Origin of the sequence: Pseudarthrobacter cellobiosi (assembly GCF_023913755.1) — a bacterium.
Taxonomy (GTDB): Bacteria; Actinomycetota; Actinomycetes; order Actinomycetales; family Micrococcaceae; genus Arthrobacter; species Arthrobacter cellobiosi.
In genome coordinates, this window is record NZ_JAMXBJ010000028.1 from 1 (window position 1) to 56,266 (window position 56,266).

The window sequence follows — 56,266 nt, forward strand, 5'->3', positions numbered from 1 at the left end:
CCGGATCATTGATGACTGGGGGACTTAATCATGCCGAGACCGACAGGCCAACAACCCCAATTCTTACTCGTTAAGGGGCTACTAAAAAGGTAACGGGGGGCATCGTCCGTCGTGCCGAAGGTGACGCCGGTGCCAAGCTCGGTGGCAAGCTCCCGCGCTTTGGTCGCGTCTTGTCCGAGAATCTGAACCGTGTGGCCGCCGGCGAGGGCGCGGGTGGCAATGCCACCCAGCCGAATCCGGACTGGTGACTCGTGTCGTGTTGCTTCGGCGCCAGTATCGTATGCCGCTGCCCACTTCCGGCGCGCTGGGATTTCCTGCCGCAAGGCAAAAAAGGGGGTGTGCACATTGTGCACACCCTGGGCCTCGGACTGGGTCGTACATAGGTCGGATCGGGCCGGATTCCGCATGTTTCCGCGGGTTCCCAGTGTTTGCGGTGGTTGGAGTCCGGTTCGAGTCCCACCTCGGGCACGTGTTTTCCATGTTCAGAGGCTTGTGACCTCTGAGTGTGCACAAATTTGTTCACTTGTGGGCCCCGTCGGGGGGCCTTTTTTGTTGGCCGGTGCTGTGGCCGGCGGCTCCTTCCACTGAAAACTCGGTGGCTCGGGTCTTAGTTACTTCTTCATTGTCGTTCACCGAGCGGGCGACATGACCGGTCCGGGCTGTGAAAAACTTCTCTACTTTGCAGTCGCCTTCCCGTGGACCTCCGTGACGTGGTCAGGATCTGCTCGCGTCGAGCATGCCGTCCCAGAGCGTCCTGGCCTCGCCTGCGATCATCCTGTGGATTGTTTTTCACGCGGTCATCAACGGCGGCCGGTGTGCGGCCTTCTTTCGTCGAGGCCGGCAGGGTGATGCGGTTTGTCGGCTCAATGGTGCCGCCGCGGTAGACGAATTCGGTGTTGATCTGGTTGGACTGGGTCGCCTTCAGCGACAGTGTCAGTTTACCTAATCACGCGTACCGGCGAGCCCTGGGGCGAGGGAGACTTCCTCCAGCATTGGCGGCTTGCCATCACGACTGGTTGGCGCACGGGCGCCGCGCGTATCATAAACCGCGGTTCCGGAAGTGCTGGAGGAGCGCGTCCAGGATCGGCATCTTTTCATCCTTGCGCCCGCCATGTACGAACGCGCAGCCGCGTTCGGCGTGGGTACCCGAGGTGAGCGGCACCGACGAGCCGTTCGATCCCGATTAATGACGACGTAAGCGCTCGTCATTCCGGGCTCCCGCTTACGACGTCAATTGCGTGATCGTTGCGGACCGATAAGGATTCCCCTTAGCGTTCGTGGGTGTCTGCCTCGTTTCGGGTGCCGGCGCGGGGTTCCTGTCCGATGGCTTTGTAGCATTGGTCGATTAGTTCCATGGTTTGGACGGCGTCGTCGCTGTCTGTGGGCATGGGGACTCCGTGCCGGATCAGTGCGGTGAAAGCGTCCAGCTGATAGGTGTATGAGGATCTTGTGCCCAGGTGCTCGATCCGTCGGCCGTCAGTCGTTTTCACCTCGAGGCTGTCATCGGTATGAGGGAGGATGAAATTTGTCACGGTGGCTTGTCCCTTGCTGCCGATGGCGCGGTAGGTCATTTCGGCTCGGGTCCCGTTCATATTGCATCGTGCCGTTGCGGTGATTCCGGAGGGATAGACCAGGTCAGCGTCAACCCATTCGTCCACTCCGGGCAAGCCGGTTCGTTCGGCTCCCCGGGCGTTGATGAGGGTGGGATTCCCCCCTGCCAGGGGGGCCATGGCCCGGATGGCATGGAGGCTGTAGCAGCCCAGGTCCATGAGTGCACCGCCCGCAAGTGGCAGCGACCACCGTGGGTCTTCGGGTGGCGGGGGAGGAATCATCACCATGGTTTCGACACGCTGGAGTTCGCCGAGTTCCCCGGAGGCGACCAGTTCGTGGAGTCTCTTCGTGACAGGGTGGTAAAGATAGTGGAAGCCGTCGACGACCCTGACGGCCGCGCGCTTGCCCGCGTCCCGCACTTCTCTGGCTTCTGCTGCGTTTGAGGCGAACGGTTTCTCTGACAGGACATGTTTTCCCGCGGCGATGGCCGCCAGGTTCCATCGTGCGTGCAGCGAATTGGCCAGCGGGTTGTAGACCGCTTCGACCTCCGGGTCATTGACAAGCTCTTCGTAGGATCCGAGCACCCGTTCGACGCCGTGCTGGTCGGCAAAGTCCTTTGCCCGGTCCCGGTCGCGGGCTGCGACGGCCACCAGCCGCGCACCTGTCAGCCTGGCAGGTTCAATGATGGATGTCGGACTGACGCGGGACGCTCCCAGGATGCCGATGCGCAGCGGTGCTTCTTCTGGATCCATCTGTGGAGTCCTTTCTGGTTTCTGCTGTCGCCTTCGCCCCGCCGTATTGGTCACAGCGCGTGCCGGCCCGGTGAGCTACTGCTTGAAGGCGGCGTCGAAGGAGGTGTTCGATGCCGGGAAGTCGAACTTCTTCAGCGCGGCGAGGGCTTCCGGTGCGCCGTGGAGCCGGTCCATGCCGGCGTCTTCCCATTCGACGGAGATGGGGCCGTTGTAGCCGATGGCGGTCAGGGCGCGGAAGGACGATTCCCAGGGCACGTCGCCGCGGCCAGCGGAGACGAAGTCCCAGCCCCGGCGAGGGTCGCCCCACGGCAGGTGGGAGCCCATGACGGTGTTCCGGCCGGTGGGGCGGAGCTTCGTGTCCTTGCAGTCGACGTGGTAGATCCGGTCCTTGAAGTCCCAGATGAACGAGACGGGGTCGATGCCCTGCCACATGAAGTGGGAGGGGTCCCAGTTCAGGCNCCGGACGCCGCATTCGTCGAAGACGTCCAGGATGGGGTTCCAGCGGTCGGCGAAGTCCTGGTAGCCGGCCTCGATCACGGCGGCGGGGACGGGCGGGAACATGGCCACGTACTGCCAGATCGAGGAGCCTGTGAATCCGACGACGGTGTCCACGCCGAGTGCCTTGGCGAGCCGGGCGGTGTGTTTCATCTCCTCGGCGGCGCGGGTGCGGACGCCCTCGGGATCTCCGTCGCCCCAGACTTTCGCGCCCACGATCGCTTCGTGGCGGAAGTCGATGGGGTCATCACACACGGCCTGGCCCTTGAGGTGGTTGGAGATGGCCCAGACTTTGAGGTTGTATTTGTCCAGGACGGCGAGCTTGGATTCGACGTAGCCGGGTTCGTCACAGCGCCAGGCGTCCAGGTGGTCCCCGGAGACGGCGATTTCGAGGCCGTCATAGCCCCAGCCGGAGGCCAGGCGGGCGACTTCCTCGAAGGGGAGGTCGGCCCACTGGCCGGTGAACAGGGTATAGGGGCGGGGCATTCTTTTTCTCCTTCGCTTTACCGGATTGTCCGGCTTGGGACGGGCCGCCGGTTTCGGGCGGCCTGTCCGACTCAACGGTTGTCAGTTCGACTTGGCAGCGCTTGCTGCCTTTCGGATCCCTTCTTGAGGTCCGGGACTGCAGGTCGGGGTACGGCCGGGACGGTACCGGGCATTGCCGCTGCAGACCCCGGACCGTGTGGGGGATCCCGGGGTGCTCAGAGGGCTTGGGCTTTTTTCATGCAGTCCCTGACATAGGCGTCGGACGCGCGAAGGTGTTCACCGATTTTTTCGAAGCTCCATCCCTGCGTTCCGTGGCATTTGAGGCTGGCGACGCCTTCGTACCCGACCCTGCGCAGCGTTCCCAGCATTACGGAATGGTCAAGTGTTCCGTCGGGGCGGGGGAGTTGCTGGTCGGCGGGACCGAAGTTCAGGCCGTCTGTGCCGTGGCGGTAGGCGCGGTCGATGTCCCAGATGTAGTAGTAGAAGAGCCGCTTGCGTTCGGCGAGGAACGTGATCGCTTCGCTGATGGTGTCCTGCATCACCCATAGGTGCGGGGGAGCGATGCAGACGCCGAGGTAGGGGTCGTCGATGTCGCGGATGAGCCGTTTCATCTGTGCGAGGGTGTCAACGCCTTCGTCCCAGCGCCGGTCTTCGTTGGCACCGGATTCGAAATCGGCGGCGAAAGGGACGGTGAGATGGTTTTCGACCGCGATCCGGACTCCGCGGCGCGCTCCTGCTTCGACGATGGGTGGCAGGAAGGTGGAGACGAAGTCGGGGTAGTTGGCTTCGCAGTCGAAGATGAGGGTGTCGATTCCGAGGTCTGCGGCGAAATCGACGCGTTCAAGGATTTCGTCCTGGGTCTTTCCGTAGACGGTGAGGCCGCAGGGCTTGACCCCGTATTTGTCCAGCACTCCAAGGATTTTGCCGGGATCATCTACCGGGTTGACGTGGTGGGCAAGCGGCGCGGCGGAGGACCAGAGGTTGACTTCCTTGAAGCCGATGTCGGCAAGGTCGCGGATCGAGTCTTCGAAGCCGTGGTCGTGGTAGGGGACGAGCTCGGCGGCATATCTGAACATGGATTCTCTCCTTGGGAGGGTCTGACGGGGTTTACCAGACGAAGACGGCTTTTTCGGTTTCGCGCTGGTCGAAGGCGCGGAAGGCTTCCTCGGCCTGATCGATGGAAAAGTCGTGGCTGATGAGCTTTTCGACGGGAATTTTCTGGTCGATGACGAGGCGGACGATTTCTTCCCAGTCGCTGATAGGGAAGTACCAGCCTCCAACGACGGTGAGCAGTTTTCTGAGTATCTGGTCGCTGGGGTTGATCTGCGTGGCCCGCGACTCACCGACAAAGGCGACGGCGCCTAGCTTGGCGGCTGCATCCAGGGCAGAGTTCTGCCCGGCGGGGTTGCCGGAACAATCGATGCAGACGTCCGCTCCGCGGCCCTGGGTGAGGTCCCGGATCTGCTGGACGGCGTCGGCTGTCGTGCTGTTGATGACGGCGTCCGCGCCGAGCGAGCTGGCCTGTTCGAGCCGGTGGTCGATGACGTCGACGGCGATGACGCGGGCGCCGAAGGCCTTGCCGATGAGTACCGCGGCGGATCCCATTGGTCCCATGCCGAAGACGGCGACGGTTTTTCCGCCCGCCACGCCGAGCTGCTTCTGCACGTGGTACTGGCTGCCGACCATGTCTGTCATCACCGCACCGGCGCGGAAGCTGAGTTCGTCAGGGAGCTGAAGACAGTTGCGCTCGGGCAGCACGAAGTAGTCGGCGTCACCGCCGTGGACGTCGAAACCGAAGCATTTCCACTGGTTGCACAGCATCATGTAGCCGCTGAGGCAGTACTCGCAGAAGCCGCAGCCCACGGCGAGGTAGCCGGCGACGCGGTCGCCTTCTTTGACGTGGGTCACGGCGTTTCCGACCTTGACGACTTCGCCGGCTGCCTCGTGCCCGGGTATCACCGAGCCGTGGCCGGCACCTTCGTTGCCGACGATCGGGGTGCCGTAGTAGATGCTCATGTCGCTGCGGCAGATCGCGGATGCGCGGGTCCGCACCAGCACCTCATGCGGTCCCGGCTCCGGGACGTCCCGTTCCACGACGGTGACTCTTTTGTCACCGGGGAGGATGACTGCTTTCATTTTTTCTTCTCCAATACTCATTTACTTGACTGCACCGAAGGTGAGGCCGGCGACCATCTGTCGGCGCAGCACGACCATGAGCACCAGGATGGGCGCGACGATCAGGGTCGCGGCGGAGGTGATGTTGCCCCAGTCCGTGCCGTACATACCGGTGAACTGCTGCAGGCCCACGGGAGCGGTCTTGGCTCCGCTGCGGGTCAGGGACAGGGCGAACAGGAATTCGTTCCAGGACAGGACGATGGTCAGTACGGCGGCCGTGGCGACGGACGGCACGAGCAGGGGCCAGATGATCCGGCGGAGGACCTCCCATGTTGAGGCGCCGTCGACCATGGCTGCTTCCTGGATCTCATAGGGCAGCTGCAGGATCGAGCTGCGCAGGATCCACACCACGATGGGCAGGTTGAAGGCAGCGTACGGGATGATCAGGGCCGGGTACGTGTCCATGAGCCCGAGCTTGCCGGCGAAGACGAAGACCGGGATGACGGCGACGATGGGCGGGAACATGTAGGTCGACAGGATCCAGGATGAGAGCCCCTTGCGGGCCCGGAAATCCCTCATGGTCAGGGCATACGCGGCCGGGACCCCCACGACGATGGCCAGCGCGGTGGCACCGAGACTGACGATTGCACTGTTGGTGAGCAGCTGACCGAAGCTTTCGGATTTGCCGCCGCCGGCTGAGAGCACGGAGGCGTAGTTATCCAGGGTCGGCTGGAAGATCCAAGCCGGAGGGATCTGGTTGGCGATCCCGGCCGGTTTGATGGACGTGATGAACATGAACAGCAGCGGCACAAGGCCGACCAGGAGCCATGCCCACAGAAAGGTGCGTCCAATGATGACGCGTGCCACGGCACCGCCGCGGCTGGTTGATGATGTCGTTGTCATTACATTTCCTCGGGGTCTGCCCGGCGGCCGATGATGCGCAGCATGACGGGGATAAGGAGCGAGAGGATGATCAGGAAGACCACGCCCAAGGCGCAGGCGAGACCGACGTTAAAGCTTTGAAGGCCGACGCGGAATATGCCCAGGTTGATGATTTCGGTGGATTCACCGGGACCGCCGCCGGTCAGGATCTTGAAGGAATCGAAGGTCTTGAAGGCCTGGATGGTCCGCAGCACGGCCGCGATGGCAATGAACGGCACCATTGCCGGGAAGGTGATGTGCCGGAACATCTGCCATGGGGTGGCTCCGTCGACCATCGCTGCTTCCCGGGGTTCCCCCGGCAGGGACTGAAGCCCGGCCATCAGGACCAGGGCGACGAACGGGGTCCACTGCCACATGTCGAGAATGACCAGGACGATCCACGCCGATGTCGGATCACCGAGCAGGTCGATGCCTTTGGGAAATCCGAAGACGCCGAGGTAGTAGCCTACCCACCCGTAGTTGGGGTTCAGCAGCTGCTTGAACACCATGGCCGCCACCGCGGGGGTGACGGCGAACGGCAGCAGCATGAGGGCGGCCCCGACTTTGTTGGCGCGGGTCTGGGCCGCGAGCGGGAGTGCCAGGGCGAAGCCCAGGATCATCTCCAGGATCACCGCGACCGCGACGAAGCCGAATGTGATCAGGAATGCGTGCTGGACAGAGGCGTTGGTGATCGCCGTGATGAAGTTGTCCAGTCCGACGAATTTGCCCACGCCACCGAGGATCTTGTCGTTGCGGAAGGCCGAGTAGAAGATAAAGATGGCCGGGGCCACCGTCATCAGCAGCAGGACGAACATAGCCGGGGCCATGTAGATCCACGGGGTCGAACGTTTTTTCCAGGTCAGCGGCTTCCTGCCGTGCGGGCCGGCCGTGGCACGGCCGGCCGTGGCACGGCCGGCCGCGCGGCGGAAAGCGTCAACCGTCAAGGTCGCATCCGATGGTGCGGTGGTTGCTTTCATTATCGATACTCCTTGGGCGACCTTGAGCGGTCCGATGGGTTAGTAGCCGGCCGATTTGAGGAGGGCCGAGACCTTCTCCGACGCGGATTTGAGGGCGTCCGTTGGCGAGGAAGCGCCTGTTGCTGCGTTGTTCACTGCTACGGCCACCTCGTGGCTGACTTCGGTGTAGTTGGTCAACCGTGCACGGCCAACGCCTTCTGCGAGGGATTTTCCGAGGGTGTCGTAGAAGGGTGCGAGGGGGTTATCGCTCTTGATGCCGGCAAAGACGGAGGTCCGGCTGGGGTGCAGGGCTTCGGCGGTCATCGTCGTTTGCTGTTCGGCGGCGGTCAGCCAGCTGATCCCCTGGTAGGCCCATTCCTTGTTCTTGGAATTCTTGTTAACGCTCAGCATCCAGGTCCCGAAGTGAGGGCCGGCGGCTTTCGCGCTGGGCACCGGGGCGTAGCCGATGGTGCCGCCCTTGACGTTGTCACCGAGCTTCAGGTCGTGGTAATTTATCGTCATGGCTGTCAGGCCGCTGCCGAACGATTCGGCGGTTGTACCCCAGTCCGCTGATGTGCTGCCCGGGGGTACGTGTCCGCTTTGCGCGAGCTTGGCGTAGTAGTCCAGTGCCTGAGTTCCTTCGGGTGTGTTGAACGTGGGCTTGCCGTTCTGGTCCGCCAGTGACCCGTCTCCGCCCTGGGAGGCGAGCAGGGTCTTGAAGTCATCGGTGGCCCAGTCGCCGACGCCCGCCATGACCGTGGTGCCGTAGAGCTTCTTGTCAGGCTGGGTGAAGAACTCTGCCACCTGGGCATAGTCATCCCAGGTCTTCGGGACCGTGAGGTCCTTGCCGTACTTGGCCTTGAAGTTCTCCTTCTGGACCGGGTCGTTGAACAGGTCGCTGCGGTAGGCCATGACGGCCACGTTCGACTGGATCGGCATCCCGTACACGTCGAATCCGGCGTTCTTGATCGCGGATGCGTCGGGCTTTGCCGTGGGGTCCGGGTAGCGTTTGATCGGGGAATCAGCGTTGTAAACGGCCGTGTCGTAGAACACCTTGGGGATGAAGTCGCCCACGTTGGACTGCGGGCTGTCAGGGTTCAGGGCCCCGTTCTGCATGAACTGGCTCAGGGGTTCAAGGTTCTGCACCAGGGCCGGCGCCCACGGGGTGTCGACGACGACGATGTCGTAGTAGCTGCTGCTGGAAGCGAACTCGGAGAAGACCTTCTGCTGCAACGCGTCGTACGGCTGGTTGTCGATCTTCAGATCGATGCCGAACTTTTCCTTGAACTGCGGCACCAGCGACGCGACGGCGGCGCTGTTGGCTTCATCGGTGGTGTAGAGCATCCGCAGCTCTGCCGGTTTGGCCGCCGCGGTGTTGGGTGCTGATGACCCGCCCGTGCATGCGGTTGCCAAGAGGGTTACGGTGAGCGCGGCTCCCAAGCCCGCTACGATGCGGGATCGCTTGATGCGATCGAGAGATCGGATCATCTTACTGCCTTTCTTTAAGGGTTAATAAAGGGGTTTTGTGCCCGGTCGGTTCCGGGTCGTTCGGTGGAACGTCTTGCCAGCCGCCCTCCCGGGCGGAGCGTTGGACAGCGGAGGTAAGCCGAGCACGGCGAGCTTGGATTCGACGTAGCAGGGTTCGTCCCAGCGTCCGGCGTCCGGGTGGTCCCGGGAGACGGCGATTTCCAGGCCGTTATAGCCCCAGCGGCGAGCCGGGGTACTTCCTCTAACGGCGGGTCGGCCCACTGGACGGTAAACGCGGATAGGGGCGTGGCATGTCAGGCTTCTTCAGCGGTGGCATACGACTTATGTTCAACGGCGGTGAGCGTGCTCTTGTTGTTGGCTGATTTCTCGACGGCGGCAAGTATGCGTTGCACCTGCAGCCCTTCTTCGAACGATGGCGACGGAGCGGCGCCGGCGTCGATGGCCACCAGGAAGTCGCGGATCTGGTGGGTGAAGGTGTGCTCCCAGCCGATGATGTGCCCCTGCGGCCACCACGCGTCAAGGTAGGGGTGTTCGGGCTCGTTGACTAGGATCCGCCGGAACCCCTGTTCCCGCACCGGGGTGGTGGCGTCGAGGAAGTTTAGTTCGTTGAGGTTTTCAAGGTCGAATGTCAGTGACCCGAGTGAGCCATAGACTTCTATCCGAAGACTGTTCTTCTGCCCTGTGGCCACGCGGGAGGCCTCCACCGAGGCGCTGATGTTACCTGTCATCCCAAGGGTGGCCCATGCGGCATCGTCGACGGTCACTTCTTCCGGACCGTTGGGGCCGGGACGCTCTGCGACGAACGTCCTCAACGTGCCGGTCACCTCAGTCACAGCTTGACCGGTGAGGTGCTGGACCTGGTCGATGGCATGGGAGGCGATGTCCCCCAGTGCGCCTGAGCCGGCTGTTTCCTTCCGCAACCGCCAGGTCATGGGGGCCTTGTCATCGGCGAGCCAGTCCTGCAGATACGCTGCCCGGACGTGCCGGACGATGCCGAGCCGGCCCTCCGCGATCAGTTCGCGGGCCATGGCCAGGGCGGGCACACGGCGGTAGTTGAACCCGACCATGGACTGCACCCCGCGGCCCCGGGCCGCTGCGGCGGCAGTCGTCATGGCCTCGGCCTCGGCGATTGTGTTGGCGAGGGGTTTTTCGACAAGGACGTGCTTGCCCGCTTCGAGCGCTGCAATGGCGATTTCGGCATGCATCCAGCCCGGCGTGCAGATATCGACGATGTGGATGTCGTCTCTGGCGATCACGGCGCGCCAGTCCGTCGCGGACTCGGCCCAGCCATACTTTTCAGCGGCTTCGGCCACCTGTCCGGCGTCCCTGCCCACGAGGACTTTCTGCTGGAAGGCCGGGACGTCGAAGAAGCTGGCGACGTTCCGCCAGGCGTTCGAGTGGGCCTTGCCCATGAACGCGTAACCGATCGCCGCCACACCCAAGGGTTTGCTCGGATTGGTCCGGTAAGACATGATTTCTGTTCTTTCTGGGAATAGCGATGGGCTTCGTCTTTGGTGAGCTTGCACAGGCCAGCCTTAACGGCAACAGGACTAAGGGAATCGGCCCGTTGCCAGTCCGCTTCAGAATGAGAGTTTGGTGGCCGTTGGCGTCGCAGGATGGGGGAGGGGGCTGGTTCCCAGGAGTAACGGGAGGGGGACGGTCGGCCCGCACCCCTTCCCCCAATCCTTACTTCGCGGTTGTGGCGAGATCGGCGACCGTTGGCACGTCGATCCACGCGCCCTTCTCGGCAGAGGCCACGATCGCGTCCTCGATGAGCGCCGTCTGATAACCGTCGGCGAAGTTCGGGCTCACGCTGCCGCCTTCGGCGATGGCTTTGAAGAAGTCGTGTGCTTCGATGATTTTCGTCTCGCCGTAGCCGATGCCCAGGGCCGGGATGGGCCAGAGGCCATCCCCGTATGGGTGGGCCGGGCCGGTGTAGACGGTCCGGAATCCGCGCCGGTCGTTCTGGTCGGAGGCGAAGCAGACCTGGAGTTCGTCGCGGCGTTCGTAGTTGAAGGCGATGCTGCCTTCGGTGCCGTGGATCTCAAAGGTGATGAAGTTGTTGCGGCCGTAGGCGTTGCGGGTGGCCTCGATCGAGCCGACGGCGCCGTTGGCGAAGCGGACCATGGTCATGACCTCGTCGTCGACGTCGACCTCCCCGCGGGGTCCTTCGCCGCCCCGGACGGTCCCCAGTGCGTCGGCGCCTCCGGTCTGCAACGGTCGTTCGGGAATCCAGGTGGAGAGGACAGAGTTCACGGAGGAGAACTCGCCTACAAGGTAGCGGGCCATGTCGACGACATGGGTGGCGATGTCGCCAAGGGCCCCGGAGCCGGCGATGTTCTTCTGGAAGCGCCAGGACAGGGGGGAGTTGGGGTTCGCGGACCAATCCTGGAGGTATGTGCCGCGGAAGTTGAGGACGCGGCCGATGGCGCCTTCCTCGATGTATTTCTTGGCCAGGGCAACGGCAGGGGTGCGGCGGTAGTTGAAGGCGACCATGTGTACGATGCCGGCGTCCTTGACCGCGTCGTACATGGCCTTGGACTCCTCGCCGGTGCGGGCGAGGGGCTTTTCGCAGATGATGTGCTTGCCGGCCTGCGCGGCGGCGATGGCGATCTCGGCGTGGAGGTGGTTGGGGGTGGCGATGTCGACGACATCGATGGCCGGGTCGTCGATGATCCGCCGCCAGTCGGCGGTGGAGTTCTCGAAGCCGAAGCGGCGGGCGGCCTCGGCAGCGAGCGTGTCGTTGGCTTCGGCGATGGTGTGGCGGACGGGGAGGGCCGGGGCGGGCCAGAAGAACATGGGCATGGCGGAGTAGGCCAGGGAGTGGGCCTTGCCCATGAAGCCGCCTCCGATAAGGCCAACGTTGAGGTTCTTCACGATCGTGTTCCTTTTCTGAAATGCGTGTGGGGGAGGGTTGTTAAGGGAGGAGTTCTTCGAGGTACCGACGGCTGATCTCGGCGGCAGCGCGGGGGTCGCCGTCGTACTCGTCGAGTTCGACCATCAGCCAGCTGTCATAGCCGCTCTCCCTGATGGCTTGGATGATGTCCGGGAAGTCGAGTTCGCCCTGCCCGAGGGGCAGGAAGGCGAAGGGATCCTTCCGGAAGTCCTTGAGGTGGACGTGGCGTATTCGGTCCGGGTATTTGCGGATGAGGGCGGCCGGGTCGCCGCCCCCGGCGGCAAGATGGGCCGTGTCCGGGCAGAAGCCGATGCGGGTCAGGGCCATCAGCCGGTTCAGCTCGTTGGGGTTCTCGACGATCGTCGTGAGGTGGGGATGGTAGCTTGCGGAGAGACCGGCTGACTCGGCGATGTCGGTGACCCTGTCGAGAGACTCTCCCAGCCGACGGTAGTCCTCGTCCGTGGTGCCGGTGGCGCGCCGGGCGCCACCTCCGACGACGAGGCGCTCGGCCCCGAAGGTCGCAGCGAGCTCGGCGGCGCGCTGGATGCGGTGCAGCTCGTCGGGCAGGATGTCAGTGTAGATGAAGTTCGCGCCGGTGTAGACGCTGACGAGGGAGACGCCGGCCTCGTCGAGGATGCTGCGGAGTTGCTCGGGCTTGTCGGCGTATTCAGCGAGGTTGCCGTCGAACATCTCCACGCCCTCATAGCCGGCGGCTGCGATGTCCTTGACCGCCCTGTCCATGGGCCCATGGGTCATGTAGAAGAGGTCTTTAATGCTGGTCACCCCTACCGGGTGGCCTACGACGCCACCCCAGGTGATTGTGGAGTATCCGAGTTTCATGCTGAGGCCTTTCAGATAGGTCAAGAGGAGACAGGTGGGTTTAGGGTGCCGGTGGCGCGGGCAATTGCGCTGGCCAAGGCTATTTCTTACGGGCGAGGGCGACGGCCAGGATGATGATGGCCCCGCGGACCACCTGCTGCTGGCTGCTGTCCAGGCCGGCCAGGATCAGTCCGTTGTTGATCAGTCCAATCAGAAGGGCGCCGAAGAGAGTTCCCATGATGGAGCCGAATCCGCCGAAGAGGCTTGTCCCGCCGAGGATGACGGCGGCAATGGCGGAGAGCTCATCGCCTGATCCCCATTGGAAGCGGCCGGACTGGAGGCGGCCGGCGTACAGCATGCCGGCAACGCTCGCGACCATGCCCGAGATGAGGAGCACCTGGAATTTGATGCGTTTGGTGTTGATGCCGGTGAACTCAGCAGCGTTGCGGTTACCGCCGGTGGCGAGGACCTGGCGGCCGAACTTTGTGCGGTTCAGCACGACGGCGCCGATGGCAACGAAGATGGCGCTCCAGACGACCAGGCCCGGTACGGGACCGAAGTCACCGGATCCGAACAGCATGTTGAAGGTGTCATTCAGGATCGGCTGGGGGGCCGAGGCCGTAATCCACTGGGCGACGCCGACTGCGATACCCAGCATGCCGAGCGTCACCAGGAAGGAAGGGATGCCAAGGAGACTGACCAGTGCGCCGTTGATCGACCCGACCACGAGTCCGACGGCTAGGCCGGCGAGGATGCCGGGGACCAGGCCCCATTGGGACAACGCCATGGCTGTACAGACGCTGGAGAGGCCAGCCACCGATCCGACGCTCAGGTCGATTTCTGCGCAGGAGATGACGTAAGTCATGCCTACTGCGATAACGGTGATCGTGGCCGTCTGCCGGAAGATATTGAGCAGGTTCTGTGGGGACAGGAAGCCCTGGTCGCGCAGCAGAATGGCGAAGAAAATGAAGACGACGACGAAACCGATGTAAATGACGTAACGCCGCCAGTCGAGCTCTTTCAGCATGGTGCCGAAGCTGCGGGGTGCCGCGGTGTTACGGGGGGTGATGCTGTTGGCGTTGCTCACTGTTCAGACTCCCTGGACTGCAAGTTGAAGATATTCCTCGTCAGCGATGTCGCTGCGGGGGATGTCACGGATGACGGAGCCGTCCTTGAGGACGAGAACGCGGTCGCTGACCGCGAGTAGTTCGGGGTACTCGGAGGAGATGACGATGACGGCTTTGCCGGCGCTGGCGAGTTCACGGATCATGTCCAGGATTTCGCTCTTAGTGCCGATATCGACGCCGGCGGTCGGTTCGTCCAGGATCAGGATGTCTGGATCGGTGCCCAGCCACTTGGCGATGACCACTTTCTGCTGGTTGCCGCCCGAAAGCAGGCGCACGGGTCGGTGGGGGTGGGCGACCTTGACCGCGAACTTCTTGATGAGGGACGAGGACAGTTCCTTGCCCTTGGCGGAGTCCAGGAGCGGTCCCCGCCTGATCTGGCCAAGCAAAGGCAGCAGCAGGTTGTCGCGGACGGAGTGGTCCAGGACTAGGCCTTGAGCCCGTCGGTCCTCGGGGATGAGGGCAACACCGGCGTCGATGGCCTGCTGCGGCGAGGTCAGATTGATTTTCTCCCCCCGGATCAGGATCTCACCGCTATCCAGCCGGTCGATGCCGAAGAGTGCCCGGGCCAGTTCGGTACGACCGCTACCCATCAGACCGGCCAGGCCCAGAATCTCACCGGGGCGGAGCGAGAAGGAGACGTCCCTTACCCGCCGCCCGGCATTCAGTCCGCGAACCTCCAGCAGGGGTGCTCCCTCGTGGGCCACATGGTCCCGCTCACGGTAGGCAAGTTGGCCCTCGATCTTCTTGCCGACGATGCCTTCCACAATCTGTTCGGGTGTCACATCGGTCAGCGGCTCGGTAAGGAGTCGACGGCCGTCGCGGAGGATGGTGATCCGGTCGGCCAGACGGTACACCTCGTCCATGCGGTGAGAGATATAGATGATCGAGATGCCCCGCTGTTTGAGGCGGTCGATCAGTTCGAAGAGCGCTTCGGACTCGTGCCGGGCCAGGCTGGCGGTGGGTTCATCCATGATCAGCACCTGGGCGTCCTGCGAGAGTGCCTTGGCGATCTCGGTCAGCTGCCAGTAAGCCGTGCCGAGCCGGGAAACCTCAGCACGAGGGTCGACGTTCACCTCCATCTCGGCGAAGACTTCCTTGGCCCGCCGCTCCGAGGCGCGGTCGTCGATGAGCCCGCCCGCACCGAGCGGCTCGGAGGCAAGGAAGATGTTCTGAGCGACGGTCAGGCTCGGTACGAGGCTGAATTCCTGGAAGACCATTCCGATGCCGGCGGCCTTCGCGTCCTGAATCGAGTTGATGGCGACCGGTTTGCCTCCAATGAGGATCTCGCCAGCGTCCGCCTGGTAGACACCTTGAAGGATCTTCATCAGTGTGGACTTTCCGGCACCATTGCCTCCTGCGAGGGCGTGGACCTCGCCCTTCCGGACGTCAAAGCTGACATCCTTCAGCACTGAAACGCCGTTGAAGCCCTTGGAGATCGAGCGCATCTCAACCACATTGTCTGCAGTGTTCATTGTTGCCCTTTCAGGAAGGTGCGGGGGTGGGGTACCCCGCACCGTCGGGTCTGGCTACTTTTTATAGGACTCTTGAATGTCCTTAGGAGCGTCCTCGTGGTAGACCTGCTTCCAGGCTTCCAGGACGTTGGAGTGGTCAACCGGCAGTGCACTCAGCGCCACATATGCCGGTGCTTTCTTGCCGATCAGTGCGCCTGCGGCCAGCCGGGCTTCGGTAACGCCCTGGTCGAACGGAACCTGGGCCCCGAGGCCGACGACGAGTTGATCTTTGGCCAGGGCGATGGCGACGTTCTTGCCGAGGTCCTCAGTGGCGATCTTCAAATCCTGTCGGCCCGCGGCACGGGCTGCAGCCATGACACCTTCTGCGGGGACGTCCCACACCGCCCAGATGCCTGACAGGTCGGCGTACTTGCTCAGCATGGCGTTCGCAGCGGCCTGGGCGTCTCCTGCGAAGTCCGGCCCGGCGATGCCCTTCTCCTCGACGATCTTGATGTCGGGGTACTCCTTAGTGATTGTTTCCTTGAATCCCTGGTAGCGCTGCTTGGTCACGAAGAAGTCGGCCTGGTGGAAGACAAGTCCGATCTTCCCCTTGCCACCGAGGGCCTTGGCCATTTGGTGGGCAGAGACGACACCGTTGCCATAGTTGTCGGCAGAGACAACCGAGACGTAGTCCTTGCCGGCAGTCAGTCCCTGGGGGATGTTGTCCATAAAAACGATCTTCGTTCCGGCGGCCGCGGCTTTCTTGTAGGCGGAGGCCGTGGCCACGGGGTCCGTGGGGATGGAGACGATGATGTCCGGGTCCTGCGTCATGACGGTCTCGATGTCCGATACCTGCTTGTCCGGTTTAAAGTTCGCGTCGGTTGTGGCGATGACCTTGATGCCAAGCTTTTCGAATTCGCTCTTTAGCCCGTTGGTCTGGGCGGTCGCCCAGTCGTTGCCGCCGTAGTGCATCACGATTGCAGCCTTGGCGTTGAGTGCCTTGACCTTCCCGATCTCTTCGGGTGTCAGATCTGCAACGGATGCCGGCGAGGGCGTCTCGCCGTTGGGGCCCTTGCTCAGGACCTGTCCCTTGATCTTGTCAAGGGCCTGCTGGGCCTTCTCGGACACCCCTGCATCAGGAGCGTTTGAGGTGCCCGTTGTCGAACTGCTGCAGGAAGCGACGGAAAGTGACAGGACTGCGGCCAGGGCCACAATGGGAAGCCTGCGGATCATCATTGTTCTCCAGTGCTTGTGGGTGGATGGATATTTGGGGTGGATCAGGCCAGGGCTATGGCGAGGGCAGGAGGAACCGGCGACAGGACGAGTCCGCCAGTGGCGGAGGCCGTGCGGATAGCAGCGGCCTTGTCTGAAGCCCTTAGGAACGCCTCTGCATGCACTTTGTCGACGAAGAGGCCCAAGGAACACAGTCCGTGATGGGCTTGCACCCACCGAACCGCCTCACCTGCCGCTTTCGTCATTTCACCGCCGGCTGTCGCGGCGACCGAGCCGTCAATGGTCGACAGTGACGTCGGCGCGCCTGATTGGTCGACAGAGACCACCAGGCTCGCCCAAAGGACGTTGTCATCGAAGATGGCGACGACAGCCGAGGAGCCGGCGGAGACGAAGGTGCGGACAGCGACTGCGAGATCATCACGTGTTGTGTCCGTCAGGAGCACTTCCAAATTGGCCCACTGGGCCGGGTCAATATTTCGAAGGCCAACGCTGGGGTCGAGTAATAGTGCATCGACGATGGTGTTGCTCATCCCGCTCCCTCTTCGTTGAAGTCTGTCTCCGTCAACGTTTACGAACCTACCGTGAACGCTTACGGAAAAATCGTAAACGTTTACGGCTGTTTGTGTCAAGCATCACGCCACTGGTCGATTTGAGGTTCGGAAAGCGTGCGGCGACGTAAGATTAAGGACGCACGGAACGACCGCGGACTCAGCCCGGCCGGTGCAGGACAGGAGAGCAAGTGAGAGGAACAGCGATCCCCCGCGAGGCGAGTGAGCGGCTTCCGGACGCTTCCTTGAGGCGGAAGCCGACTATCAACGATGTGGCGCAAATCGCCGGCGTCTCGTTCGGGACTGTCTCGCGAGTCCTCAACAACGCACCGGACGTCAGCGCTTCAACTCGCGAGCGAGTACTGCAGGTCGTTAAAGACATCGGGTACCGGCGGAACCGGGCCGCGACCGCGCTGGTCACCAGCCGGTCAACTTCCATCGGCATACTCTCGGACGGCTCGCCACGATTCGGCCCTGTCGGGACACTCATGGCCCTTGAGAGCATTGCGCGTAAGAAGGGCTACGCCACAACCGTCATCAGTGTCGAAAAACCCTATGAAGAGTCTGTGCAAGCCGCCCTCGACGCCCTGGACGATACCGGAGTCGGGGGGATCATCGTCATCGCACCTCTCGTCGACATGGCAGCAGCTGTCTGGAATGCGTCATGCCGTGTACCAGTGGAGATGATCGCCGCCGGAGCATCATCAACACCAAACGTCTTCACATACTCAGAAAACCAGGAGCTCGGAGCGAGGCTGGCCACGCAGCACCTCATAGACCTAGGCCACACCGATATCGCCCACTTCGCCGGATCTATGGAATGGTTCGACGGACGCGTACGCAAGCGCGGCTGGGAGGCCGCGCTTCGGGATGCCGGACTTGCACCAGGACTGTGCATCGAGGGCGACTGGAGCCCCAAATGGGCTTACGAGACCGGCCTTCAGCTCGTCCGGGAGGGGAGGATCCCCCAGGCGATCTTCGCAGCCAGCGACCATACCGCCCTTGGGCTTATTCGCGCTTTCGCCGAAAACGGCGTCCGTGTCCCGGACGATGTAAGTGTCGTCGGATTCGACGATATCGAAGGGTCGGACTATTTCCTGCCTCCCCTGACCACTGTGCGCCAGGACTTTACCGCACTGGCACTCATGAGCACGGAGGTGCTTCTCGGCGCCATGGAGGGGCGGGACGTGGACCGCACACCGATCGCGCCGACGCTCGTAGTACGCAACAGCTCGACCCGTGCCACCTCCCACAGCACTTCACCAAAGAACACATGAAAGGTCTTGAAACAAAGTGTGTGCGGCATGGCCGTGGCTCGTCGACCAGGGCTGTTCGGCCCAGGAGCAGGCTCTGCCTTCGCTTGAAGCGATTGTTACAGCCTTGGAACTCGACAAGCACTGATGCCCGGCAAAGAATTTGCAGACGCTGCCTGCACGCAGTGACGACCAGGGCCGCAGCTGCGGCACCCTGGTGCCGGTTGCGGTGCGCCCGGCACCAGGTAGCTGGTGACAGCGACTTTTGGATCCAGGCCCGTGTCGGCGCTGGACAGTAGCCGTACAGTTCATTCTCGTTTGTGCTGGTGCGGATCCGCGGTCGTATTGGCCCGGTTGAACCACGGCGAGTCACAGGCAAATGGGCTGCGGCCCCTCACACCCTATAGGCAAGCTTCTTGAGCGTGAACTGCAGGAGCTGACCGGAATCGAAACCCGGGCCACGGTTTTGGGCCACATCCAGCGGGGCGGCGCCCCCACTGCCTTTGACAGGGTGCTGGCCACTCGGCTGGGCATGGCAGCTGTTGACTCCGCCGCCGCCGGCCGTTGGGGGACCATGGTCTCCCTGCGCGGTATCAACATCGTTAACGTCGGATTTGACGCTGCACTGGGCCGGCTCAGAACCGTTCCAGAGGACCGTTACCGGGAGGCAGCGGTCCTTTTCGGCTGATCCGTGGCCGGCCCTGCTGTTAGCCGCGTGTTATCTCGATCTTCCTCGCTGGGGGCTGCTGTGTGGCCGTCGGCACCGGCGTCCGGACCTCCAGTACCCCGTCCCTGTAGGAAGCCGTGATGTCCTCCTGTTGAACGCCATCGGGCAAAGCGAGCCTCCGCACGAATGAACCATAACGGAACTCCGAACGGTAGCTGTCCTTGTCTTTCTGCTCGGACTTCTCCCTGCGCTCGGCCTTGATCTCAAGGGCGCCGTCAACGATCGTAACGCTGACGTCCTTGTCCGGATCGATCCCAGGCAGTTCGGCCCGGACCACCAGGGTGTTGCCTTCAACCGATTCTTCGACGCGGATCCCCGACGCCGCGGTGTCACCTTCGAAAAGTCTTTCAATCATCTCGACGGGGAGCGCCGGGTATCAAACCATTTCATCAGATCAGCCATGTCTGCCTCCTTGCTTGACGACCGTCGGGGCATCATTGCCCGACTCCTTAAGGGTCGGGCACAGGGCCGGAAGGACCCAGAGGCTTTGGTCCTGACTGCCTGGCAGGGGTGCGCTGATGGCCGGTTCAAAGAGAGCCGGGAGGGGAGGGCTAGGATCAGTTGCATGAGCAGCTCCCCTCCGGAATCGCACACGGAAGTTCTCGCTCCGGCTGACTGCTGGAAGTACCTGAAGGCCTCCTATATTGGGCGGCTGGCCGTGCTCAACGGTGCAGTCCCTGAGATCTTTCCCTTGAACTTCATGATTGTTGGAGAAGCGGTGGTTTTCCGCACGGCGCCGGGCACCAAACTTCGTGCCCTCCTCAGCGGCGCCGCCGTGGCCTTTGAGACGGACGGGATGAACGCATACGCCACCGAAGTGTGGAGCGTTGTGGTCAAGGGAATGCCGGGGCCGTTTAACGGAGATCCGGAGACCCTCCAGGAAGCCGGCCCTGACCGCGAACCCTGGCAGCCCGGCCTTAAAGAGCATCTCGTCCAGATCGTCCCTACGGAGGTCTCCGGGCGAAGGTTTGCGGTTTCGCCGCGCACGCGTTGGTGGCCGCCGCAGGACTTTGCAGCGGACTGGCTCTAGGCCCGCGTCACCCCCACCGGTCGATCGACAGGGTACCGCCGCGCGTGGACCTGGCTCAGGGCCAGGACCGCAAGGATGGCGGCGGCGGCGGCGGCGAAGGAGGCAGCTGAGAGTTCCGGCGGTGGCCATTCGAGCATAAAGAATTCCTGCAGGATGGGGACGGTCATCAGCAGGACGAGACCGAGGCACATGGCAGCGATGATGGCCAGTCGAAGGGGGCTGACCGGGCGGCTGACCGCAGCCAGCACGCTCAGGGCAACGAGGGACAGCGTCATCACCGCGGCTGTGCGGCTGGCTCCGGCGCTGAAGCCGCCCGCAGCCACGGAATACACCTGCACTGCCAGGACCGCCGTGGCGATGATGAACCCGGCCGGGACCGCCATGGTCAGTGACCGTTTCAAAAATCCTGGGTTGTAGCGGCGGGGATTGCTCATCAGGGCCAAAAAGAAGGCGGGGATGCCGATGGTGAGCCCGTCGGTGGCGGAGAGTTGCCGGGGCAGGAACGGAAAGCTCCACATCAGCGCGCCGAACGCCACGGACAGGGCTACGGCGTACATCGTCTTGCTCAGGAACAGCACGGAGACCCGTTCAATGTTGGCGATGACCTGGCGGCCCTCCGCGAGGACGGCCGGAAGCCGGTCGAAGCGCCCGTCTAATAGCACCAAACGGGCCACCGCTTTGGTGGCTGGTGCCGCGGTGTCCATGGCGATGCCGATATCCGCCTCCTTCAATGCCAGGGCGTCATTGACTCCGTCACCGGTCATGGCGACGGTGTGGCCCATTCTCTGCAGCGCCAGGACCATGTCCTTCTTCTGGGCGGGCGTGACGCGGCCGAATATGGAAAAGCGGTCCAGCGTTTCTTCCATCAGATGCGGGTCTGAGGGCAGGTGCCGTGCATCGTAGCCGTCGCCGACGTCGAGCCCCACCTCACGTGCCACCGCCGTCACCGTCCGGTGGTCATCACCGGAGAGGATCTTCACGGCGACGCCCTGCTGGCGGAAATAGGACAGGGTCTGCGCTGCATCCGGGCGGACCTTTTCCCGGAATGTCACCAGTGTGGCGGCCATAAGGTCTGTGGGCAGTTGCACGTCGTCGGGATCCCCTTCGGGCACGACGCTCGGCGAGTAGGCCAGTACCAGGGTGCGCAAACCCGCCGATGCGAGGCGGCGGGCCTGGCTCAGGACGCCACCGGCGGATGCGCTGTTCCCCTGCAACACCATTTCGGGTGCACCAAACACCCATGTTCCCGCAGCAGCGTGCGGCGGACAAAAGCTCGCTGCGCTCCACTTCCTGGCGGATGAGAAAGGGACGACGGCGGACGGAACCCGGTTGCCGTCAAAGGCGAAGGTGCTCGCCAGGCAGCCGGCGGTGGCGTTGGCGTGAGGGTCGGCCCCGAACCATCCCAGTGCCTCCCTCCAACCTGGCGGGGAGGACCTTCCGGCGGCGTGCACGCCGTCGAAAACCACCTTGCCCTCCGTCAGGGTGCCGGTCTTATCGATGCAGAGTACGTCCACACGGGCCAGACCCTCCACAGCGGCCAGTTCCTGCACCAGCACATTCTGGCGGGCCAGCCGCACACCCCCGACAGCGAACGCAACGCTGGTCATGAGCACAAGGCCCAAGGGAATCATGGCTATGGCTCCCGCCACTGCGCCGACAAGCGCCTCCACCCAGGTCCCGGTGGTGAAAGCCACATCCCAGCCGCCCTTCGCCTGCATCTGGCCGTTGGTGACGATCACAACGACGGGCAAGAGGGCCCAGCTGATCCACCGAAGGACAAGGGCGATCCCGTTGCGTATCTCGGAATTGACCAGTGAAAACCGTTTGGCCTCGGCGGTGAGCCGGCTGGCATACGAACCGGCCCCCACGGCGACCACCCGCGCCCTGCCCTGCCCCGCCGTGACCGCAGAGCCGGACAGCACTCTCGAGCCCCGGTCCTTGTCCACGGCCTCTGATTCCCCGGTGAGGAGGGACTCGTCAACTTCCAGGCCGTTGTCGTCGATCATGACAGCGTCCGCTACAACCTGGTCACCGGCTTGCAGCACGGTGATGTCGCCCAGGACCACGTCCGCAACCGCAATTTCCTGCACGAGGCCACCACGGAGTACCCGTACCCGAGCGGCGTCAACGACAGCCAGCCGGTCCAGCAGCCTCTTGGCCCTGTACTCCTGGACCACCCCGATGATGGCGTTACTGAGTGCGGCGAATCCGAATAGCGCGTCTTGCCACTGCCCCAGGAAGAGCAACAGCAGGAAGCAGCCGCCAACAATGCCGTTGAAGAGAGTCAGCACGTTGGCCCGGGTAATCTGCCACAGGCTCCTGCTCGAAGTGTCAGGTTCTCCGTTGGCCAGGCCCGCCAGCGTTCTTTCCCTCACGTCCTCGGCGGAGAGCCCGGATCCTGCAGGAGCATCAGCCCCGGGCGGATAAGGCGCCGCTGCCGTGCTCACGCGACGTCCTCAAGGTGCTGTCGAGAGGGCTTTTCCGAGCGTCTTTCCCCACTCCCGTGCCCGGACGAGTTCACCGGGCAATAGCTGGTTGGTGTCATCGACGAGGAAGCTTGCAGGCTCGGCTATGAGCTCAAGGCCATGTTGCTTGAGTCGCTTCGCGATGCCTTTGGACGCGTGCCCGGTCAGCAACTTGTTTCCCTCCACCCGGGTATCGAAGGCGGCCGCCTTCCCGGTTGCCTCGTCCAGGGAATCGAACCATACGCGCAACCCCGGTCCTCCCGCAGCGGCGTCCGGGACCAGTCCCTTCTCCGGGTGTTCAAGGGCGTCTTTGACTGCCAGTTCCCACATCGGCTTCCTGCTCATGCCGTGGATGTGGGTCGGCCCTCCCACGACCAGAAGATCGGTGGCGGAGGGCTGCGTCTGGCCCGCCTCTTCGACGGACATCACGTGGGGTTCGGCCACACCTTCCAGCCCTTGCGCTATCGCATCGGCGATGGCGTGTGTGTTGCCGTAAAGGGATTCGTAAACGATGGCTGCTTTCATAGTGTTGCCTTCCGCTCGAGTGCCGAGGCCAGGCCGTTGGCCCAACTGGCTGCTTTTTCCAGTACTCCGCCCCGCAGGGGCCCTTCTGCGCCCCGGACGCAGAACGAGCCCATCATGCGGTGATCACAACTTTCAGGGCGTTTGTTTCCGCGGCCCTGCTGAATGTGTCGTAGGCATCCATGAACTGGTCAAAGCGGAAGTGGTGTGTTGCGAACTTTTCCGCCGGGAGCTTCTTCTGGGCGACGAGCTTCAGCAGCATCGGAGTGGTGTTGGCATTCACGAGTCCCATGCTGATGTTGATGTTCTTGATCCAGAGGTCCTCCACGTGCAGCTCCACGGATTTCCCGTGCACGCCGACGTTGGCCACGTTCCCGCCCGGCCGGACGATGCCGGTGCACATGCTGAAGGTCGCGGGAATGCCCACGGCCTCGATGGCAACGTCAACGCCCTGGCCGTCGGTCAAGGCCAGCACCTGTTCCTTCCAATCGGCGTCACCGGAGAGGACAACGTCGGTAGCGCCAAACCCGCGGGATTTCTCCAGGCGGTTCCCGTCAAGGTCCACGGCGATGATGGTGCCCGCCCCGTAGAGCCCGGCGGTGGCGATTGCTGCCAGCCCCACCGGACCTGCCCCGACCACCGCCACCGTGTCGCCGGGCTTCACCCGGCCGTATTGCACGCCGATCTCGAAGCCCGTCGGGAGAATGTCAGAGAGCATAACGGCTTGCTCGTCGCTCACGCCGGCCGGCAGTAGGTGAAGGGAGTTTTCCGCGTAGGGCACGCGGACATACTCGGCTTGTGTGCCGTCGATCAAGTGGCCGAAGACCCAGCCGATCCCCGCGGCACCCTCGTCACCCCTGCAGTGCGAATAGAGCCCGGTTTTACAGTTGGCGCAGTGGCCGCAGGACTTGATGCAGGAAATGATAACCCTGTCGCCCGGTTTCAGGCTGGTCACCGACGACCCCACCTCAGTGATTGTTCCCACCCCTTCGTGGCCGAGGATTCTTCCTTCCGTCACCGCCGGTACATCGCCCTTGAGGATGTGCAGATCGGTCCCGCAGATGGTGGTGGTGTCCACTTTGACAATGGCATCGCTGGGATTTCTGATTACCGGATCAGGAACATCTGTCCAGGACTTCATTCCGGGCCCGCCGTAAACAATGGCTTTCATAACCGTTCCTCGCTGTTGTTAATGATGGGTCCACGGTGCGCGCGGACTAATGCCTCCCCTCAACAATGGGGTCCGGGCGCCTCAGCTGTAAGGGGCAAAGGTCCCGGAAGTCCGGCGGCGGCTCATTGCTCATTGCTCATTGTCGGGCCGGGCTCCAGTTGCCGGGCGATCAAGACGGGGCCGGGGGCATGGTGAAGGACTGCATGGGCATTTGACCCGATGGTTCCTCTGAGGAGCCCCCCGCGCTTGCTGCCGACAACGATGAGGGCGCCGCCGCGAGAGGCATTGAGGAGCGCCCGCGGGACCGAAGTATCCTGGGCAACGTTCTGGCTGATAGTCACGTCCGGAGCAAGGGCCATGGCGTCGTGAGCCGCCGTCTGGAGGAGACGACGGGCCGCTCTTTGGCCATCTCCGGCGTTGTTGGCCGTGCCGTCATGGGGCCGGATGACGTGGATGATCATCAGGTCCGCTCCCGTGGCACTGGCCATGGCACAGGCATTACTCAGGGCGCCCGCCGACCCAGAAGCGTCAATGCCCACCACGATGGGCCCTTCCGGGTTCTGATCGAATCGGATGACCGCAACGGGACAGGAGGCCGTCGCCGCGAGTTCCAGACTTACTGATCCCACCAGAAGTCCCATAAAGCCACCCATCCCGCGACTGCCAAGAACCAGCATCCGCGCATTATCGGCGATCCGACGGAGATGGCCTGAAGGGAGCCCATACAGGAGGCTGCTCCGGATCCTGACCCGGGGCGCCACGGACAGCGCCTCAGCTTGCCCCTTATCAACGATGGCCTGCGCCTGATGTAGCAGGCCGCTGCCGGCTATGCCCTTGACGGGTCCGAGGTCTTTGGTCAGCAGCGGCCACAGTGAGCAATGAACCACCTGCAGTTCACAATACAAAAGCGCCGCGTGCCGTGCGGCCCAGCGCACAGCAAGGGCTGCCTCAACCGACCCGTCGTAGCCAACGACCACGCGGTCAGGGGAGGGCATGGCTGGGCCCGGCCCGGCGGCCCCCTTCCGCGGAAGACTGCCCGGGCGCAACCGAAATCCCTGCCGGCAGGTCTGAGCCGTGTGCGACGAGCACAGGACATTTTGCATGCTCAGCCACCGTTGCGCTCACCGCCCCAAGCAGCAGCCCTTCGAATCCTCCGTAGCCACGGCTGCCCACCATGACCATCTGCGCGGGCCTGCTTTCTTCCACCAGGACCTTGGCCGCCGGCCCCTGGGAAACCGCCATTTCGAGCCCCGCAGGAGGAACGCCGTCGAAGGCCTTGTCCACTCCCTCAGCACAGATTTTCCGGGTGTCCTCTTCGGGGTTCCAGATAACCGGTGTGAACGTGCCGAAGGCGATCTGGAACTGCCAGGAGGACACGGCCCGAATATGGGCGTTGAGCAGCGGGGCCAGCGCTCGGGCCCAGCGTAGGGCGAGTATGCACGGAGCGCTTCCGTCCACGCCCACGACTATTGCCGGCAGTTCACGGGTGTGTTCCATGGTCTTCCTCGGCATCCTGGCTGACTACCAGCACAGGGCAGTGCGAATGTGCTGCACACGCTGCGCTCACTGAGCCCATGAGCTGGCCGAACAGGCCGCCGTGGCCGCGCCGTCCGACCACGAGCAGTTGTGCGTTCCGGCTTTCTTCCACCAGGACCTTCGCTGGCGATCCCACTTTCACAGCTGTTGTGAGATGTTCTGGGCGCTCCGAGCCGTAGGCCCTGTCGATGGCCTGTTCCATGAGTCGTTTGGCGATCGCCTCGAGTTCGGCCGTGCTATCGATGTACCCGGTCGGCAGGTGCGCGGGCAGGTAGAAGTCGGAGAAGCCCAGGCACGTGATGACATGCAACGGGGCGGCAAATGCGGATGCCAGCCGACCGGCAAGGCGCAGCGCCGCGGGGGAGTATTCGGAACCGTCGATTCCGACAAGGATGCGATCGTTATCACTCATGGAAGTACCTTCCCCCAAGACCAGGCGGTGGCCTAGGGCCGAAGGTCACTGAAGGCATACGGTTTCGCGGTGCCTCAGGCTGGTCGAAGCAACACGGCGGCTCCCGTGAAATGGTCCCGGGAAAGGTCCAGCAACGCCTGGTCTGCCCTTGACCAGGGATAGGAGACAGTGGTCGGGCGGAGGGGGATTTTCTCGGCCAGAGCCAGGAATTCCTGGCCATCGGCCCTGGTGTTGGCCGTAACACTGCGCAAGTGGCGTTCCTGAAAAAGGTCCTTTTGGTAGTCCAGGACAGGGATATTGCTCAGATGGATTCCGGCAACGGCGAGGGTTCCTCCGCGGTCCAGGGCCCGAAGCGCAACCGGCACCAGTCCGCCCGCAGGAGCGAAGAGGATGGCTGCGTCCAACAGCTCCGGCGGTTGGGCGTCAGCGGCCCCGGCGAACTGTGCCCCCAGCTCCAGGGCGAGCCTCTGTGCCGCCACCGACCGTGTCATGACATAGACGCTGGCACCTTCGTAGATTGCCATTTGCGCTGTGAGGTGGGCGGACCCGTCAAAGCCATAAATGCCGAGTTTGCCTCCCTGCGGGAGGCCGGATGAGCGGAGCGCCCGGTAGCCGATGATTCCTGCGCACATCAAGGGCGCCGCATGCTCGTTGGCAAATACCTCGGTCATCAGCTCCGCGTAGCCGCCGTCGGTGTCCCAGCCGGTGAATGTCGGGGCCAGGCAGAGGTTTTCGGACCCGCGATGGCAGAAACGGCAGGAGCCGCAGGTGCGGGCCAGCCAGGCTGCGCCCACACGGTCGCCGAGGCGGAACCTGGAGCTGCCAGCTCCCGACCCCGTCACCTCGCCAACCACTTCATGTCCGGGGATCCGCCGGGACCCGTGGGGCCGCAAGTCTCCTTCAGCAAGGTGGAGATCTGTGCGGCATACGCCACATGCAAGTACCGAGAGCAGGACCTCGCCCGGCCCCGGTGACGGATCGGGGCGATCGCCCATCCGCAAGGGCCTGTCGCGATCGGACCGGGATTCTCAACCCACCATGCCCGCATGAACCGGCTATTCCAATCCGGCGCGGGTGGCCTCATCCAGGGGTCCGCCCCAGGTCAGCGGCGCGGAAATCCTGAACCGCCTTCCACTGACACTCTCCGGGACAATACGGAGGAAATGGTCTTTGCGGCCCGTTTCCCAAGGGAACAGTAAGTGTCCGATGGAGTCCAGGACTTCGGGGGTCCTTTCAAGTGCTGTAGCCGGACCTTTCACGACGACGCTCCAGGCCACGCCGCCGTCGGTGTCGGCACCGTCGGCTTCGAGGGCCACCTGCTGGCCAAGGGCGGATGCAAGCTTGGTGCCCGCACCCGTCCGGAAGACCAGCGCTTCATGGTGGACCTTGTAGTTGATGGGAAAGATCTCGGGGTGGTCGTTCACCCACACGGCAAGGCGGCCTACCGAATCGCCTTGCAGCAACCGCCAGCACTCCTCAGCTGGCAGCACGGCGGTCTCCTGTATCGATGCATCTGTGGTCATGGCTAAGATCATACGGAGCAGTTGGCCCCCTAAATAGGGCACAAAGACCCCTACTCAATCCCACGAGCATGGATGATCCTTCCTGGGGGGGAGTAGTCTGTGTGCACCCGCAGACCGGGCAACTTGGATGTCTCCATCGAACAAGGCGGTTTCATTGAACCAGCCCACTCAACCGACCGGGACGGGTTCCCGGCACCCTGTTGCCGGCTCGCGGACCGACGAACTTCATACCGACTTTGTTGACCGTGCCGGGGAGCTGGTAAGTGCCCAACAGCGGATGCAGGGGCTTCTGAGTGCCGTTGTTGCCCTGGCTGAGGACCTGAGCCTGGAGGCCGTGCTGCATAGGGTGGTCAGCTCAGCTTGCCACCTCCTCCAGGCTGAATATGGAGCCTTGGGTGTGATAGGACGCGACCGTGCCCTGAGCCATTTCATCGCTGTGGGGATAGACGACGCACGCGCCCGTAAGATTGGCCCCCTCCCCACAGGACACGGCGTTCTGGGCCTGTTGATCCGCGATCCGAAGCCGCTGCGGTTACATGATCTTAGCCAGCACCCGGATGCCTACGGGTTTCCCAAGAATCATCCGCCGATGAAATCTTTCCTCGGTGTGCCTGTCCGCGTGAGGGACGTTGTGTTCGGCAATCTTTATCTGACCCAAAAGAAGGGCGGCGGCGATTTCACGGACGAAGACGAGGGGCTGGCCGAGGCACTTGCTGCGGCCGCCGGCGTCGCCATTGAAAACGCCAGGCTCTATGACGATGCCCGGCGCCGAACCGCGTGGCTGCAGGCGTGCATGGATGTGACGAGCAAGATGATGGTCGATGAGGAGACGCCGGAGGGCCAGGACGGGGGACTGGACATGATCGCGGCCAGGGCGCTCCGGGAGTCCGGTTCCACTCTTGCCCTCGTCCTGGTCCAGGAGGACACTTCCAACTTGTACCGCATCGCGGGAGGCGCGGGAAACCTCGCTTCGCAGTGGGTTGGACGGCTCTTGCCGTTTGACTCTGTCGAAATCGGCACTGTCCTTGCTACGGGCAAGGCTGCTGTGGTTGAAGCCGCTTCGTCCGCTCTCGGTGGCGCGGAGGGGCTGGTTGAGGGCCGGCTGCTGGTCATCGACCTAAGCGCCCGCGGCACCCACTACGGGCTCCTGGTCCTCCAGCGTGAACATGTTGCCGGGACATTCAGCCAGACGGACATGGAAATGGGCACCGTGTTCGGTTCGCATGTGGCTCTTGCCCTTGAACTGGCCCGGGCGCACCGGATGCGGGAACAGATCGCCGTTTTCAGCGACAGGGACAGGATCGCCCGCGACCTCCACGACCTCGTCATCCAGCGCCTTTTCGCGGCGGGGCTCAGCATCCAAAGCCTCCGGCGCTACGTGACCGGTGACCCGGCGGCCAGCACCATCCGGACCGTGACCGCCGAACTTGACGAGACCATCCGGGAGCTTCGGAACACCATCTATTCGCTGAGCGACTCCAAGACCGGGAAGGAACTTCTCAGTAGCCGTGTCCTTCAAGCCGTTCGCACAGGCACCCAGTCCCTGCCTTTCGTTCCCCACTTGACGCTGACGGGGGCAATCGACGCGATCCGGGACGAGGAAACTGCCCTGAACATTTTGGCTGTCATCACCGAAGGGCTGAGCAACGCTGTTCGCCACTCGGGAGCAGACACGATCCGCGTTTCAGTTTCCGTGGAGGACGGATTCGTCTGCGTCGTAATCCAGGACAACGGCACAGAATTCACGGTGCCTTCGCATGGCAACGGCAACGGACTGTCGCCTTCGCACGGCAACGGACTGTCGAACATGGAACACAGGGCCCGGACGCTGGGCGGTACTTTCGAGGTGTCCGGCTCCCCCGAAAGGGGAACGGCATTGACCTGGAGGGCTCCGGTTTTTTGACGGCTACTGGTCAGGTTTTTGACGGCTACTGGTCAGGTTTTTGACGGCTACTGGTCAGGGGAGGAATGCTGCGCCATGTGGACCGCGGCCTGAGTTCGCCGCTCGAAACCCAGCTTCGCAAGCAGGGACGAGACGTAGTTCTTCACTGTCTTTTCCGCCAGCAGCATGCGTTCGCCGATCTGGCGGTTCGTCAGGCCTTCACCGACCAGTTCCAGCACCCTGCGCTCCTGCCGGGTCAACGACGCGACCCTTGGGTCCACGCGCTTAGGTTCTGCCAGTCCCTGAATGATCCTGGCTTTCAGGTCGGCATCAAACAGAGACTCACCCCTGGCAGCGCGACGCAGGGCACCGATCAGGTCCGTACCACCTATTTCCTTGAGAACGTATCCTGAGGCCCCGGCTAGGACCGCACCGCGGAGCGCCTGCTCGTCGTCGTAGCTTGTAAGGATCAGGCAATTGATCGTTTCGTCAACTGAATGGACATCGCGGCAGACCTCGATGCCTGTCCCGTCCGGCAATCGCGCATCAAGGATTGCCACGTCCGGGTGGAGCGCTGGAATTCGGCGTGCGGCTTCGGCGGCGGAGCCGGACATGCCGACGACGACGAATCCCTCGCTCTCCAGAAGGTCCTGGAGTCCCCGGCGCACCAGTTCATGATCATCAAGGATGAACACCCTAATGCCGGTGTTGGGCAAGGCAACCCCGTGCTCTGATGCTGTAGTGGCGTTCATACCTATCCCTTCCGTGCCGCAGTTCCACTGGCAACGAGGGTGCCCTGCCTGCGCCTGACTCATTCTTTAGGAACGGCCAAGTTGCCACAAGGGTCCAATGACCCGAATCGCTGGCGCCCGCTTCCTGGGGGGCTACCGACACCGTGACGAGGTCCCGGGACCTCGTGGATTCGGGTGGACAGCGGATTCTTATCGACTGTGGGTTGTTCCAGGGATCCAAACGCATCCGTGTCCGCAACCGGGCACCTTTCCCGTACCCCCGGCATCCATTGACGCAGTTCTGCTGACCCACGCCCACCTGGACCACACAGGCTACGTGCCAGCACTGGTCAGGGACGGCTTCCGGGGGCGAGTCCACGCTCCTGCGGCCACTACGGAACTGTGCACGCTCCTGCTGCCTGACAGCGGACACCTCCAGGAGGAGGAAGCGCGCTAAGCGGACCTGCACGAATATTCATCCCATCACCCCGCCGTCCCGGGTTACACAGCCGCGGATGCCGTGCGGTCCTTGAACAGCTTCGAGCCGCACGATTTTGACACACCCCTCGATCTTGGGGGGAGGCATTCAGGCCACTTTTGTGCCGGCAGGGCACATCTTTGGCGCCTCGCAGATACGGCTGACTGTCGAGGGCACGCGCGTGCACTTCACGGGGAACCTCGGCCGGCCCTGATCCACTGATGCACATCCCGGACATCCCCATTTATCTCAATAGCCCGATGGCTATCGACTCGCCGGGAATGTACCAAAGGCACCCCGAAGAACACCGGCTGCAGGAACGCGAGTACACAGAGATGTATCGGGTGGCCACCATGACCCGGAGCGTGGATGATTCCAAACTGCTGAACCTGCGCGGAGGCCCCATGGTGATTACCTCGGCGAGCGGCATGCTCACATGGGGCCGGATCCTGCACCATCCGCAGGCCTACGGACCCGACCCAAAAACGTGGTGGCGCTCAACGGATACCAGGCCGCGGGTACGCGTGGTGCCCCCGTGGCGGGCGGGGCGAGGCAGTTACGGATCTTCGGCCAGGACGTTCCCACCAAGGCCGAAGTCGTTATGATGGACAGCCTTTCGGCGCATGCGGATTCCAATGAAATCGTCGAGTGGATGCGCGCAGCACCACAAGCTCCCCGCCTGACGTATATCACCCACGGTGAGCCGGAATGGTCTGACGCTTTGCGGGTTCGCGTCAGACGTGAACTGGGCTGGAATGTCCGAGTTCCTGAGCACCTTGAAGCCGTATCGCTGAAACATGCCAGCTGACAGGCCCCTGGAGGGATCGTCAGGCTCCGATCCCTAAGGAAATATCCTGAGCGCGGTGTCCCAGTTGAAGTGCCCATGCTCAGGGCTGACCCGCAGGCCCGTGACAACCAGCATGAAGGCTTCAAGTTCGCGCGAACGCCGAAGCGGTCCTACGTCGATGGGCCTCAGTCCTGCGGCCGCTGCCACCGCGCTGACTTTCTCTTTAGCGTGCTCCGAGTCGCCCGCGATGAACACGTCCAGATGTTGTCCCGCGACCTTTCCAGCCTCCAAGGTGGCGGGGAACGTGGTGTTGAACGCTTTCACCACATCTGCGCGTCCATTCAACAGGCGGGCTGTTTCTTCGGCTGCGGACGTGCCAGGCTCCGTGGTCAGCCGATCGAAGTTTGTGACGTCCACCGTGTTGCTGATATCCACCACGACACGTCCGTCAAGAAGGTCACCGGTTTCCACGATGGCGTTGTGCACCTCCTTGTGCGGGATGGCCAGGAAGACTATCGCTCCTGTGATGTGCGCCCCGGTCAGGCCTCCCGTCGCGCCGGGTCCCAGGCTTTCGACCAAGTCCCGGGTCTTGGAGCCGTCTCGGCCAAGAACCTGTACCGGGTTGTTACCTCGCAGCATTGTCAGGGCGAGTGCGCGGGCCATGTGCCCGCTGCCGAGAATGGTGATATTGGTCATGGTCTTCCTTTGACGGGCGGCTGTGCTCTGCATGTAGATCCAGTAGACACAGTTACCAGGTAGGGCAAAAGGGACGAAAGCCCCGGAACCAGACGGGGTGGGGGCTTAAGGCACTAGCCGTGCCGTGACTCAGGGAGACACTGGGTGAGGGGAAGTGATGAAAAGGGGGCAGGACTTGAAAGCGAACGAAGTCCTGGTAGGGGCCGATGGCTCCAGGACGGGCCAAGAGGCTGCGGACTGGGCTGCGCACAGAGCGAATGGACGAGGTCTTCGCCTGCATTTGGTGCGGGTGGTACCGGAACCTTCGTACTACAGGGTACCGGCGCGGTACGGGGAGGCCGTGGCCGAGGCGGAGGCGCTGCTGGGCCTGGAGCGTGACCGAGTGGCCGAGCGGCATCCCACGCTGGAGATCGTTACCAGCTGGCAGCCCGGCGAGCCGGAACACGTACTAAGCCTGTTGTCCGTTGGCGCCGAGATTGTGGTTCTCGGTTCGGACCGTTCAGCAGACAGGCGGGGGGAGGGATTTGGGTCGGTCAGCTTTCAGACGGCAATCATGTGTCGAAGTCCCGTCGCTGTCATTCCCGCTCCCAGGGTGGTGAGCCGAATCGGGGTGGTGGTTGGCATCGACGGGTCGGCTGACTCCGAGCTTGCCCTGAAGATGGCGGCGGAGGAGGCAAACCGGGCGGGGGAGGAACTGACAGTGCTGCATGCGGTGCCAAAAACGCTGACCTCAGCTGACGCGGTAGGCAGGATGGGATCCGATCACCGCCGTGAGCCTGATCCCCCGGCGCTTATCTCCGAAGTCGCCGGCAGCGTGCGGGAGAAATTTCCGGCGCTGACTGTTTACGAGGCTCTGGAATCGGATGATTCTCCTGCCGATGCTCTCATCCATGCCTCAGAACAGGCGATCCTTTTGGTGATTGGCTCCTGGGGACGCGATGGACTGCGGAAACCCATCGGATCCGTAGCCGAAAAGGTTCTGATGCGATTGCCTTGTCCCACTATCATCACCCGTCCTGCATCTGGACACGCCTCCTGATATCAGCCACTGGTCAAGGCCGCCATGAGTGACCTATGGCCCTACCCGCGGCGGCACGCGAGGCTGACTCTGGAGGGAGCTGGCGCGGCCGGAGCTGGCGGAAGAATCCGAATATCGACCACGGGAGGACTTCCATGCGGGCCCGTTCCATCACCATGCTCATCTTTGGCACCTTGTTCTCGATGCTGGGTATCGGGTTGCTCTTCGGCGGCATAGGTGCCTCGTGGGTCAATTCACTCCAGAACGACGGCGGATACCTCACCTCACCGAGTGAACGATTCGACGTAGATTCCTCAGCGATCATTTCCGCCGGGCCGGACAACATGCGTGATGACGCCTATCCAGGGCCTTTGCCCTTTGATGTGGGCAGCATCCGGATTTCGGCGGAATCCGCTAATGCCGGCAAAGCGATCTTTGTCGGCATAGCCCCCCGCTCTGACGTGGAGCGCTACCTGTCCGGGGCCAACTACTCCGAGCTGCTGGACGTCAGTTTCCGGCCCTTCCATGTTGAGTATCGGGAAACACAGGGCTCACAGCAACCGCCTCTGCCGTCCGGGCAAGACTTTTGGGCGGCGTCCGCTTCGGGACCCGGTGAACAAGAACTGGACTGGAATATCGAGACGGGGAACTGGTCGGTGGTGGTGATGAATGCCGATGCCAGTCCGGACATTCGCGCGGACCTGAAGGTGGGGTTCCGGTCTGAGCTTCTTGGGCCGATAGCCGCCGGTTTGCTGGCAGTGGGAGCCATTCTGTTGGTTATCGGGGTTCCGCTGCTGATCTTCGGCGCCCAAGGACTGGGCAGGCATGCGCCGGCGGCGGCTCCGCCTGGAGCCGCAGTGCAAGCGCCTGTGGCGTTCGCCGGTCCTGCCGTCCTGCCACCACTGTCCTCTCCCGATGCGGAGCCGGCGCCATACCCGGCTCGACTGTGGGGGGAGCTCGACCCGGTGCTATCCAGATGGCTGTGGCTCGTGAAGTGGTTCCTGGCCATTCCGCACTTCATAGTGCTGTTCTTCCTCTGGTTTGCGTTCGTTGTGGTCACCGTCATTGCCGGATTCGCAATCCTGTTTACAGGCCGCTTTCCCCGTTCACTCTTCGATTTCAACGTAGGAGTCCTTCGCTGGAACTGGCGAGTGGCTTTCTATGCCTACTCCGCGCTGGGAACGGACACGTACCCGCCCTTCACACTGGCGAGGACGGACTACCCGGCCGATTTCGAGGTTGATTACCCGGAGCGGCTTTCCCGTGGGCTCGTGCTGGTCAAGTGGTGGCTGCTGGCGCTGCCCCACCTGATCATCATTGCCGCGCTGACGGGCACGAGCACCGTCCGCTGGAGCGACCCCGGGACCCCAGGTATCAGGTACGAGACCGGGACGGGATTTTCGTTGTTAGGCTTCCTGGTTTTTGTCGCCGCGGTGATCCTGCTGTTCAGCGGCCGCTACCAGCGCCCGCTCTTCGACCTGCTCTTGGGCTTCAACCGCTGGATCTACCGGGTCATCACCTACACAGCCCTGATGCGCGATGAATACCCGCCCTTCCGCCTGGACCAGGGCGCCCGGGAAGTCCACGAGCGTTTTCCAGGTGCGGGCGACGCTAATACGGTGCGCCCACCATCCCCATCGGATGGTCCTACAGCGCGCAGTTGAGGCTCCGTTGAAGCAGCAGGGCCCCGAGTGCCAGCAGCGCCGCGGCCATAGCGGCGAGGACCGCCAATTGAGGCAGGATGTCGACCAGCCCGCCGTCGTGTCGCTGGACTACGGCGAAAGCGTCATAGGCCCAGCGGTGCGGGGTGGCCCGGGAAACGGTCTGAAGAGTTTCAGAGAAGAACTCCGGGGGCACCATGGAACCTCCCAGGCCCGCCAGCACCAGGCCCAGGCCCACTCCGACGCCGGAAGCTGCGGCGTCGTTGTCCAGGACAGAGCCGATCACCATGGCGGCCGCGGCGGAGACTGCCGCAAACAGGACCAGGATGAGGCCGGCCAGGAGCGCATTGCCCCAGTCGACGCCAAACAGCAGCGCGGTCCCGAGCATGATGTAGCCGCCTTGGATCACTGCGATCCCAAAGCGCCCCAAGGCCTGCCCGGCAATGGCCTGCCAGCTTGTGACGGGAGCTGACATCATGCGCGCGATGACGCCGAGGCGCCGGGCCTGGATCAGTGTTGCCGCTCCGGTGAGGGAGCTCAGGAAAACAAACAACAGAAGCTGTTGGGCGGCGCCCAGATCGAACTGGCCCAATCCCGTGAATTCCTGGGTCACATTGTTGGTGTCCACGATCTCCAGGCGCGGCAGCTCCACGGCATCCCGGGCCGCTTCCATTGCCGCGGCTGCTTCAACCCGGCCGGCGCCTGCTTCCTCGATGGCGGCAAGCTGGCGATGCCCGGCGTCGACTGCCTGCACCGAGGCGCGCACCGACTGAAGCGCAGCCTGCGCGGCGGACTGTGATGCCATCGCCACTTCCACATCAGCGGGCCGGCCGTCGTCAAATGCCGTGGCGGCGGCATCGCTTATGAAGACGCCGACGTCGGTACGACCCCGGCTCAGGTCGGCCCGCACAGCGTCCGCGCCTCCGGAGGTGACCCGGAGTCCGTCCGCCGTCAGTGACTGTGACAGGTTTGGATGGCCCCGGTAGGACGCTTATTTCTGGCCCCACTTCGTGACTCGCCGGGCAGCTTATGACGGTTATATGTGGCCCCGCCTTCAACGTTGGATCCATCAGTGGATGGATGCGACGGAAGGCTGGTCTGGATGGAGTCGAGAGTGGAGTTGTTCGCGCAGATCCGAAGGGACGCCCGGGTCGAGGGCCTCTCGGTCCGTGCGCTGGCGGTCCGGCACGGGGTTCACCGAAGGACGGTGCGGCAGGCGCTGGAATCCGCCTCCCCTCCGGAACGCAAACCAAGGCAAGGGGTAGCTTGGCGGTTGGAGCCGTTCAAAGCGGCGATCGATGCAATGCTGATCGAGGACACGACGGCGCCGCGGAAGCAGCGCCATACGGCGCGGAGGATTCTGGCCCGGCTCGTTGGGGAGCACAGCGCGGAGGAGTTGTCGTATTCGACCGTGCGGGACTATGTTCGGGTCCGTCGGGCCCAGGTCGATGTTGAAGCCGGCCGCCGGGTGGAGGTGTTCATTCCGCAGGAGCATGCCCCGGGCGCTGAGGCGGAGGTGGATTTCGGTGAAGTCTGGGTCGTGCTGAACGGGATGAAGACGAAGTGCCATATGTTCGTCTTTCGACTCTCGCACTCCGGCAAAGCCATCCACCGGATTTACCCGACGCAGGCCCAGGAAGCGTTCCTGGAAGGCCACGTCGAGGCGTTCACTGAGATTGGTTGCGTGCCGGTCAGGCACGTCCGCTATGACAATCTCACCAGCGCGGTCACTGCCGTGGTGTTCGGACAGGGCCGGCAGCGCCAGGAGAACGACCGGTGGGTGCTGTTCCGTTCTCACTACGACTTTGACCCCCTCTACTGCCAACCCGGAATCGCCGGGGCCCATGAGAAGGGCGGGGTCGAAGGGGAGGTTGGCTGGTTCCGCCGCAACCGACTCTCACCCATGCCTGTCGCTGAGTCTTTGGACGAGCTCAACGACCGGATCCGGGCCTGGGAAGCTATGGACGATCGCCGGCGGATCAATGACAGGATCCGGACCGTCGGCCAGGACTTCGCCCTCGAACAGCCTTTTCTGGCCCCGCTGCCGGCAGAGATCTTCGACCGGGCCTTGTCCTGAACCCGCGGGTGGACCGGTCCTCGATGGTCACGGTGCGGATGGTGAAGTACTCCGTCCCGGCACGGTTCATCGGCTGCAGACTCCGGGTGTCCCTGCGCGCCTCGGAAGTCCTGGTGTTCGACGGCCGTGCCGTCGTCGCCAGGCATCAGCGGATCGTCGCCAAACACGGACAGTCAGTCCAACTGGACCACTACCTGGAGGTTCTCAAGACCAAACCGGGCGCGCTGCCCGGCTCCACCGCCCTGGCCCGGGCTCGGGAGTCTGGTGCGTTCACCACCGCGCATGAGGCGTTCTGGGCTGCCTCCCGGCGAGTCAACGGCGACGCCGACGGGACCCGTGAACTCATCGATGTCCTGTTACTCCACCGCTCCATGGACGCCGGTGATGTCCAGGCGGGAATCACCGCAGCGCTGGGCGTGGGCGCGGTCAGTGCCGACGTCGTCGCGGTCGAAGCCCGCAGACACATCTCCAGCATCCCCGGTAGTGGGGCCGGCCCGGACCGCCATCCCGATGCTCATGCTGAAGCGAAGGTTCAACAGGTTGTCAGTCTCACCCAGCGCCGGCTCATGGACCCGGCGGCGGTCATCGCCGGGCTCCCGCCGGACACCCGGCCGGTGCCATCGGTCGGTGTCTATGACGAGCTGCTGGCCAAACGCAGCCACGCCGCCCGAATCGTGTCGAAGGAGAACATCTCATGAGTCCTGCAGCACCCTCGACGACGATCACTCCAACTCTGCGCCGACGGCGCGGCCTGACCGAACAGGCAGCAGTCGCGGCCGTGGACCAGGCCTGCCGCCGGCAACAGCAATGGCCAACTTCAAGACCAAAAACCAGCCGCTACCTGCGGCTGCCTAACCCAAAAAGAAACTGAACCGGTTGTCTCACATCCTTGACACACCTCACAACCGGGCAACTCCCGGACAGTCATAAGCAGGACCACGGCCCTTGGCGGGGTCGATACGGGCCGCCAACAACCAAGTTCATTGTGTCTTTCGCGACTTAGTCGCTGGGGTCGAATTCAAGAACGTCGAAGGGGGCGCTTGCCCAGATTACTGCGCCGCGTAATGCCCGCCCCTGCCATCAGACCGGAGGTCCTTGGGCTAGGCAGAAGTGAATAGATTGGAGCCGTTAAGTTAGGGCGGACCTGGTGTCCTGTATGGCTGCCCATCGAGGCAACCACGGCGCCGGTCAGGGCTGGGTCGTAGAACCAGCCGATGCTTGCGGAGCCGATGACCACGAATACTTAGCCCTCGTTGGCCCCTACTAGACGTTGACCCGGCGCAAAGAGGGCCCCCGTCGATGACGAGGGCCCTCAAAGGGAGTGTGAGTAACGCAGATTTTACGGTTGGGAGCCCATCGGGATCACGATTGGTGTGTCCCGTCGATGACTTCAAAGATTTGCTGCTTTTGTTCCTCGGTCAGCGTCGAGTCCTTGAAGGTGACAACGATGGCTCTCGACCGCCGCGCATTGTCGGATGAAACTAGCGCCTTTTCCGCATCTTCTGTCGAATCGAATTTGAGGTATTTGGCCTGATCCGTCTCGTATGCCTGCTGGCATCGTGGTTCCCCCACGCACGTGGCGGTGGTGACGTCTCGTGGATTCGTGGCGAGTTCCCATTCTTCCTCTGCAAACACTCCACCCAAGTCGATGTCCGATGCATCGGAACAGGACGAAAGGAGTATCGCCGTCGCAATTCCGACCGTGATGAGGAGGCGATTTCTTCTAGTCATTTGCACATGTCCTGTCTTTCAGGGATCGGTGTGGCGTGTATGCGAGGAGATCAGTACTGGTGCGCTGTTGTCCAGTTGCAGCGGTGGATAGCCACTCCCCAGGACCAGACTGCTGTTCGGTCGACGCGCCACTTTTCCAGGTTCCAGTCGCCTGCGAAGTTTGCGAAGCCTCCTCCGACATGGCAGTCATACTGTTGGTGAAGAGTCGTCTTCTCCGTGATGCGTGGAACCTTGGTGCGCGCTTCGTCCCAGCCCGCCGTCCAGAAGATTGCCTGCCCATTGCCTGGCGTATGCATCGCTTGTCCCCACCCGGACTTTCGAAGGTTGACCTTCAGTTGGCCATTTTCAGATCCATACCATGCTGCTTCGAAAAGATCGATGCCAAGCCAAGGGTCCGCGACTACAGGGTACTTGACTCGCGCTTCTCGATGGCTCACCGCCTGGGTGACAGTCAGTCCTTGGACACTGTAGGACGTAGGAACACTTTTTCCCTTGGCGTCCTTCGCCCATGCTTGAGCGATCCCTCCGAGCATCGTACCGTCGGCGGACCGGAGAATCAGCTGCCCGTCCAGGTTCTCAATCGAAGAGGCGCCAGAGGAACTCAAGTCGTACTCGTACGTTTCCGGAGCCGACGCTTTATCCAGAATCGTGACGATCTGCACCGACTGGTCAGATTTCCTTACTGGTACGGTCCGTGAACCGTTTCCGTGGTCAAAAACGGATTGCCCTTCCTCATCCACAACCTTCGGAACTGCTCCCCCAGCGGTCGGCAGTGAGACTGCCAATGAACGCTCTGCCCCACCCACTATCACCGGTGTAGCACTCGTTTCTTGGCTGTCAGCCAAGACGCCCGCAGACTCCAAGCCGGACCTTAGCCCTGGGACGGGAACCAAACGATTCTCAAGGACCTCAGGGGCGATGGCCCTAAGCACATCAGAAGCTGACTGCCGCTCGTCGGCCCTATCGGACGGTATCGCATGTGCCGGAACAGCGCTTATCGCTAAGATACCGGCCAATAAAACGGCAGTACCGATTACAGATTTCTTCAAGATATATCCCCAGTTCACTTGTTCGACCGGCTGATCGCCGGAGGCCTCAGTATTGGGAAGAAGTGCAATTATTGCAAGTCAAACGATTCAGTCAGCCCGATCAGGTAATAGCTTCCGCGCCTAATCAATTAATTTGCGGATTCTGTTCATTCAGGATTCCTCCAAGTGGGGTATGATCCTGGCCGCAGCGGTAACACTTTCAAATTCGTGGTTACCGATGATGTCGTCACCGCTGTCCCGTTCCAGCGTGAAGAGGTGGGTCTGGAACGCGAACCCCTCACAGACGGCCACATCAGGGCCGCCATTGACGGCCGTCGATTAGCGAAAGAGAACGCGAAGTCATCTTCCACGAAAAAAGTCCGAATGGTGGAGAAGGAAGCCGTCCCGGTCGAACGCGTCCGAGCGGACAAAGTAGCCCGCTGCTAACAAACGGACTAGGCGTCCGAGCCGGAGGATGTCCAATAATCCCAACGCCCCGACGGGTCACCAAATGGGGCCAGAAATAGCCGTCCCCGTGGGGCCAAAATCGCTTGACACAACCAGTCAGCTGGCTGACCAATCGCTGCTCCAGCTCGGTCCCTGCTCCTCCGGCCAGCGACACATGCGACTGTCCGCTGGCGGCACCGAACTGCGAGCCAAGCAGCAGTATCAGCAGCAGCGGGAAGATGAACACAAAAAAGATGTTGGACCGGTCCCGCAGGAAGCGCCGGACCTCCACGCCCGCAACGGCCAGGATGGTGCTCATGCCCGGGCGCCCCGGTCCGGTACCAGCCGGGAGGCCAGCGTGCACACGGCGGCGAATCCCAGCATGACGGATAGCGGGACCACCACATCGGCCAGCCCGCCGCCCCCCGCCGAGATGCCCAAGCCGCGGATAAAGGCGCCTACCGGATTCAAGTCCATGAGGGTGGCAATGCCCCCGGGAGCTTCGACCGGAAAGAAAGCGCCTCCGGCGATCCCGAGCACCATCGCGATGATGGACTGGGCAACATTTGCCTGTTCTGCGGTGCGGACCAGGCGGGCGACGATGAACGTCAGGCTGGTAGCCGCTGCCCTTACGCCCACCACGAGGGATCCCACCACCAGCGGCGAGCCGAAGGACACTCCGAACAGTGTGGCACCGGCGGTCAGCAGGACTGTTGTCGCTGCGATGCCCCGAATGAACCCCACCAGGGCTTTGGCAGCGATAATTGAACCTGGCGCCACGGGAGTCGACTTGAGGCGGGCCAACGTGCCCTGCTCCCGTTCCGCCAACAGCCCCAGGACCCCGAATCCCACGGTGAAAAGGAGGAACAGCCCGGTTTGCCCCGCAACCAGGCTTCCTCGCAACGAGAGCTGTTCAGCAGATGCCGTGCCCTCAGACAAGGTCAGCACCGGTGTGCCGGTGGCAGTCCGTTGGCCGAGGGCTGCGAGGACGTCGTGGGAGAGTCCGGCCCGCTCTCGTGCCGCCGCCGTGACTGCTCCGGCGCCAAACTGGTCAAGGAGGCTGTCCACCACTGAGATGAGGACGTCGGTTTCGATGCCCAGCCGGTCGCCCTCCACCACCTGCACGGACACAGCCTGGCCCGACGTGACGGCGGCAGTGAAGTCCGCGGGGATGACCAGGCCGAGATCGGCGCCGCTGTCTTGCGTTTCCTGACGGACAGCAGCGGCTGAAACTACCTTGACCGTGACATCCATGATCTCCAGCGAGTTAAGGGCACTGATCAAGGCACCACCAAGCTGTCCGCCGGCCTCATTACTGGCAATCACCGTGGCCGGCTTCAGCTCGACACTATCCGTGCCGAAGCCGCCGAAAGCCAGATTCAGGACAACCAAGAGCGACAGCAGCACAACAAGCGAGAAAATGAAGACAGATTTATCGCGGATACGTTGCCTGAGGTCATTCGCAACCATCCTCCAGATGTCACGCACTTCAATCCCTCAAGGCCTTGCCGGTGAGGTGCAGGAAGACGGATTCCAGGTCCGGCCTGGCAATCTCCACCGACGTCACCGCCATTCCCGCTGTGCCCGCTCCAGTGACAATGGCTGGCATGACACTCGGTCCGTCCTGGACGGTGAGAATGAGGCCTGTCCCGCCGCCGTCGACATGCTGCACGCCAGGCAGGGCCTTCAGGGCTGCCGCTGCCGCGCTGGTGTTGCCGCTGCCACGAAGGTTGATGCGGTCCACCAGTGCGTGGTGTAGAGCACCGCCATGCCCTCCGTGGCCAGGCCCTCCACCGACTCCAGGATGGAGTTCCGGGACTGTGGATCAACGCCCACCGTAGGCTCGTCGAGAATCAGCGAGGTAGGACGGTGGAGCAGGCCGATCCCGATGTTCAGCCGGCGCTTCATCCCACTGGAAAATTTCTTGGTCTGTTCACCGGCCTGGTCGGCCAGCCCGATGAGTTCCAGCACCTCGTTGTCCTGGTATTCAGTTCCTTGCGATGCAGCCCCTGCAGTCGGCCGAAGAACCGCAGGTTTTCCCTTGCGGACAGGTCCGGATAGATCGCGAGCTCCTGCGGAACCAATCCGATATGTCCATTAGGGCCCGTCAACGTCGGAGCCATGGCTTCGCCAACCACGGTGACCGACCCGGCGTCGGCAGCGATCAGCCCTGCCACCATGGAGATGATTGTGGTCTTGCCTGCACCGTTGGGCCCGAGCAGGCCGAAGGTCTCGCCCGCTTGGATGGTAAAAGAAACCTGATCAACGACCGTTCGTTCGCCATAGCGTTTCACCAGACCGTTGACTGCCAGAACTTCCTCGGTGCGGGTCTTGATGTCCGCCGTCGCCGTTTCCCGCATGTCAGGTGCCTGCGGGACAGAGATCTTTGATGTGACCGGTTCCGGCGCATTCACGGACATCTTTGATGGCGGCAGCGGCGTGGCGTTTATCCGGGTACGGCCCGGAAATGGCGAGCACCGTCCCGTCCGGTGCCACAAGCGTGAACCGCACCTTTAGTTCCTCATCCGTGAATAATTCGAATGATCCTGCCATGCGCTTGCTCCTTGTAAAACTTCGTCGTTCGGGTGATGGGCGGCGGTAGTTGTGCCAATGCTTCCAGAACGGGACTTACACCGTCAGGGACAAAGGTCCCGGAACGTCTCTTAAAGCTGGACCCAATGGGTCCGAAGGCCCCTAGCTGTGGCCGCCAGCCGGCCCTAAGGTCGTGTCCATGAGTCCAATAGCCCTCAGGGCCGCGATTGTGCGTTTCCCGCTGGTTGCCGCCACACTAGCGGTCGGGGGAGTCGTCACCGTGTTGCTGGCAGCCGGGGAGTACCCGGCGGCCCGATGGACAGCAAGTGTTTACGCGGTTCTGGTTGCCGTCATCCGCTCCGGCTCCATGGTCAGGGCGTTGCTGGGTGGCCGGTGGGGGATTGACCTCCTTGCCGTGACGGCCATCGGCGCCACTGTGGCCGTGGGCGAATACGTGGCGGCCCTGATCATTGTGCTCATGCTTGCCGGGGGTGAAGCCTTGGAAGACATCGCCCAAGGAAGGGCGACGCGCGAGCTGAGGTCCCTGCTCGAACGCACCCCCCAGACGGCCCACCGGGAGCGGAACGGCGGTCCGCCCGAGGATATCCCCGCCGCAGCAGTCCGCCCCGGAGACTTCCTCCTGATCAAACCGTCGGAGGTGGTGCCTGTAGACGGTTTGCTCCTTACCGCCACCGGCAGCTTCGATGAATCCATGTTGACGGGGGAGAGCCTGCCGGTGGAACACATGACGGGCGAGACGCTGCTCAGCGGATCCGTTGACGGCGATAACGCTGTGACCATGACAGCGACATCCACGGCGAAGGACTCACAGTACAGCCAGATTGTGGCCCTGGTCCAGGAAGCTGCATCGAGCCGGCCGCCAGTGGTCCGGCTGGCCGACAGATACGCCATTCCGTTCACGCTTCTGGCCTTCGCCCTGGCCGGCGTGGGCTGGTATTTCAGCCAGGACCCGGCTCGCTTTGCCCAGGTTCTTGTGGTCGCTACCCCTTGTCCGCTGCTCATTGCCGCTCCGGTGGCGTTCCTTGCCGGCACCAGCCGGGCCGCCCGTTCGGGGATCATCATTAAGAACGGCGGCACCCTCGAACAGCTTGCCCGGGTGCAGACGGCCGTGTTCGACAAAACTGGAACGCTCACCCACGGCCGGCCAACACTGCATGGCATCAGGATGCCGAATGCGGAAGCCGGGCTGGTCAGCAAGGACCGGCTGCTGTAGCTTGCCGCTTCGGCAGAGCAGTACTCCTCTCACGTGCTTGCCTCTTCGGTGATTGAGGCCGCCCGGCAACGCGGCCTCGAGCTCCTGCCGGGAAGCGACGCGAACGAACACGCGACGCAGGGAGTCACTGCAACGTGCGGCGACCATCGGGTGGTGGTGGGCAAACCTGACTTTGTCCGGTCTGTCACTTCTGGTTTTGAGGAGGCCGACGTGGCCGGCGGACAACTGGCGGTCTATGTGGGTGTGGACGGACGCTTCGGGGGAGCGCTGATCATGAGCGACCCGCTGCGGGATAATGCGGTGGACACCCTGGCTGGCTTGCGCCGGCTGGGCATCCAGGAAACGCTTCTGCTGACTGGCGACGCCCGGCCCACGGCAGAACAGATTGCTGCCCAGGCCGGGATCACCCAGGTCCAGGCAGGCTGCTTGCCCGGTGACAAAGTTTCCATCGTGGCAGGACTGCGGAAACGCCCTGTCATGATGGTGGGCGATGGCGTCAACGACGCTCCGGTGCTGGCCGCCGCCGACGTCGGTGTCGCCATGGGCGCCAGGGGAACAACCGCGGCGAGTGAGTCGGCCGACGTCGTCATCATGCTTGACGATCTATCCAAAGCAGCGCTTGCCGTCGAAATTGGCCAGCGCACCATCCGGATAGCGCTGGCGAGCATCTGGACGGGGATCCTCCTCAGCATCGGACTGATGGTTGCGGCAGCCTTTGGCTACATTCCCGCTGTTGCGGGCGCACTCCTCCAGGAGTTGGTCGACCTGGCCACGATCCTCAACGCGCTTCGGGCCCTCCGAAGTGGAGGAAGGGGAAACACGACGGCGGTAGGAGGCAGGCCAGTCAGCGTCGCCGGCGTGAGGTCAGCACCGACGTCGTGAGCTGCTCTGTGCCTGCCCGGACGTCAGAGCTGCCCGGCGTCCAGCGGCGGCCACCAGCGCGACGAGGGATTGATCACGAAGCTCCGGCCGCTGACCTCGGAGGGCGTTACCCGCACCAGATGATCCTTGCTTCCGGCCTCCCACGGTGAGAGCCCTGCATCGGCGGCCTCCTGGAAATCCTCCTGCGAGTCCACAACTGCAGCGGTGCCCTTGATGACGACGCTCCAGGCGATAGTCCCGTAGGTATTGAGGCCGTCCGCTTCCAACGCGATGGGACTGCCGCCGAGCACCGCGTCCAGCTTGGTTCCCGGGCCGGTGCGGAACACTACGGTCCCGTAATCAGGGATGTAGTTCACTGGGAAAATTTCGGACTCACCGTCAGTGGTGACAGCAACCCGGCAGACCGAAGCTGATCGGAGGTATTTCCAGCAGTCATGAACGTTGAGGATTTCCGTCTGAGGTCCCGAAGTGTTGCTTTGCATGCTCGCAGGCTACTATATCTGGTGTTAGCTGCGGTGGATTGGGGTTATTACCGTTGGGCAGGGCAGATGTGTCAGAACCGCGTGGGCCGTGGAACCCAGCAGCAGCCGTTTGAAGCCGCCCCGGCCCCGGCTTCCCACCACGAGCATCTGGGCTCCAGCGGCGGCCTCGACCAGCGCCGCGGCCGGTTCCTTTTCGCTTTCCAGGATCTTGTGCACCACGAGGTCCGGGTAGTCCTCGCGGAGCCCGGAGACTGTTTCGGACAGAACCACCTGCTCCTCGTCCTCAATTCGCTGGGCGAGGGTCTCCGTGAGAGCTCCTCTGTCGATCCACCGGTCGGGTCCGCTGAAGGCATGAACGACCGTCAGCTCCTGGCCCTCCCGGTCTGCCTCCGCGGCAGCGTAGGCAACGGCCTGGGTGGATTCTTCGGACCCGTCAACGCCCACGACGACGCCCCGTCCGCCTTCTGGCTCCTGAATTCCGATGACCGCAACCGGGCACTTCGCCGCAGCGGCGACCTGAAGAGCACGGTCGGTCAGCGAACCACCCAAATGGGTGCCGCCGGAGCCCACCACAAGCATGGACGCCTGGGTGGAGTACTTGCCCAGCGAGCCGGAAATGCCTCCTTCCAGGACTTTGGTGGTGACCTCAACCGGAACGGTGCCCCTCACCCGCCCGGCAGCGGTCTCCAAAAGTTCTTCGCCCTTCTCCACCAGCACTCCGGTCCACGGGATGGGCTCGGCCACCCAGCGGTCGTCAACAACGTGCAGAATGATCAGCGGCAGGCCAGCGCGGGCAGCCCGGCGTGCAGCCCACTGCACGGCTGCCTGGCTTTGCGGAGAGTCGTTGGTTGCGACGGCGATCGGTTTAGACGTTCTCACGGCTGGACTTCCTTTGATCTTTGTCGGGGCTATGAACAACTAGGACGGGGCAGTGCGCATGGGCCACACAGGCTGAGCTGACGGACCCCAGAAGCAGGCCTCCGAATCCTCCATGGCCGCGCCTGCCAACAACGATCATGTCCGCGTGGCGGCTGGCGTCTATGAGGGAGTCCCTGGGGTGCCCCCGGACGACGCGTGGAATGACGTTCGGCGGAATCTCCTGCCCGAAGGCCTGTTCCAGGGCGTCGTTCAGGATGATCATGACGCGTTCCTCGAAGCGGTCTATGCCCATTGCCACATACCCGGCGTATACCTGCGGATCATCCCAGTAGGCGGTGGCCAGTACCTTGGCCCCCACCGGGACGGCAAGCCGCTGGGCCTGCCGGAGTGCTTCCACCGAGGCCTCCGATCCGTCCACACCCACCACGAACATGGCACTATCTGACGCTGACTCCTCCATGACCGATTCCCTTCAGTGCCTGTTCGCTGCCTCTCCAGCCTGTGGCCTAAGACAATAGACCTGTAGGGCCGAAAGTCACTTAGAAACTCGACGAACTGCCTGAGCCGGAGAAGCTTCCCCCGCTGCTGCCGTAGCCTGTGGTGCCGCCTCCGCCCCGGGCCGAGCTGACGCTGCCGACGCCGGTGTTCAGGCCGGAGTTGAAGGCAGGAACCGAGAAGAAATAGTAGGACGGATAGACAGTGCCGAGGATGCTGGGTTCGTAGCTCCGCCTCTGGTGGTGGTCCAGGCCATCCTGGGCATTCTCCATCTCCCTGCGCATGAGCTTTGCTTCACGCTCGGTTTTGGCGAAGCCGTCGATCACGGTTTCCGCGTGCTCCTTCAAGAGGTTGGACAGACGGCTGCGGGCGTCACGAAGGTGGTTCAACGCCGTTTCCGGTGTGATCGTCCCGCCTGCAAGTTGGGCGGTCCAGCGCTCTACCTCCTCCAGGCTCTGGTCGCGGAAGAACCTGAGTGACGCAGCGGTGGCGGAGCCGCCCTGCCCGTGACGCTTGCTGAGCAGTTGTTCGAGTCCGGCGAGGTCGCTGCGGAAGGGTGCCAGCTGCCGGTCCCAGGCTGTGGGCCAGGTGCTGGCCCGGTTCAACAACGCATTACTGTCCGCGATGACGTCGTCCAGGGCGTCCAGTTCAGCGGCCGCATCGGCATACTCCCGCGCGAGCCTAAGGCTGGATCGGCGGGCCAGCGCCTTCGGTGTGAGGGCATGTACCCGGTTCGACAGCTCGGTGGCGGCGCCGTACCGGGTGCGGAAGTTGCGGTGCTTCTCCAAGACGCTGCTGCCGTAGCGCGAGGACTCCGGGATGGTGCTGGCATTCAGTTCGGTGACGTCCAGGTCCATACTTACGCTGGCGTAGCTCCTGTCTCCGCGTTCCAGTTCCTTCCGGCTGCCGGCCCTGGTCACTGCCCGGACTGTCAACCACGCGCCGGCGCCCAGGGCGGCGGCCGCTCCGATCACCCACGCGGTGATCACGAAAGCAGCTGACTGGTACCAGGGCTGGTTGATCAGTTCAGCGCCGCGCCGGACTCCGGCGATGGTTCCGTCCGTCCATTGGGCGTCCCGCAGGAGATCCTTGGCAGCGCTTTGAATGTCATCGCGTTGTTCCAGCGAGACCTTGCGGTCCTCGCCCATGTAGGTGCCCACATGCCGGCCCACGGGATCCAGCGCGAAGATGAAGAGCCCGTCAGCCCACTTCTGCTCGTCGGGGCTGATCCAGTCCGGGTGTTCGGTCCGGGCAAACCTGAGGACCTCCTCGTTCAGGTTGTCCGCCATGCTGCCGTTGTAGGTATACACCACCAACTTGGTAGGGGAGTGGAACTCGATCGAATTGATGGCAGGGACCAGGGTGTTGAGGTCCAGTACTCCCGCCCGGTCCTCCACAACGACGTCGACAGGCGTGACCGCGAAGGCCGCAGGACCGCTTCCCAGCAACATCGCAACCACAAGCAGCAGCAGAAGCCCGAACTTCTTCAGCATCAGCCGGCTGGCCAAACGATCCTCGTTTGCCACTTCTGCGGATCGGGCTCGGATGGTGGCCCGTTCAGATAGTACTCCCACATGGTGTCAGAGGGCGTCTTTCCGGCCTTCTTCATCTGGTCCTGGAGGGCGGCATAGGTCTGAGGCAGCGTGTCGTAGGGTCCTGTGTGCATTGCTTCGAAAGCCTCGGCCTCGGGAAGGGTACTGATCACCACCGTCCCGGTGTCCGCGAGGGTGCCCCTGACCGGAAAGCCGGCTTCGACGTCGACCGTCTGGGTGGGCGTCCCGCGGCAGAGGGCAAACGGCGGTCCGGCCAGTTGGATGTTTTGTCTCTGGGCTTCCGCAGCCACGGCGGCGAACGCGCGGCTGAAGAACTCCGCTAGGGCATCCATGGCGACTCTTTCGCGCAGGACAGCGGTTGGCTGCTCGGCGCGGTGGACTATCGTTGGTTCCGGGTTCACGGCATCCATGGACCGTGCCTGGGCGTTAGTTGCCGCGTTCTGCCAGAGTCCGATCACATTTCCCTCGCTGTCCCGGAAGTAGGCATTCCAGCCGGAACCGGGAACTTCCATCCTGCCCCGTATCGTCCCGCCTCCGAGACGGCTTATCTGCTCCAGCGCCGCATCGATGTCCTCGACATCGATCGTGACCACCGGGGCCTGGAGCATGTCTCCGCGGCGGAAGATCCCTCCGTTAATGGACCGGGTCTCCGTCGGCCTGCCCTGGTCGTTCACCGGTGTGGTCATGGCCAGGCTGTATTCCATCTCCGGCAGCACCTGGAAGTTCCAGCCGAACACCGATCTGTAAAACTCCCTGGCGCGTTCTTCGTCGTCCGCGGGGATTTCGAAATGCACTACTCCACCCATTGGACTCACCTTTCTGAAGTGGGGGCGTTATTGCGATTTATCTTGTTGTCTCCAGGGGAATTACGTCGATCCCGGTCCCCTGACCGGCAGCCGGACCGATCACCAGCAGAATGCGCTTGGCCGTGACGCCAGCAAGTGCGTTCAGCACCTGTTCGACCAGCACCTGTTCGACCAGCTCATGTTCAGCCGGCAGGGCGCCGTCTGTGGGCCGTTTTTCCTGTGCCGCGTCGGCCCTTCGCCACACGGTGACTTTGGCGCCGGTCACGTCGGTGATTGCTTTGGACAAGGGTTCCGGAGAGGAGGCGGTCACTAATGTGACCTGGTCGATGGTGTGCGCCCTCGGCGGGGAAGCGGCCGCCATGACGTGTTCGCGCCGCCACAGGGCAAAGTGGTACGCGGCAACGAACCCTGCGGCAACCAGGAGGCCGAGCGGCGTGCGGATCCGGTCCAGGAGGCTACCTCCCGTTACATCACCCAGGAGGAATTCAAAGAGCCGATATCCAATCACCAGGAGGGCAATGAGCGCCACCACGGCGCTGATGCCGAAGAACACGATGAGGTAAACGCGCCTGCCGGGAGGAATGGCGTCCGCACTTTGCAGTTGCCTCGTCGGCTTCCAGGCCTGCCACCAGACCGGACCTCCCACAATGAGGGAACTGATACCACCCAGCAGGAGGGTGCGGGTGCCGCCGCCGGCGAGGGGTGAAACGGCCATGGCAAGCGAAGCATTGATGACCACGCCCACTCCGGACGCAGCCGCTGCCAAGGCCACCCCTGATGTCACCAACTGGACGGCACGCCGGGTGGCAACAGAACGGCGGGCTCCGCTTACGCGGTGATAGCGCCACACCAAAGCGCCGACGGCTGCAGCGGCGATGGCCGGGCCCAGCGGAGCCAGCAGCTCGGTCATCGGGTCACCGCGGTCGAATGCCGTTCTCAGGAGCACAAAGAACACAACGCCGGCTCCAGCGAGCGCTGTGATGCCCGCGGCGAAGATCCCGACACCAACCAGCGCAACATCAACCAGGGTGGTCTCGAGTTTGCGTCCGCCGCCCCTGAACCAGTGCCACCACCACACGATACTTCCGCCGACGGCCCAGACCAGGGCCCGGAGTACGGGCTGCCACCACGCTTCCACGCCCGGGGTCAGGCTGATCTGGCCCCGGATCGCGACGTCGAGCAGGCCGCCCAGGGCGGTGATGGTGGCAAACGTGCCCACCAGCAGGCCGAAGACCGTGCCGATGACCGCCGGGACGTCGTCAAGATTGACTGGATGTTTGACGGGGTGCCGCCACATCCAGTGGTGCCAGATCCAGATGCCGGCCCAGACAAGGCCATTCGATAAGGGCGAATACCACTGAGGTTCCACCCGGCCGATGAAGGACGCCGCCATCCCCAGCAGGGCCGTCACGGCTGAGATCAAGGAGACCGCATAAACGCCGGTCAGGTACAGGCCCCACCCCGCTGTGGTGCGTTCCGCGCCGTCGTCGAGCCTCTTCCAGACAACCCACCACAGGAGCCCGGCGAGTGGTCCGCCGATCAACGTGAAGGCAAGGGAGCGGGCAAGCCCGGCCACATCAGTTGACGCGAGTACCGCGGCCGAGCTGAACAGTCGCTCCAAGAGGCCGCTAATGCCTACCGCCGCGATCATTACCAGGGCGAATAACAGTACGTAAAGGATCAGGCGGCGGAGGGTGAGTTGGGCGGAACCTGCCGTGGAGACGGTCGTCGGGACTTGGAAAGTCATTGCTTCACTGACGATCCGGTGCATGACAGGAGCTGGTATGGTGCCTGGTCGATCAGCCATTTGCCAGCTGTTTTCACCAGGGAGAAACGATCCTCCGTCTCGTACTCGGACGGTCCGAACGGGCCGCCCGAACCTGAACCGACGACCGAGACCTTCACGAGAGCCGAGTTGTCCCGCTCTGTGGCAGAGATCAAAACCACCCGGGTCGGCAGCGGACCGCCTTCGTGGAAGCCGCCGCACAAGGAACTGGCCGCTTCCGTGAGGTAGGAATTGGCTGTGGCCGTATCGCCGTCAATGACAGCAGTGCTGTACCGCTGGACCACTCCTTGGGGTGTCGACCCGTCCAGTGCCTCAGGCTCCCCACGCGTGAAAACGACTGCCAGTGCGACTATTACCAACAGCGCAATAGCGGACACGATGGCGAGGAGAATCCGGTCGGGCTTTCCCGGCGCTGCGTTCATGCCGCCAGTATGGCCTACAGGTTGCCCCCTTCGTATGTGTCTTCCGGCCCTATTCGGCCCAGCTCACATCCTTCTGTCCTGCCGGTCAATGAGATCCAGCAGCAGCAGGAGAAAGCCAAGCTCAGCCAGTCCGGCGGCGAAATACACGGCTTGGAGAATGCTGAAGGGCACGAATACCATCTGGATGAAAATCCAGATGAGGATCGAAAAGCCCGCCGTCGCACTGGCGAGGGGCGCCCACGGGTGGCGCCTGATAAGCAGGATGAACGCGCCTAAGTGGATTCCGCCGACAATGAGCGCGAGCAGGAGCCCTGGAACCAGGTAGGTGCTGAATGGCGAACCCTGGAGGAGTTCCAGGGGGAGTGCCATGCCGGATGGAATGCCCAGGCGCTCTGGGCCAAGCAATGTGCCCACGACCATTACTTTCCCGCCGATGATCGACGGCAGGGCCACCAGGCCGAGCACGACAAGCAGTGAGGCTCTGCGCATGTTTCCTCCCAAGGAGTCCGGCGCCGTCCAGTGCCCTATCCGTTCAAGAGCACGTCAAGGGTGACGAAGCCGTAGCCGGCGACGCTGATGCGGTCGATCATGGGGGAGGGCATCGGCGTCAAGCGTGCTGCCGTCGTCGGGGTTGGAACCGATATGCCTCAGGACGATCTCACCAGACTGCAGGGCGGCAAGGACCCGATCCGTCACGGTCTGCGTGCTGATTCCGCCGCTCGTTCCCTTCCATCCCAACGTATCGACCGTCCAACGGATGGCGACATAGCCCAGGTCGTTCACGGCCGCGATTGTCCGTGCGTCCCGTCCGCAGTAGGGAAAGCGGAAGAAGGAGCGCGCATCCGGGCCCGCCGCTGAAATGGCCTGTTCGGCTTCGATGACCTGCTGCGTGATCAGCTCATAGGAGAGGCTAGTGAATCCGGGATGCGTCATGGAGTGGTTGCCCACGCTATGTCCTGCCGCAACGATCTGGCTGACTCCTCCAGGATTCGTGGCAGCCCAGTTCCCCGTCAGGAAGAAGGTGCCGGCCACTCCTTTTGCGGACAGCGTTGACAGTATTTTCGGCAAGCCCGCTGCGTTGGACCCGGCATCAAACGTCAGCGCCACCGCGCGCCCGGCGCCCGGGAGAACCGTCAGGTCGTGGCCTCTCAGCGACGGCGTGACCGGCTCAGCCGGCAGCGGAGCGGATGGCTCGGTCTGTGTCGGCTCCGGCTGGGTCGGCACGGGGACAGGAGGTACGGTCACGGGCGGCGGCCTGCCGGGCTGGGCAGCGATCACCACAGCGGTCACCACGGCGAGTACCACCAGGGCGAGCACCACCGCGACGGCAACCACGCGCCGTCGTCCGCTACCGGATATTGGCAATGTCACGGCTGCTGGCCCGCAGTTCGAAACAGACGGCCGGCGGCTGGAGCAGCTGGCGGCCGAGGAGCACGCGTCCGAGTCCGAGCTGCTGCTCAGGACGCAGAGCTTGTGTTGCAGCGTCACCGGCGCAGCTGTGACCTCGGTGATGGGCCGGATTTCGTCATGAGCCATGATGCGGAGCTCCTCACCTGCCATGAGGATGTGTGACCGCGTACCTCGAGATCGAGGAAGGGTTGCAGGTCGTTGACCGGTCCCAGACGGGTCGTTCGGGTGCAAAACGGGAGGCCATCCGTTGGGCTATCTCCCGGGTGGACCCAGCGCACTTATATTGGCAACGAGGACCGTCATGATGAAACCGCCCACATTCCTTTCTTAGACTTTGCTGGTGTGGGGGCTACGCTGCCTCGGGCGGGGTTACTATTCCTGCGGTATCGCCACCATCGATGACGAACTCGGCACCGGTCACGAACGAGGATTCGTTGGATGATAAGTACAGGACGAGGTCCGCAACTTCCCCTGGATGGCCCATGCGGCTGAGCGCCACGTGGCTCATGTCCATCGCCATTCCTGCTGTCATAGGGGTGGAGATGACGCCGGGATGGATGGAATTGACTCTGATGCCATGGCGGCCGAGGTCCAGGGCAGCACTCCTGGTGAGGCCACGCACGCCGAACTTCGATGCAGGTATTGGCTGTCACCGGACCAGTGATCCCGCCCAGACCCGAACGCGTATCCACCGCCCGGTCCTGCGCCGGGACGAACACACCGGCCTGCACCGACGGCGTTGACTGCGCCGGCACCACCGCCGGACCGGCCTGCGCCGGAGGTGCAACAGATGCCGGCGCGGCAGACGCGGGGACGGCGAACCCGTAAAGAGCAACCGCCAGCGCCACCACAAAAACCAGAAAGGCCCGGATACCAGGACTTGCTGCGGAAATTGATCGGAAAAAGGCAGGCTCGCGACGGCGCTGGAAAAGGTTCATTTCCCCCATGAACTTTCTACGAAAAAGATCTAAGGGCGATCCAATTCATGAAAGCCCGGTCCCCAGACGAGTGATAGGCATGGCAATAAAAGAGCAGCCCGGAATAATCAAGCAATTTGCCAAATTATTGGGAAAACTGCGGTTACAGAACCCCCTGACGGAAAACTAGACACGCTCAGGCAGCCGTGTCGACTGTCCCCGTTTCAGGCGGACCCAGCAAACAAACAAAGGGGAAGATGCTCGCCCAGACCCGCAATATTCTTGATGCCGATGGGTTCCCCAACCGTGATGCCCGGTCGGGCACTCCGTCAAATGAACGATCGTTCGCAAGACACTCCGAGGGGACTTTGCAGAATGGCGGAGCCAGGGGGCTCATTCTGTAATGCTTCCCGTGTATGCGGTGGAGTGTAACGCTAAACCCGGTTGAGACGATTCGGTGATGCGAATCGGATGCGGGCTGTCAGTTTCCGGAGTCGCCTGCACGATTTGTCTGAGGTCGCCTGCACAAGGGGAAGGGTGTCGACGGGTCGGCGACCTCTCATGTACGTTTGGCACGTACTCCAGATTCTGCACCCGCCAGTCGAACAGCTGCGGTCATCGTCGAGGTGGGGGAGCGTCTGTTTCGACGGGATCGAGACTCGAATGGATCTGGACCTGAAGAGCGTGACGACCCTGAGCGACGGCGGCGTTCTCGTCGCCTACGCCCAGGTTGAGTCCTGACGGCCACCATAACGCCGCCGCCTATCAACAACAGACAGGGAGAAACCTGTGAGTTCGATCGTGGTCCAGGCGTTCATCACCCTCGACGGCGTCGTCCAGGCGGGCGGCTGCCCGGACGAGGACCGAGAAGGCGGCTTCGAGCTCACATGAGCACAACCTCAGCCTTCTACGCCTTTGCCACCCTCGACATGATGAGAGAAGCAATGAATGCCGCCACCCCAGCAATCAACGCCGTGGACACCGAACCGCTCACCGAAGCCAGGCTCCACCAGCTCCTAACCGAAATACAACGCCGAAACTGTCTCAAAAACTTGACGTGCGCACAAGCGGGACCGAATCGATTCGCGGGAGACGAAGCTGACCGGCTACCGGGCCCTCATAGATGCCACCGCCGACGTCGACCGCGACCGAAGCGCCGACCCGGTGGCCGGCTGTACGCTTACTTTGCGGCGGTGGTTCCGGAGGTTGCGAGGTCGATGCCACGGGTTTCCGGGAGGCCGAAGGTGGCGAAGAGGCTCACCAGGCTCACGCCGGCCAGAAGCAGCCCGATGGCGGGACTCCCCAGGCTGGCGCCGAGCGATGCCGCCACCAGTGGCGTGACGCCACCGCCGACGAGCGCTCCGAGGTTGTAGGCCATTCCGGCGCCTGTGTAGCGGTAGCGGGTGGCGAAGAGCTCCGGCAGGAAGGCGCCCACCGGACCGTAGATTCCGGCGACGATCAGCAGCGTGCCGGACAGCCCGACTGCAAACGACCAGGTGGTGCCGATGTCGAGGATCGGGAAGAGCAGGAGCGACCAGGGGATCGCCACGACGCACGAGCCAACGATCACGGCTCGGCGGCCGATCCGGTCGGAGAGCATTGCGCTGCCAATAGTTCCTGCAGCGAAGAACATCGCGCCGACGATTCCCAGCGAGAGGATGGTGGGCCGGCTGTGGCCAAGGCCCTCGGCACTTGTGCCATAGCTGCTGAGAAAGGCTGTGCCGATGTAGAAGAAGGCGAAGAGCATCATGGTGGAGGCGCCGCCCAAGAGGATCTGGCGTGGCTGGTTTCGCACCGACTCCCACACGGGCAGCTTGCGGGGCCCGGCCGCGACGGCGCTCGAGTCGCTGGCCTCCTTGAAGACCGGAGTCTCTTCGATCTTGAGGCGGATGTAGAGACCGATCATAACGAGCACGGCACTTCCGATGAACGGAATGCGCCAGCCGAACGTGAGGAATGCCTCCGACTTGTCGCCGAGTGACAGATTGATGATGAGGAAGGTTGCACTCGCGAGGGCGAAGCCAATCGACGGGCCCAGCTGGGGGAAGGCTGCGAAGAGGCCTCGGTGTTTGGGCGGGGCGTACTCGGCGGCCATCAGTGCCGCGCCGGCCCATTCGCCGCCGACAGCGAATCCCTGAAGAAAGCGGAGAACAACGAGGATGATCGGCGCGGCGATCCCGATTACGCTGGCGTCGGGCAGCAGCCCGATGGTGACGGTCGCGATGCCCATGATGAGCAGTGTGCTGACGAGCGTTTTCTTGCGCCCCAGCCTGTCACCGAAGTGGCCGAACAGGACGGCACCAAGGGGGCGCGAGACGAAGGCCACGGCAAAGGTTCCGAACGAGGCGAGAGTGCCGGCGGCCGGGCCGAGCGCCGGGAAGAAGACTTGGGGGAAGACGAGGGCCGCAGCCGTGCCGTAGATGAGGAAGTCGTAGAACTCGATGATGCTGCCCATCGAGCTGGCGACGGCGACCCTGGCCATCGAGGTGGGGCGCGGACCGGACCGGTTCGCAACCGGTGCGAGGCTTTCGAGCATGCGATATCTCCTTTGACATCGGTCGTCGAGACGAGGTTTGTTTCGACGCGAAGATGTCATCGTGCCAGCGCCGCGCGTTCGCCACCACCTCCCGATGGAGGTGTTTCGCGCCACCGGTCAGGGCAAAAGGCGGAGCCTGCGCGCGGCCACCACGGCCTCCGTGCGGCTGTGCACGTCCAGTTTCGCCATGATCGACTGCATGTAGCTCTTCACCGTGACTGCCTTGAGTGAGAGCCGTTTGCCGGTTTCGGCATAGGAACAGCCGAGCGCCACTTGGGCGAGCACATCCGTCTCCCGTCGTGTGAGGTGCGGGACGCCG

General features: G+C 63.1%; 54 protein-coding genes and 5 pseudogenes (1 of these 59 cut by a window edge). 13 read left to right on the forward strand and 46 right to left on the reverse strand.

What is annotated here, in order from left to right:
- Window positions 1-1,268: 1,268 nt before the first annotated feature.
- The 15 genes and pseudogenes from NG696_RS02520 to NG696_RS02585 all read right to left on the reverse strand — a co-directional run bounded on the left by NG696_RS02520 (window position 1,269) and on the right by NG696_RS02585 (window position 16,820).
- Window positions 1,269-2,303, reverse strand: coding sequence for a Gfo/Idh/MocA family protein (locus tag NG696_RS02520; protein WP_252573837.1), 1,035 nt, complete (start codon window positions 2,301-2,303; stop codon window positions 1,269-1,271).
- A gap of 75 nt (window positions 2,304-2,378) precedes the next feature.
- Complete coding sequence (locus NG696_RS02525; protein WP_252573838.1) at window positions 2,379-3,284, reverse strand: sugar phosphate isomerase/epimerase family protein; 906 nt, start codon at window positions 3,282-3,284, stop codon at window positions 2,379-2,381.
- A 215-nt stretch (window positions 3,285-3,499) separates the two neighbouring features.
- Window positions 3,500-4,360 (reverse strand): sugar phosphate isomerase/epimerase family protein, encoded by an 861-nt coding sequence (locus NG696_RS02530; protein WP_252573840.1) that lies wholly within the window; start codon window positions 4,358-4,360, stop codon window positions 3,500-3,502.
- Between the two features lie 31 nt (window positions 4,361-4,391).
- Entirely contained in the window at window positions 4,392-5,420 is a 1,029-nt protein-coding gene (locus NG696_RS02535) for a zinc-binding dehydrogenase (protein WP_252573842.1), read from the reverse strand.
- 21 nt (window positions 5,421-5,441) lie between these two features.
- Entirely contained in the window at window positions 5,442-6,302 is an 861-nt protein-coding gene (locus NG696_RS02540; RefSeq protein ID WP_252573844.1) for a carbohydrate ABC transporter permease, read from the reverse strand.
- On the reverse strand, window positions 6,302-7,297 hold the full coding sequence (locus NG696_RS02545; protein WP_252573846.1) for a carbohydrate ABC transporter permease: 996 nt from the start codon (window positions 7,295-7,297) through the stop codon (window positions 6,302-6,304). Before NG696_RS02545 ends, NG696_RS02540 begins: the two co-directional genes overlap by 1 nt.
- A gap of 39 nt (window positions 7,298-7,336) precedes the next feature.
- A complete protein-coding gene (locus tag NG696_RS02550) occupies window positions 7,337-8,764 on the reverse strand; it encodes an ABC transporter substrate-binding protein (RefSeq protein ID WP_252573848.1) in 1,428 nt (475 codons plus the stop codon).
- A gap of 120 nt (window positions 8,765-8,884) precedes the next feature.
- A pseudogene (locus tag NG696_RS20900) lies at window positions 8,885-9,056 on the reverse strand (sugar phosphate isomerase/epimerase); the annotation flags it as partial.
- Window position 9,057: 1 nt separating this feature from the next.
- A complete protein-coding gene (locus NG696_RS02555; RefSeq protein ID WP_252573850.1) occupies window positions 9,058-10,236 on the reverse strand; it encodes a Gfo/Idh/MocA family protein in 1,179 nt (392 codons plus the stop codon).
- A gap of 214 nt (window positions 10,237-10,450) precedes the next feature.
- Window positions 10,451-11,641 carry a levoglucosan dehydrogenase gene (locus NG696_RS02560; protein ID WP_252573852.1) on the reverse strand — a complete coding sequence of 397 codons (1,191 nt, stop codon included), beginning with the start codon at window positions 11,639-11,641 and terminating at the stop codon, window positions 10,451-10,453.
- 40 nt (window positions 11,642-11,681) lie between these two features.
- Window positions 11,682-12,500, reverse strand: coding sequence for a sugar phosphate isomerase/epimerase family protein (locus NG696_RS02565; protein ID WP_252573854.1), 819 nt, complete (start codon window positions 12,498-12,500; stop codon window positions 11,682-11,684).
- Between the two features lie 79 nt (window positions 12,501-12,579).
- Window positions 12,580-13,566 carry an ABC transporter permease gene (locus NG696_RS02570; RefSeq protein ID WP_252573856.1) on the reverse strand — a complete coding sequence of 329 codons (987 nt, stop codon included), beginning with the start codon at window positions 13,564-13,566 and terminating at the stop codon, window positions 12,580-12,582.
- A gap of 3 nt (window positions 13,567-13,569) precedes the next feature.
- Window positions 13,570-15,078: a sugar ABC transporter ATP-binding protein gene (locus tag NG696_RS02575; RefSeq protein WP_252573858.1), complete on the reverse strand. Its 1,509-nt coding sequence runs from the start codon at window positions 15,076-15,078 to the stop codon at window positions 13,570-13,572.
- Window positions 15,079-15,132: 54 nt separating this feature from the next.
- Window positions 15,133-16,290 (reverse strand): substrate-binding domain-containing protein, encoded by a 1,158-nt coding sequence (locus tag NG696_RS02580; RefSeq protein WP_252573860.1) that lies wholly within the window; start codon window positions 16,288-16,290, stop codon window positions 15,133-15,135.
- Between the two features lie 44 nt (window positions 16,291-16,334).
- Complete coding sequence (locus NG696_RS02585; protein WP_252573862.1) at window positions 16,335-16,820, reverse strand: hypothetical protein; 486 nt, start codon at window positions 16,818-16,820, stop codon at window positions 16,335-16,337.
- Between the two features lie 209 nt (window positions 16,821-17,029).
- Here NG696_RS02585 and NG696_RS02590 point away from each other — a divergent pair, with 209 nt between their 5' ends.
- Together NG696_RS02590 and NG696_RS02595 are read left to right on the forward strand one after the other, a co-directional pair.
- On the forward strand, window positions 17,030-18,115 hold the full coding sequence (locus NG696_RS02590) for a LacI family DNA-binding transcriptional regulator (RefSeq protein ID WP_252573864.1): 1,086 nt from the start codon (window positions 17,030-17,032) through the stop codon (window positions 18,113-18,115).
- 379 nt (window positions 18,116-18,494) lie between these two features.
- Window positions 18,495-18,779 (forward strand): annotated as a pseudogene (locus NG696_RS02595) (6-phosphofructokinase); the annotation flags it as partial.
- A 19-nt stretch (window positions 18,780-18,798) separates the two neighbouring features.
- On the opposite strand, the gene NG696_RS02600 reads toward NG696_RS02595, so the two are convergent.
- Window positions 18,799-19,173, reverse strand: coding sequence for an Hsp20/alpha crystallin family protein (locus tag NG696_RS02600; RefSeq protein ID WP_252573866.1), 375 nt, complete (start codon window positions 19,171-19,173; stop codon window positions 18,799-18,801).
- A gap of 210 nt (window positions 19,174-19,383) precedes the next feature.
- Between NG696_RS02600 and NG696_RS02605 the strand changes: the two genes are divergently transcribed.
- Entirely contained in the window at window positions 19,384-19,848 is a 465-nt protein-coding gene (locus NG696_RS02605) for a pyridoxamine 5'-phosphate oxidase family protein (RefSeq protein WP_252573868.1), read from the forward strand.
- Here NG696_RS02605 and NG696_RS02610 read toward each other — a convergent pair.
- From NG696_RS02610 to NG696_RS02645, 8 genes are all read right to left on the reverse strand, one after another.
- The gene (locus tag NG696_RS02610) at window positions 19,845-22,295 is read right to left on the reverse strand and encodes an HAD-IC family P-type ATPase (protein ID WP_252573870.1); all 2,451 of its coding nucleotides are present in this window, start codon (window positions 22,293-22,295) and stop codon (window positions 19,845-19,847) included. The two genes, NG696_RS02605 and NG696_RS02610, sit on opposite strands and share 4 nt — an antisense overlap.
- A gap of 9 nt (window positions 22,296-22,304) precedes the next feature.
- Window positions 22,305-22,838, reverse strand: a complete 534-nt coding sequence (locus NG696_RS02615) for a flavodoxin family protein (RefSeq protein ID WP_252573872.1) — start codon at window positions 22,836-22,838, stop codon at window positions 22,305-22,307.
- Window positions 22,839-22,950: 112 nt separating this feature from the next.
- Window positions 22,951-24,006, reverse strand: coding sequence for a zinc-dependent alcohol dehydrogenase family protein (locus NG696_RS02620; RefSeq protein WP_252573874.1), 1,056 nt, complete (start codon window positions 24,004-24,006; stop codon window positions 22,951-22,953).
- 122 nt (window positions 24,007-24,128) lie between these two features.
- The gene (locus NG696_RS02625) at window positions 24,129-25,001 is read right to left on the reverse strand and encodes a universal stress protein (protein WP_252573876.1); all 873 of its coding nucleotides are present in this window, start codon (window positions 24,999-25,001) and stop codon (window positions 24,129-24,131) included.
- Window positions 24,988-25,503, reverse strand: a complete 516-nt coding sequence (locus NG696_RS02630) for a universal stress protein (RefSeq protein ID WP_252573879.1) — start codon at window positions 25,501-25,503, stop codon at window positions 24,988-24,990. The genes NG696_RS02625 and NG696_RS02630 overlap by 14 nt, the downstream gene beginning before the upstream one ends.
- Window positions 25,487-25,954, reverse strand: coding sequence for a universal stress protein (locus tag NG696_RS02635; protein ID WP_252573882.1), 468 nt, complete (start codon window positions 25,952-25,954; stop codon window positions 25,487-25,489). The genes NG696_RS02630 and NG696_RS02635 overlap by 17 nt, the downstream gene beginning before the upstream one ends.
- A 74-nt stretch (window positions 25,955-26,028) precedes the next feature.
- Window positions 26,029-26,949, reverse strand: a complete 921-nt coding sequence (locus NG696_RS02640) for a zinc-binding alcohol dehydrogenase family protein (protein ID WP_308291929.1) — start codon at window positions 26,947-26,949, stop codon at window positions 26,029-26,031.
- A 60-nt stretch (window positions 26,950-27,009) separates the two neighbouring features.
- Window positions 27,010-27,477, reverse strand: a complete 468-nt coding sequence (locus NG696_RS02645) for a pyridoxamine 5'-phosphate oxidase family protein (protein WP_252573885.1) — start codon at window positions 27,475-27,477, stop codon at window positions 27,010-27,012.
- 154 nt (window positions 27,478-27,631) lie between these two features.
- Here NG696_RS02645 and NG696_RS02650 point away from each other — a divergent pair, with 154 nt between their 5' ends.
- On the forward strand, window positions 27,632-29,380 hold the full coding sequence (locus NG696_RS02650; protein ID WP_308291930.1) for a sensor histidine kinase: 1,749 nt from the start codon (window positions 27,632-27,634) through the stop codon (window positions 29,378-29,380).
- A gap of 47 nt (window positions 29,381-29,427) precedes the next feature.
- On the opposite strand, the gene NG696_RS02655 is transcribed toward NG696_RS02650, so the two are convergent.
- A complete protein-coding gene (locus tag NG696_RS02655; RefSeq protein ID WP_252573888.1) occupies window positions 29,428-30,111 on the reverse strand; it encodes a response regulator in 684 nt (227 codons plus the stop codon).
- A 97-nt stretch (window positions 30,112-30,208) separates the two neighbouring features.
- Between NG696_RS02655 and NG696_RS20905 the strand changes: the two genes are divergently transcribed.
- From NG696_RS20905 to NG696_RS20915, 3 genes are all read left to right on the forward strand, one after another.
- Window positions 30,209-30,547, forward strand: coding sequence for an MBL fold metallo-hydrolase (locus NG696_RS20905; RefSeq protein WP_308291931.1), 339 nt, complete (start codon window positions 30,209-30,211; stop codon window positions 30,545-30,547).
- A 302-nt stretch (window positions 30,548-30,849) separates the two neighbouring features.
- Entirely contained in the window at window positions 30,850-31,173 is a 324-nt protein-coding gene (locus NG696_RS20910) for a hypothetical protein (RefSeq protein WP_308291933.1), read from the forward strand.
- Window positions 31,056-31,376 (forward strand): MBL fold metallo-hydrolase RNA specificity domain-containing protein, encoded by a 321-nt coding sequence (locus NG696_RS20915; protein WP_308291934.1) that lies wholly within the window; start codon window positions 31,056-31,058, stop codon window positions 31,374-31,376. Before NG696_RS20910 ends, NG696_RS20915 begins: the two co-directional genes overlap by 118 nt.
- 33 nt (window positions 31,377-31,409) lie before the next feature.
- Here NG696_RS20915 and NG696_RS02665 read toward each other — a convergent pair whose 3' ends face one another.
- Complete coding sequence (locus NG696_RS02665; protein WP_252573891.1) at window positions 31,410-32,051, reverse strand: NADPH-dependent F420 reductase; 642 nt, start codon at window positions 32,049-32,051, stop codon at window positions 31,410-31,412.
- A 157-nt stretch (window positions 32,052-32,208) separates the two neighbouring features.
- Here NG696_RS02665 and NG696_RS02670 point away from each other — a divergent pair, with 157 nt between their 5' ends.
- Window positions 32,209-33,090 (forward strand): universal stress protein, encoded by an 882-nt coding sequence (locus NG696_RS02670; RefSeq protein WP_252573894.1) that lies wholly within the window; start codon window positions 32,209-32,211, stop codon window positions 33,088-33,090.
- A gap of 134 nt (window positions 33,091-33,224) precedes the next feature.
- Complete coding sequence (locus NG696_RS02675) at window positions 33,225-34,733, forward strand: DUF4389 domain-containing protein (protein ID WP_252573895.1); 1,509 nt, start codon at window positions 33,225-33,227, stop codon at window positions 34,731-34,733.
- Here NG696_RS02675 and NG696_RS02680 read toward each other — a convergent pair.
- The gene (locus tag NG696_RS02680) at window positions 34,717-35,640 is read right to left on the reverse strand and encodes an ABC transporter permease (RefSeq protein ID WP_252573896.1); all 924 of its coding nucleotides are present in this window, start codon (window positions 35,638-35,640) and stop codon (window positions 34,717-34,719) included. The two genes, NG696_RS02675 and NG696_RS02680, sit on opposite strands and share 17 nt — an antisense overlap.
- A 192-nt stretch (window positions 35,641-35,832) precedes the next feature.
- On the opposite strand from NG696_RS02680, the pseudogene istA reads away from it, so the two are divergent.
- Window positions 35,833-37,505 (forward strand): annotated as a pseudogene (istA, locus tag NG696_RS02685) (IS21 family transposase).
- Window positions 37,502-37,606: pseudogene (locus tag NG696_RS21170) on the forward strand (IS21-like element helper ATPase IstB); the annotation flags it as partial. The pseudogenes istA and NG696_RS21170, both read left to right, overlap by 4 nt.
- Window positions 37,607-38,169: 563 nt before the next feature.
- Here NG696_RS21170 and NG696_RS02690 read toward each other — a convergent pair.
- Together NG696_RS02690 and NG696_RS02695 are read right to left on the reverse strand one after the other, a co-directional pair.
- Complete coding sequence (locus tag NG696_RS02690) at window positions 38,170-38,538, reverse strand: hypothetical protein (protein WP_252563195.1); 369 nt, start codon at window positions 38,536-38,538, stop codon at window positions 38,170-38,172.
- Window positions 38,539-38,588: 50 nt separating this feature from the next.
- The gene (locus NG696_RS02695; protein WP_252573898.1) at window positions 38,589-39,200 is read right to left on the reverse strand and encodes a hypothetical protein; all 612 of its coding nucleotides are present in this window, start codon (window positions 39,198-39,200) and stop codon (window positions 38,589-38,591) included.
- A gap of 594 nt (window positions 39,201-39,794) precedes the next feature.
- On the opposite strand from NG696_RS02695, the gene NG696_RS02700 reads away from it, so the two are divergent.
- Window positions 39,795-40,013 carry a DUF2382 domain-containing protein gene (locus NG696_RS02700; protein WP_252573900.1) on the forward strand — a complete coding sequence of 73 codons (219 nt, stop codon included), beginning with the start codon at window positions 39,795-39,797 and terminating at the stop codon, window positions 40,011-40,013.
- Window positions 40,014-40,328: 315 nt separating this feature from the next.
- On the opposite strand, the gene NG696_RS02705 is transcribed toward NG696_RS02700, so the two are convergent.
- From NG696_RS02705 to NG696_RS02725, 5 genes are read right to left on the reverse strand one after another with little or no spacing between them, the layout of a single operon-like run.
- On the reverse strand, window positions 40,329-41,483 hold the full coding sequence (locus NG696_RS02705) for an ABC transporter permease (protein WP_252573902.1): 1,155 nt from the start codon (window positions 41,481-41,483) through the stop codon (window positions 40,329-40,331).
- A 19-nt stretch (window positions 41,484-41,502) separates the two neighbouring features.
- On the reverse strand, window positions 41,503-41,757 hold the full coding sequence (locus tag NG696_RS02710; protein ID WP_252563214.1) for an ATP-binding protein DrrA1-3 family domain-containing protein: 255 nt from the start codon (window positions 41,755-41,757) through the stop codon (window positions 41,503-41,505).
- Window positions 41,700-41,984 (reverse strand): ATP-binding cassette domain-containing protein, encoded by a 285-nt coding sequence (locus tag NG696_RS02715; protein ID WP_252563184.1) that lies wholly within the window; start codon window positions 41,982-41,984, stop codon window positions 41,700-41,702. Before NG696_RS02715 ends, NG696_RS02710 begins: the two co-directional genes overlap by 58 nt.
- Window positions 41,918-42,373 carry an ATP-binding cassette domain-containing protein gene (locus tag NG696_RS02720; RefSeq protein ID WP_252573903.1) on the reverse strand — a complete coding sequence of 152 codons (456 nt, stop codon included), beginning with the start codon at window positions 42,371-42,373 and terminating at the stop codon, window positions 41,918-41,920. Before NG696_RS02720 ends, NG696_RS02715 begins: the two co-directional genes overlap by 67 nt.
- Window position 42,374: 1 nt before the next feature.
- Window positions 42,375-42,566 carry a YegP family protein gene (locus tag NG696_RS02725; RefSeq protein ID WP_252563178.1) on the reverse strand — a complete coding sequence of 64 codons (192 nt, stop codon included), beginning with the start codon at window positions 42,564-42,566 and terminating at the stop codon, window positions 42,375-42,377.
- A gap of 178 nt (window positions 42,567-42,744) precedes the next feature.
- On the opposite strand from NG696_RS02725, the pseudogene NG696_RS02730 reads away from it, so the two are divergent.
- Window positions 42,745-44,661: pseudogene (locus NG696_RS02730) on the forward strand (heavy metal translocating P-type ATPase).
- A 23-nt stretch (window positions 44,662-44,684) separates the two neighbouring features.
- Here NG696_RS02730 and NG696_RS02735 read toward each other — a convergent pair.
- The 12 genes from NG696_RS02735 to NG696_RS02795 form a co-directional block, all read right to left on the reverse strand.
- Window positions 44,685-45,143, reverse strand: coding sequence for a pyridoxamine 5'-phosphate oxidase family protein (locus NG696_RS02735; RefSeq protein WP_252573905.1), 459 nt, complete (start codon window positions 45,141-45,143; stop codon window positions 44,685-44,687).
- 24 nt (window positions 45,144-45,167) lie between these two features.
- Window positions 45,168-46,022, reverse strand: a complete 855-nt coding sequence (locus NG696_RS02740) for a universal stress protein (RefSeq protein ID WP_252573908.1) — start codon at window positions 46,020-46,022, stop codon at window positions 45,168-45,170.
- Window positions 46,009-46,482, reverse strand: a complete 474-nt coding sequence (locus NG696_RS02745) for a universal stress protein (RefSeq protein WP_252563171.1) — start codon at window positions 46,480-46,482, stop codon at window positions 46,009-46,011. Before NG696_RS02745 ends, NG696_RS02740 begins: the two co-directional genes overlap by 14 nt.
- Before the next feature lie 79 nt (window positions 46,483-46,561).
- Window positions 46,562-48,010, reverse strand: coding sequence for a DUF5129 domain-containing protein (locus NG696_RS02750; RefSeq protein WP_252573925.1), 1,449 nt, complete (start codon window positions 48,008-48,010; stop codon window positions 46,562-46,564).
- Window positions 48,010-48,876 (reverse strand): GyrI-like domain-containing protein, encoded by an 867-nt coding sequence (locus NG696_RS20920; protein ID WP_308291932.1) that lies wholly within the window; start codon window positions 48,874-48,876, stop codon window positions 48,010-48,012. The genes NG696_RS02750 and NG696_RS20920 overlap by 1 nt, the downstream gene beginning before the upstream one ends.
- A 37-nt stretch (window positions 48,877-48,913) precedes the next feature.
- Complete coding sequence (locus NG696_RS02765) at window positions 48,914-50,623, reverse strand: DUF5671 domain-containing protein (protein WP_252563164.1); 1,710 nt, start codon at window positions 50,621-50,623, stop codon at window positions 48,914-48,916.
- Window positions 50,620-51,084: an LpqB family beta-propeller domain-containing protein gene (locus NG696_RS02770; RefSeq protein ID WP_252563162.1), complete on the reverse strand. Its 465-nt coding sequence runs from the start codon at window positions 51,082-51,084 to the stop codon at window positions 50,620-50,622. The genes NG696_RS02765 and NG696_RS02770 overlap by 4 nt, the downstream gene beginning before the upstream one ends.
- A gap of 63 nt (window positions 51,085-51,147) precedes the next feature.
- Window positions 51,148-51,573: a hypothetical protein gene (locus NG696_RS02775; protein WP_252563159.1), complete on the reverse strand. Its 426-nt coding sequence runs from the start codon at window positions 51,571-51,573 to the stop codon at window positions 51,148-51,150.
- Window positions 51,574-51,627: 54 nt separating this feature from the next.
- A complete protein-coding gene (locus NG696_RS02780; RefSeq protein WP_252573911.1) occupies window positions 51,628-52,620 on the reverse strand; it encodes a polysaccharide deacetylase family protein in 993 nt (330 codons plus the stop codon).
- Window positions 52,621-52,843: 223 nt separating this feature from the next.
- Entirely contained in the window at window positions 52,844-53,137 is a 294-nt protein-coding gene (locus NG696_RS02785; protein ID WP_308291935.1) for an SDR family oxidoreductase, read from the reverse strand.
- A gap of 1,454 nt (window positions 53,138-54,591) precedes the next feature.
- Window positions 54,592-55,947: an MFS transporter gene (locus NG696_RS02790; protein ID WP_252573914.1), complete on the reverse strand. Its 1,356-nt coding sequence runs from the start codon at window positions 55,945-55,947 to the stop codon at window positions 54,592-54,594.
- A 117-nt stretch (window positions 55,948-56,064) separates the two neighbouring features.
- On the reverse strand, window positions 56,065-56,266 hold the end of the coding sequence (locus NG696_RS02795) for a helix-turn-helix transcriptional regulator (protein WP_252563147.1). It continues 656 nt past the right edge of the window; only the last 202 of its 858 coding nucleotides appear in the window; the start codon falls outside the window, past its right edge; its stop codon occupies window positions 56,065-56,067.

What these genes read in the sequence shown, in the direction of transcription:
- NG696_RS02665 (WP_252573891.1), bottom strand. Translation starts at nt 32,051, where the DNA reads ATGACCAATATCACCATTCTCGGCAGCGGGCACATGGCCCGCGCACTC.
- NG696_RS20905 (WP_308291931.1), top strand. Translation starts at nt 30,209, where the DNA reads ATGACCCGAATCGCTGGCGCCCGCTTCCTGGGGGGCTACCGACACCGT.
- NG696_RS02520 (WP_252573837.1), bottom strand. Translation starts at nt 2,303, where the DNA reads ATGGATCCAGAAGAAGCACCGCTGCGCATCGGCATCCTGGGAGCGTCC.
- NG696_RS02705 (WP_252573902.1), bottom strand. Translation starts at nt 41,483, where the DNA reads ATGGTTGCGAATGACCTCAGGCAACGTATCCGCGATAAATCTGTCTTC.
- NG696_RS02675 (WP_252573895.1), top strand. Translation starts at nt 33,225, where the DNA reads ATGCGGGCCCGTTCCATCACCATGCTCATCTTTGGCACCTTGTTCTCG.
- NG696_RS02575 (WP_252573858.1), bottom strand. Translation starts at nt 15,078, where the DNA reads ATGAACACTGCAGACAATGTGGTTGAGATGCGCTCGATCTCCAAGGGC.
- NG696_RS02750 (WP_252573925.1), bottom strand. Translation starts at nt 48,010, where the DNA reads ATGCTGAAGAAGTTCGGGCTTCTGCTGCTGCTTGTGGTTGCGATGTTG.
- NG696_RS02555 (WP_252573850.1), bottom strand. Translation starts at nt 10,236, where the DNA reads ATGTCTTACCGGACCAATCCGAGCAAACCCTTGGGTGTGGCGGCGATC.
- NG696_RS20910 (WP_308291933.1), top strand. Translation starts at nt 30,850, where the DNA reads ATGTACCAAAGGCACCCCGAAGAACACCGGCTGCAGGAACGCGAGTAC.
- NG696_RS02550 (WP_252573848.1), bottom strand. Translation starts at nt 8,764, where the DNA reads ATGATCCGATCTCTCGATCGCATCAAGCGATCCCGCATCGTAGCGGGC.
- NG696_RS02530 (WP_252573840.1), bottom strand. Translation starts at nt 4,360, where the DNA reads ATGTTCAGATATGCCGCCGAGCTCGTCCCCTACCACGACCACGGCTTC.
- NG696_RS02775 (WP_252563159.1), bottom strand. Translation starts at nt 51,573, where the DNA reads ATGCGCAGAGCCTCACTGCTTGTCGTGCTCGGCCTGGTGGCCCTGCCG.
- NG696_RS02655 (WP_252573888.1), bottom strand. Translation starts at nt 30,111, where the DNA reads ATGAACGCCACTACAGCATCAGAGCACGGGGTTGCCTTGCCCAACACC.
- NG696_RS02780 (WP_252573911.1), bottom strand. Translation starts at nt 52,620, where the DNA reads ATGGCTCATGACGAAATCCGGCCCATCACCGAGGTCACAGCTGCGCCG.
- NG696_RS02645 (WP_252573885.1), bottom strand. Translation starts at nt 27,477, where the DNA reads ATGACCACAGATGCATCGATACAGGAGACCGCCGTGCTGCCAGCTGAG.
- NG696_RS02690 (WP_252563195.1), bottom strand. Translation starts at nt 38,538, where the DNA reads ATGACTAGAAGAAATCGCCTCCTCATCACGGTCGGAATTGCGACGGCG.
- NG696_RS02545 (WP_252573846.1), bottom strand. Translation starts at nt 7,297, where the DNA reads ATGAAAGCAACCACCGCACCATCGGATGCGACCTTGACGGTTGACGCT.
- NG696_RS02630 (WP_252573879.1), bottom strand. Translation starts at nt 25,503, where the DNA reads ATGGAACACACCCGTGAACTGCCGGCAATAGTCGTGGGCGTGGACGGA.
- NG696_RS02620 (WP_252573874.1), bottom strand. Translation starts at nt 24,006, where the DNA reads ATGAAAGCCATTGTTTACGGCGGGCCCGGAATGAAGTCCTGGACAGAT.
- NG696_RS02735 (WP_252573905.1), bottom strand. Translation starts at nt 45,143, where the DNA reads ATGCAAAGCAACACTTCGGGACCTCAGACGGAAATCCTCAACGTTCAT.
- NG696_RS02625 (WP_252573876.1), bottom strand. Translation starts at nt 25,001, where the DNA reads ATGCCCTCCCCTGACCGCGTGGTCGTTGGCTACGACGGGTCGGTTGAG.
- NG696_RS02790 (WP_252573914.1), bottom strand. Translation starts at nt 55,947, where the DNA reads ATGCTCGAAAGCCTCGCACCGGTTGCGAACCGGTCCGGTCCGCGCCCC.
- NG696_RS02770 (WP_252563162.1), bottom strand. Translation starts at nt 51,084, where the DNA reads ATGAACGCAGCGCCGGGAAAGCCCGACCGGATTCTCCTCGCCATCGTG.
- NG696_RS02580 (WP_252573860.1), bottom strand. Translation starts at nt 16,290, where the DNA reads ATGATCCGCAGGCTTCCCATTGTGGCCCTGGCCGCAGTCCTGTCACTT.
- NG696_RS02585 (WP_252573862.1), bottom strand. Translation starts at nt 16,820, where the DNA reads ATGAGCAACACCATCGTCGATGCACTATTACTCGACCCCAGCGTTGGC.
- NG696_RS02605 (WP_252573868.1), top strand. Translation starts at nt 19,384, where the DNA reads ATGAGCAGCTCCCCTCCGGAATCGCACACGGAAGTTCTCGCTCCGGCT.
- NG696_RS02565 (WP_252573854.1), bottom strand. Translation starts at nt 12,500, where the DNA reads ATGAAACTCGGATACTCCACAATCACCTGGGGTGGCGTCGTAGGCCAC.
- NG696_RS02635 (WP_252573882.1), bottom strand. Translation starts at nt 25,954, where the DNA reads ATGAGTGATAACGATCGCATCCTTGTCGGAATCGACGGTTCCGAATAC.
- NG696_RS02540 (WP_252573844.1), bottom strand. Translation starts at nt 6,302, where the DNA reads ATGACAACGACATCATCAACCAGCCGCGGCGGTGCCGTGGCACGCGTC.
- NG696_RS02725 (WP_252563178.1), bottom strand. Translation starts at nt 42,566, where the DNA reads ATGGCAGGATCATTCGAATTATTCACGGATGAGGAACTAAAGGTGCGG.
- NG696_RS02600 (WP_252573866.1), bottom strand. Translation starts at nt 19,173, where the DNA reads ATGATTGAAAGACTTTTCGAAGGTGACACCGCGGCGTCGGGGATCCGC.
- NG696_RS02720 (WP_252573903.1), bottom strand. Translation starts at nt 42,373, where the DNA reads ATGCGGGAAACGGCGACGGCGGACATCAAGACCCGCACCGAGGAAGTT.
- NG696_RS02535 (WP_252573842.1), bottom strand. Translation starts at nt 5,420, where the DNA reads ATGAAAGCAGTCATCCTCCCCGGTGACAAAAGAGTCACCGTCGTGGAA.
- NG696_RS02765 (WP_252563164.1), bottom strand. Translation starts at nt 50,623, where the DNA reads ATGACTTTCCAAGTCCCGACGACCGTCTCCACGGCAGGTTCCGCCCAA.
- NG696_RS02670 (WP_252573894.1), top strand. Translation starts at nt 32,209, where the DNA reads ATGAAAAGGGGGCAGGACTTGAAAGCGAACGAAGTCCTGGTAGGGGCC.
- NG696_RS20920 (WP_308291932.1), bottom strand. Translation starts at nt 48,876, where the DNA reads ATGGGTGGAGTAGTGCATTTCGAAATCCCCGCGGACGACGAAGAACGC.
- NG696_RS02615 (WP_252573872.1), bottom strand. Translation starts at nt 22,838, where the DNA reads ATGAAAGCAGCCATCGTTTACGAATCCCTTTACGGCAACACACACGCC.
- NG696_RS02640 (WP_308291929.1), bottom strand. Translation starts at nt 26,949, where the DNA reads ATGGGCGATCGCCCCGATCCGTCACCGGGGCCGGGCGAGGTCCTGCTC.
- NG696_RS02745 (WP_252563171.1), bottom strand. Translation starts at nt 46,482, where the DNA reads ATGGAGGAGTCAGCGTCAGATAGTGCCATGTTCGTGGTGGGTGTGGAC.